General features: G+C 64.0%; 55 protein-coding genes (1 of these 55 running past the window's edge). 40 read left to right on the top strand and 15 right to left on the bottom strand.

What is annotated here, in order from left to right:
- The 5 genes from HOY34_RS09495 to HOY34_RS09475 form a co-directional block, all read right to left on the bottom strand.
- Positions 1–484: the 5' portion of an ABC transporter permease gene (locus tag HOY34_RS09495; RefSeq protein WP_172362142.1), read on the bottom strand. 242 nt of this gene lie to the left of the window's left edge; 484 of the gene's 726 nt are visible here — the first part of the coding sequence; the start codon lies at positions 482–484; its stop codon lies off the left edge, out of view.
- Positions 485–507: 23 nt separating this feature from the next.
- Positions 508–1,284: a transporter substrate-binding domain-containing protein gene (locus tag HOY34_RS09490; RefSeq protein ID WP_436645196.1), complete on the bottom strand. Its 777-nt coding sequence runs from the start codon at positions 1,282–1,284 to the stop codon at positions 508–510.
- A 25-nt stretch (positions 1,285–1,309) separates the two neighbouring features.
- Positions 1,310–2,098 (bottom strand): ABC transporter ATP-binding protein, encoded by a 789-nt coding sequence (locus tag HOY34_RS09485; protein ID WP_172362139.1) that lies wholly within the window; start codon positions 2,096–2,098, stop codon positions 1,310–1,312.
- Between the two features lie 238 nt (positions 2,099–2,336).
- Positions 2,337–2,534, bottom strand: a complete 198-nt coding sequence (locus HOY34_RS09480; RefSeq protein ID WP_172362137.1) for a 4-oxalocrotonate tautomerase — start codon at positions 2,532–2,534, stop codon at positions 2,337–2,339.
- A gap of 200 nt (positions 2,535–2,734) precedes the next feature.
- The gene (locus HOY34_RS09475; RefSeq protein ID WP_172362135.1) at positions 2,735–3,070 is read right to left on the bottom strand and encodes a TIGR02300 family protein; all 336 of its coding nucleotides are present in this window, start codon (positions 3,068–3,070) and stop codon (positions 2,735–2,737) included.
- Between the two features lie 217 nt (positions 3,071–3,287).
- On the opposite strand from HOY34_RS09475, the gene HOY34_RS09470 reads away from it, so the two are divergent.
- The gene (locus tag HOY34_RS09470; RefSeq protein WP_172362133.1) at positions 3,288–3,980 is read left to right on the top strand and encodes a M48 family metallopeptidase; all 693 of its coding nucleotides are present in this window, start codon (positions 3,288–3,290) and stop codon (positions 3,978–3,980) included.
- A gap of 33 nt (positions 3,981–4,013) precedes the next feature.
- A complete protein-coding gene (locus tag HOY34_RS09465; RefSeq protein WP_172362436.1) occupies positions 4,014–4,670 on the top strand; it encodes a GntR family transcriptional regulator in 657 nt (218 codons plus the stop codon).
- Positions 4,671–4,797: 127 nt separating this feature from the next.
- On the opposite strand, the gene HOY34_RS09460 is transcribed toward HOY34_RS09465, so the two are convergent.
- Entirely contained in the window at positions 4,798–6,516 is a 1,719-nt protein-coding gene (locus tag HOY34_RS09460) for an acyl-CoA dehydrogenase family protein (RefSeq protein ID WP_172362132.1), read from the bottom strand.
- A 236-nt stretch (positions 6,517–6,752) separates the two neighbouring features.
- On the opposite strand from HOY34_RS09460, the gene HOY34_RS09455 reads away from it, so the two are divergent.
- The 7 genes from HOY34_RS09455 to HOY34_RS09425 all read left to right on the top strand — a co-directional run bounded on the left by HOY34_RS09455 (position 6,753) and on the right by HOY34_RS09425 (position 13,526).
- On the top strand, positions 6,753–7,721 hold the full coding sequence (locus HOY34_RS09455; protein ID WP_172362129.1) for an L-threonylcarbamoyladenylate synthase: 969 nt from the start codon (positions 6,753–6,755) through the stop codon (positions 7,719–7,721).
- 121 nt (positions 7,722–7,842) lie between these two features.
- The gene (locus HOY34_RS09450) at positions 7,843–9,612 is read left to right on the top strand and encodes a DNA polymerase III subunit gamma/tau (protein WP_172362127.1); all 1,770 of its coding nucleotides are present in this window, start codon (positions 7,843–7,845) and stop codon (positions 9,610–9,612) included.
- A 91-nt stretch (positions 9,613–9,703) separates the two neighbouring features.
- Positions 9,704–10,057: a YbaB/EbfC family nucleoid-associated protein gene (locus HOY34_RS09445; RefSeq protein ID WP_172362126.1), complete on the top strand. Its 354-nt coding sequence runs from the start codon at positions 9,704–9,706 to the stop codon at positions 10,055–10,057.
- A gap of 25 nt (positions 10,058–10,082) precedes the next feature.
- A complete protein-coding gene (recR, locus tag HOY34_RS09440; RefSeq protein ID WP_436645195.1) occupies positions 10,083–10,679 on the top strand; it encodes a recombination mediator RecR in 597 nt (198 codons plus the stop codon).
- Between the two features lie 245 nt (positions 10,680–10,924).
- Positions 10,925–11,863, top strand: coding sequence for an acetyl-CoA carboxylase, carboxyltransferase subunit beta (gene accD / locus HOY34_RS09435; protein WP_172362122.1), 939 nt, complete (start codon positions 10,925–10,927; stop codon positions 11,861–11,863).
- Positions 11,864–11,881: 18 nt separating this feature from the next.
- Entirely contained in the window at positions 11,882–12,187 is a 306-nt protein-coding gene (locus HOY34_RS09430; protein ID WP_172362121.1) for a monooxygenase, read from the top strand.
- A gap of 1 nt (position 12,188) precedes the next feature.
- Positions 12,189–13,526, top strand: coding sequence for a bifunctional folylpolyglutamate synthase/dihydrofolate synthase (locus tag HOY34_RS09425; protein WP_253944352.1), 1,338 nt, complete (start codon positions 12,189–12,191; stop codon positions 13,524–13,526).
- Positions 13,527–13,715: 189 nt separating this feature from the next.
- Here the strand turns inward: HOY34_RS09425 and HOY34_RS09420 are convergent, their stop codons facing one another.
- On the bottom strand, positions 13,716–14,342 hold the full coding sequence (locus tag HOY34_RS09420; protein WP_172362119.1) for a TetR/AcrR family transcriptional regulator: 627 nt from the start codon (positions 14,340–14,342) through the stop codon (positions 13,716–13,718).
- A gap of 274 nt (positions 14,343–14,616) precedes the next feature.
- Here HOY34_RS09420 and mbfA point away from each other — a divergent pair, with 274 nt between their 5' ends.
- From mbfA to HOY34_RS09395, 5 genes are all read left to right on the top strand, one after another.
- Positions 14,617–15,594 carry an iron exporter MbfA gene (gene mbfA, locus HOY34_RS09415; RefSeq protein ID WP_172362118.1) on the top strand — a complete coding sequence of 326 codons (978 nt, stop codon included), beginning with the start codon at positions 14,617–14,619 and terminating at the stop codon, positions 15,592–15,594.
- 285 nt (positions 15,595–15,879) lie between these two features.
- Positions 15,880–16,710 carry an S-formylglutathione hydrolase gene (gene fghA, locus HOY34_RS09410; protein WP_172362116.1) on the top strand — a complete coding sequence of 277 codons (831 nt, stop codon included), beginning with the start codon at positions 15,880–15,882 and terminating at the stop codon, positions 16,708–16,710.
- Positions 16,711–16,833: 123 nt separating this feature from the next.
- Positions 16,834–17,316: a YaiI/YqxD family protein gene (locus HOY34_RS09405; RefSeq protein WP_172362432.1), complete on the top strand. Its 483-nt coding sequence runs from the start codon at positions 16,834–16,836 to the stop codon at positions 17,314–17,316.
- Positions 17,317–17,405: 89 nt separating this feature from the next.
- Positions 17,406–18,320: a DMT family transporter gene (locus HOY34_RS09400; RefSeq protein ID WP_253944350.1), complete on the top strand. Its 915-nt coding sequence runs from the start codon at positions 17,406–17,408 to the stop codon at positions 18,318–18,320.
- On the top strand, positions 18,317–18,940 hold the full coding sequence (locus HOY34_RS09395) for an HAD-IA family hydrolase (RefSeq protein WP_172362114.1): 624 nt from the start codon (positions 18,317–18,319) through the stop codon (positions 18,938–18,940). The genes HOY34_RS09400 and HOY34_RS09395 overlap by 4 nt, the downstream gene beginning before the upstream one ends.
- 108 nt (positions 18,941–19,048) lie before the next feature.
- On the opposite strand, the gene HOY34_RS09390 is transcribed toward HOY34_RS09395, so the two are convergent.
- The gene (locus HOY34_RS09390) at positions 19,049–19,492 is read right to left on the bottom strand and encodes an NUDIX hydrolase (RefSeq protein ID WP_172362113.1); all 444 of its coding nucleotides are present in this window, start codon (positions 19,490–19,492) and stop codon (positions 19,049–19,051) included.
- Between the two features lie 196 nt (positions 19,493–19,688).
- Between HOY34_RS09390 and hslO the strand changes: the two genes are divergently transcribed.
- The 7 genes from hslO (at position 19,689) to HOY34_RS09355 (ending at position 28,263) form a co-directional block, all read left to right on the top strand.
- Positions 19,689–20,711, top strand: coding sequence for an Hsp33 family molecular chaperone HslO (hslO, locus tag HOY34_RS09385; protein WP_172362111.1), 1,023 nt, complete (start codon positions 19,689–19,691; stop codon positions 20,709–20,711).
- Positions 20,701–21,408 (top strand): CoA pyrophosphatase, encoded by a 708-nt coding sequence (locus HOY34_RS09380; protein WP_172362110.1) that lies wholly within the window; start codon positions 20,701–20,703, stop codon positions 21,406–21,408. The genes hslO and HOY34_RS09380 overlap by 11 nt, the downstream gene beginning before the upstream one ends.
- On the top strand, positions 21,405–22,592 hold the full coding sequence (locus HOY34_RS09375) for a CCA tRNA nucleotidyltransferase (protein ID WP_172362109.1): 1,188 nt from the start codon (positions 21,405–21,407) through the stop codon (positions 22,590–22,592). The genes HOY34_RS09380 and HOY34_RS09375 overlap by 4 nt, the downstream gene beginning before the upstream one ends.
- 118 nt (positions 22,593–22,710) lie before the next feature.
- On the top strand, positions 22,711–24,579 hold the full coding sequence (locus HOY34_RS09370; protein ID WP_172362107.1) for an ABC transporter ATP-binding protein: 1,869 nt from the start codon (positions 22,711–22,713) through the stop codon (positions 24,577–24,579).
- Positions 24,576–26,438 (top strand): ABC transporter ATP-binding protein, encoded by a 1,863-nt coding sequence (locus HOY34_RS09365; protein WP_172362105.1) that lies wholly within the window; start codon positions 24,576–24,578, stop codon positions 26,436–26,438. The genes HOY34_RS09370 and HOY34_RS09365 overlap by 4 nt, the downstream gene beginning before the upstream one ends.
- Complete coding sequence (locus HOY34_RS09360; RefSeq protein ID WP_216654699.1) at positions 26,431–27,672, top strand: class I SAM-dependent RNA methyltransferase; 1,242 nt, start codon at positions 26,431–26,433, stop codon at positions 27,670–27,672. Before HOY34_RS09365 ends, HOY34_RS09360 begins: the two co-directional genes overlap by 8 nt.
- A gap of 90 nt (positions 27,673–27,762) precedes the next feature.
- Complete coding sequence (locus HOY34_RS09355; protein ID WP_172362104.1) at positions 27,763–28,263, top strand: L,D-transpeptidase family protein; 501 nt, start codon at positions 27,763–27,765, stop codon at positions 28,261–28,263.
- A gap of 196 nt (positions 28,264–28,459) precedes the next feature.
- Here HOY34_RS09355 and dalA read toward each other — a convergent pair whose 3' ends face one another.
- Positions 28,460–28,978 (bottom strand): divisome-associated lipoprotein DalA, encoded by a 519-nt coding sequence (dalA, locus tag HOY34_RS09350; RefSeq protein WP_172362103.1) that lies wholly within the window; start codon positions 28,976–28,978, stop codon positions 28,460–28,462.
- A gap of 373 nt (positions 28,979–29,351) precedes the next feature.
- On the opposite strand from dalA, the gene HOY34_RS09345 reads away from it, so the two are divergent.
- Together HOY34_RS09345 and HOY34_RS09340 are read left to right on the top strand one after the other, a co-directional pair.
- Positions 29,352–29,957 carry a L,D-transpeptidase gene (locus HOY34_RS09345; RefSeq protein ID WP_172362101.1) on the top strand — a complete coding sequence of 202 codons (606 nt, stop codon included), beginning with the start codon at positions 29,352–29,354 and terminating at the stop codon, positions 29,955–29,957.
- 145 nt (positions 29,958–30,102) lie between these two features.
- Entirely contained in the window at positions 30,103–30,279 is a 177-nt protein-coding gene (locus tag HOY34_RS09340; protein ID WP_172362100.1) for a hypothetical protein, read from the top strand.
- Positions 30,280–30,439: 160 nt separating this feature from the next.
- Here the strand turns inward: HOY34_RS09340 and hemH are convergent, their stop codons facing one another.
- Both hemH and HOY34_RS09330 read right to left on the bottom strand, forming a co-directional pair.
- A complete protein-coding gene (hemH, locus tag HOY34_RS09335) occupies positions 30,440–31,495 on the bottom strand; it encodes a ferrochelatase (protein ID WP_172362098.1) in 1,056 nt (351 codons plus the stop codon).
- Positions 31,496–31,606: 111 nt separating this feature from the next.
- Entirely contained in the window at positions 31,607–32,428 is an 822-nt protein-coding gene (locus tag HOY34_RS09330) for a methyltransferase domain-containing protein (RefSeq protein WP_172362097.1), read from the bottom strand.
- Between the two features lie 117 nt (positions 32,429–32,545).
- Between HOY34_RS09330 and HOY34_RS09325 the strand changes: the two genes are divergently transcribed.
- Genes HOY34_RS09325 through HOY34_RS09310 form a run of 4 tightly spaced genes read left to right on the top strand, consistent with a single transcriptional unit; the run spans position 32,546 to position 34,967 of the window.
- Complete coding sequence (locus HOY34_RS09325) at positions 32,546–33,283, top strand: double zinc ribbon domain-containing protein (protein WP_216654709.1); 738 nt, start codon at positions 32,546–32,548, stop codon at positions 33,281–33,283.
- A 36-nt stretch (positions 33,284–33,319) separates the two neighbouring features.
- The gene (gene grxC, locus HOY34_RS09320) at positions 33,320–33,577 is read left to right on the top strand and encodes a glutaredoxin 3 (protein WP_172362095.1); all 258 of its coding nucleotides are present in this window, start codon (positions 33,320–33,322) and stop codon (positions 33,575–33,577) included.
- 41 nt (positions 33,578–33,618) lie between these two features.
- Positions 33,619–34,488, top strand: a complete 870-nt coding sequence (locus tag HOY34_RS09315) for a carbon-nitrogen hydrolase family protein (protein ID WP_172362426.1) — start codon at positions 33,619–33,621, stop codon at positions 34,486–34,488.
- Complete coding sequence (locus HOY34_RS09310; RefSeq protein ID WP_172362093.1) at positions 34,485–34,967, top strand: MarR family winged helix-turn-helix transcriptional regulator; 483 nt, start codon at positions 34,485–34,487, stop codon at positions 34,965–34,967. Before HOY34_RS09315 ends, HOY34_RS09310 begins: the two co-directional genes overlap by 4 nt.
- 119 nt (positions 34,968–35,086) lie before the next feature.
- Here HOY34_RS09310 and HOY34_RS09305 read toward each other — a convergent pair whose 3' ends face one another.
- On the bottom strand, positions 35,087–36,214 hold the full coding sequence (locus HOY34_RS09305; RefSeq protein WP_172362092.1) for a polysaccharide biosynthesis/export family protein: 1,128 nt from the start codon (positions 36,212–36,214) through the stop codon (positions 35,087–35,089).
- Between the two features lie 165 nt (positions 36,215–36,379).
- On the opposite strand from HOY34_RS09305, the gene HOY34_RS09300 reads away from it, so the two are divergent.
- The 5 genes from HOY34_RS09300 to HOY34_RS09280 all read left to right on the top strand — a co-directional run bounded on the left by HOY34_RS09300 (position 36,380) and on the right by HOY34_RS09280 (position 42,927).
- Positions 36,380–37,366: an NAD-dependent epimerase/dehydratase family protein gene (locus tag HOY34_RS09300; RefSeq protein ID WP_172362091.1), complete on the top strand. Its 987-nt coding sequence runs from the start codon at positions 36,380–36,382 to the stop codon at positions 37,364–37,366.
- A 7-nt stretch (positions 37,367–37,373) separates the two neighbouring features.
- On the top strand, positions 37,374–37,985 hold the full coding sequence (locus tag HOY34_RS09295; RefSeq protein WP_172362089.1) for a sugar transferase: 612 nt from the start codon (positions 37,374–37,376) through the stop codon (positions 37,983–37,985).
- A gap of 103 nt (positions 37,986–38,088) precedes the next feature.
- A complete protein-coding gene (locus HOY34_RS09290; RefSeq protein ID WP_253944349.1) occupies positions 38,089–40,026 on the top strand; it encodes a polysaccharide biosynthesis protein in 1,938 nt (645 codons plus the stop codon).
- Positions 40,027–40,162: 136 nt separating this feature from the next.
- Entirely contained in the window at positions 40,163–42,322 is a 2,160-nt protein-coding gene (locus HOY34_RS09285; protein ID WP_253944347.1) for a YjbH domain-containing protein, read from the top strand.
- Positions 42,313–42,927: a YjbF family lipoprotein gene (locus HOY34_RS09280; protein ID WP_172362088.1), complete on the top strand. Its 615-nt coding sequence runs from the start codon at positions 42,313–42,315 to the stop codon at positions 42,925–42,927. The genes HOY34_RS09285 and HOY34_RS09280 overlap by 10 nt, the downstream gene beginning before the upstream one ends.
- 11 nt (positions 42,928–42,938) lie before the next feature.
- Here HOY34_RS09280 and HOY34_RS09275 read toward each other — a convergent pair whose 3' ends face one another.
- A complete protein-coding gene (locus tag HOY34_RS09275; RefSeq protein WP_172362086.1) occupies positions 42,939–43,205 on the bottom strand; it encodes a hypothetical protein in 267 nt (88 codons plus the stop codon).
- 42 nt (positions 43,206–43,247) lie between these two features.
- On the opposite strand from HOY34_RS09275, the gene HOY34_RS09270 reads away from it, so the two are divergent.
- Positions 43,248–43,445 carry a hypothetical protein gene (locus tag HOY34_RS09270; protein WP_172362084.1) on the top strand — a complete coding sequence of 66 codons (198 nt, stop codon included), beginning with the start codon at positions 43,248–43,250 and terminating at the stop codon, positions 43,443–43,445.
- A 272-nt stretch (positions 43,446–43,717) separates the two neighbouring features.
- On the opposite strand, the gene HOY34_RS09265 is transcribed toward HOY34_RS09270, so the two are convergent.
- A complete protein-coding gene (locus tag HOY34_RS09265; RefSeq protein ID WP_172362082.1) occupies positions 43,718–47,257 on the bottom strand; it encodes a translocation/assembly module TamB domain-containing protein in 3,540 nt (1,179 codons plus the stop codon).
- A complete protein-coding gene (locus tag HOY34_RS09260; RefSeq protein WP_253944345.1) occupies positions 47,257–49,077 on the bottom strand; it encodes an autotransporter assembly complex protein TamA in 1,821 nt (606 codons plus the stop codon). Before HOY34_RS09260 ends, HOY34_RS09265 begins: the two co-directional genes overlap by 1 nt.
- Positions 49,078–49,404: 327 nt before the next feature.
- Here HOY34_RS09260 and rimP point away from each other — a divergent pair, with 327 nt between their 5' ends.
- From rimP to HOY34_RS09225, 7 genes are all read left to right on the top strand, one after another.
- Positions 49,405–50,019, top strand: a complete 615-nt coding sequence (gene rimP / locus HOY34_RS09255) for a ribosome maturation factor RimP (protein WP_172362080.1) — start codon at positions 49,405–49,407, stop codon at positions 50,017–50,019.
- 45 nt (positions 50,020–50,064) lie between these two features.
- The gene (nusA, locus tag HOY34_RS09250; RefSeq protein WP_172362078.1) at positions 50,065–51,687 is read left to right on the top strand and encodes a transcription termination factor NusA; all 1,623 of its coding nucleotides are present in this window, start codon (positions 50,065–50,067) and stop codon (positions 51,685–51,687) included.
- A gap of 24 nt (positions 51,688–51,711) precedes the next feature.
- A complete protein-coding gene (locus HOY34_RS09245; protein ID WP_172362076.1) occupies positions 51,712–52,359 on the top strand; it encodes an RNA-binding protein in 648 nt (215 codons plus the stop codon).
- A gap of 5 nt (positions 52,360–52,364) precedes the next feature.
- Complete coding sequence (gene infB / locus HOY34_RS09240; protein ID WP_172362074.1) at positions 52,365–54,962, top strand: translation initiation factor IF-2; 2,598 nt, start codon at positions 52,365–52,367, stop codon at positions 54,960–54,962.
- Between the two features lie 198 nt (positions 54,963–55,160).
- On the top strand, positions 55,161–55,373 hold the full coding sequence (locus HOY34_RS09235; RefSeq protein WP_172362073.1) for a hypothetical protein: 213 nt from the start codon (positions 55,161–55,163) through the stop codon (positions 55,371–55,373).
- A gap of 78 nt (positions 55,374–55,451) precedes the next feature.
- Positions 55,452–56,495 carry a magnesium transporter CorA family protein gene (locus HOY34_RS09230; RefSeq protein ID WP_172362071.1) on the top strand — a complete coding sequence of 348 codons (1,044 nt, stop codon included), beginning with the start codon at positions 55,452–55,454 and terminating at the stop codon, positions 56,493–56,495.
- A 116-nt stretch (positions 56,496–56,611) separates the two neighbouring features.
- A partial coding sequence (locus HOY34_RS09225) for a formate--tetrahydrofolate ligase (RefSeq protein ID WP_172359617.1) occupies positions 56,612–56,738 on the top strand: 127 nt, incomplete at its 3' end.

The following is a 56,738-nucleotide window of genomic DNA, read 5'->3' as shown; positions in this document are numbered from 1 at the left end:
GAATCGCCAGCCCCAACATGGTCGGAATGGTGATGCGCCGCGCGATTTTGGCGGCAGGCATGCCCATGGCCTTTGCGGCCTCGATCTGGCCCGGCGGCACCGCCTGGATGGCGCCGCGCAGAATCTCGGTCGCATAGGCGCCCTGGACCACGCCCAGAACCAGGATCCCCGCGACCACGCCCGAGATCTGCATCCGCCCGTAATCCAGCGCCAGCAGCACCTGGTTCAACAGATCCGTCAGCCCGAAATACAGCAGCAGGATCAGCACCAGCTCGGGCAGCGCCCGCACCAGCGTGGTGTAAACCGCCAGGCAATCGCGCAGCACCGGCCCGCCATAGATCTTGCCATAGGCCCCGGCCAGCCCGATCAAAAGCCCAAGCACAAAGGCCCCGACCGCGATCTGCAATGAGGCCCAAAGCCCCACCAGCAGCGTGCCCCCCCAACCGGGGGGGCTGAGGGCCAGAAGGCCCAGAGTGCTCTCCATCAGAGGCGGTCTCCGTTCAGGCCTTATTCACCATAGATCGACGAGGCGAAGTATTTCGCGGTGATCGCGTCATAGGTGCCATCGGCGCGAATGGCCTCGATGCCCGTGTTGAAGGCCTCTTTCAGTTTGTCGTCGCCCTTGCGCAGACCGACGCCCACGCCCAGGCCAAGCACCGCCGGGTCATTCGCAACCGCACCCATGCTGGCACAGCAGGCCTGCCCCTCGGCCGAGGCAAGGAAGGCATCCAGCGCCGTGCTGTCGGCCTGGATCGCATCAATCCGGCCTGCGACCAGGTCCTGGTTGGCCTCATCCTGGGTCTGATAGGCCTTCACCTCGGCAACCGTGCTGCCGAAATGTTTTTCAACATAGGCCTGATGGATGGTCGAAACCTGAACGCCCAGGATCTTGCCGCTCAGCCCTTCGGCATCGGGGGTGATGCCCGCATCTTTCGCCGCCACGATCACCGAGGGGGTGTTGTAATATTTGTTCGAGAAATCAATGACTTTCTGGCGCTCTTCATTGATCGACATCGAGTTCATGATCGCGTCGATCTGGCCTGCGGTCAAAGCCGGGATCAGCCCGTCCCAGGCGATGGGCGTGATCACACACTCCAGCTCTGATGCCTTGCAGACCGCCTCCATGATCTCGATCTCCCAGCCAGTCCAATTGCCCGAGGCATCGACACTGGCAAAGGGCGGATAGGGTTCGGGCGCCATGCCGACTCGAACGGTTTCGGCCTGCGCCATGCCCGTCAGCCCCAGTGCCAGCGCGGCGGCGATTGCGATTTTCTTCATGGTTATCTCCCTGTTTTGTCGAACGGTCTTCTTATGAGACCGATTTGAGAAACTGTTGCAGCCGGGCCGATTGCGGGGCGCCGAACAGCTGGTCCGGTGGCCCCTCTTCTTCGATCAACCCGTTGTAAAGATAGACGATATGGTCAGAGACCTCGCGGGCGAACTTCATCTCATGGGTCACCAGCAACATGGTGCGCCCCTCATCCGCCAGACTGCGGATCACCGCCAGAACCTCGCCGACCAGCTCCGGGTCCAGCGCCGAGGTCGGCTCGTCAAACAGCATCGCGCGCGGCTCCATACACAGGGCCCGCGCGATTGCGGCCCGCTGTTGCTGGCCGCCGGAAAGAAAGGCCGGATAGGCGTCTTCTTTGGTCTTCAGTCCGACCCGGTCCAGCAGTTTTCGCGCCATAGCCACGGCCTCATCACGCGGTTTTCCCAGCACCTGAACCGGAACCTCGATCAGGTTCTCCAGCACCGTTTTATGGGTCCAGAGGTTGAATTGCTGAAAAACCATGCCGAGGCTCTGGCGGATCCGCTCAATCTGGCGGCGATCCGCGGGGGTGCCGTCCGGGCGGCACCGCACCTCTTCGCCGCCGATCAGGATGCGGCCGGAACTGGGCGTCTCAAGGAAGTTCACACAGCGCAGCAGGGTCGATTTGCCAGAGCCAGAGCCGCCGATCAGCGTGACCACATCCCCCTCGCGGGCAGAGATCGAGACACCTTTAAGCACTTCATGCTGGCCAAAACTTTTATGCAGGTTCTGAACGCAGATCGCCTCGGGGCGGGCCTCATTGCGGACTGCCTGGCTGGCGGTGGACATCTGTTCCTGGACCCCTCGCATTGCTTTGCCGTCATCGCAGCCGACCTGCATCGGGGCCTGTCAGGACTGCGAGGCCCATTGAGACGGCGATCACCGCAGCCGTCAAGCACGGCGATCACTTTATGCGCCATTGCCCGGATTTTGTGCACAGGCGCTGCCTGTTCCTTTGGCACCTGTCCGGGGAAGATATGCGCCAGCCGTTGCGGCAGGGGATCAGGATCAGGCCTCCGGCTTGGGGTCAGGCCTCCGGCTTGGGGTCAGAGCCAAGCCGCCCCCCAAAGGCCCAGTTCTCTTTGGCGACATCAGTAAAGACGATCTGGATCGCATCGGGATTGCCGCCGCAGGTCTCAACAAAGGCGCGGGTCAGGGCGCGGGCGCATTCACGCTTTTGCTCGACAGTGCGACCTTCGAACATTTCGACACGGATCATAGGCATTTTCAGGCTCCGAAATTACACTTCTGCAACATTCGCCTGTTTTTGCGGGGATGCAAACCCTGGCCGCCCCAGGGGGGACGAAAACCCCAGACCCACCACAGACGGCAGATCGCCAGACCCCAGCGCGAAACGAAAAAGGCCCGCCATTGCGGCGGGCCAATATCGGTTTCAGACAGTCTCAGCTCTCAGACAGTCAGGCTTCAGCCTTCCTCGTCATTGCCGGCAACATCTGCCAGCTCGTCGAGCGAGACATTGTCATCTGCATCATCTTCCAGCAGATCATCATCGATATCATCGTCGCCGCCTTCTGCCGTTTCCAGCAGATCATCTTCGGCTTCGAGATCATCAACCAGAACCTCATCGTCCTTCTCGGGCGTGGTGCGCGAGATGACGGCGGCTGCCAGCTTGCGGCGGGCCGATTCAATATCCACAACCTCGCCGGTATAGGGGCTGACCACCGGGGTGCGGTTCAGATCGTAGAACCGTTTTCCGGTTGTCGGGCACAGGCGCTTGGTGCCCCAGTCTTCCTTGGCCATGGGTTGTCCCTTCACTTTCGCTCTGATGACGGGCTAATACGAACGTCGCCCCTTGCCATAGGCCGGGGCGGCTGTCAAAGCCTTTTCACAAGGCCGTCAAATGCGCTTTCTGTGACGCGGAATCAAGGCCTGTGGCAGCATTTATACGCTATCACCCGGGCGGCCATCCGGTTGCCCCCTTTAAACGCCCGATCACGACACCAGTCAGGACCCCGCAATGCCCGTGCTGCCCGGACCGCCTCCGGTAGAGATCCAGATGCGAAGATCCGCCCGCGCAAAGCGGTTTTCCCTGCGGGTTTCGCGGCTTGACGGCAAGGTGACCCTGACTTTGCCCCCCCGCGCCAAAGAGCGTGACGCGATGGTTTTTCTGTCGGATCAGGAGGGCTGGCTCAGGAATGTGCTGGCCTCGATGCCCCAGGCAAAGCGTCATGAAGTGACCCATGACACAGAGATCCCGGTGCTGGGCCAGATGCTGCGAATCACCCCCTCCGAGGGGCGCAGCATCCGCGTCGAGGGCGATCAGCTGCTGGTGCCCGGCCATCCCGATCAGGCGGGTGCAAAGATTGCCGCCTGGCTGAAGGCGCTGGCCCGTGACCGGCTGGCGGCCTCGTCCAGCCATTATGCAGACCTGGTCGGGCGCAGCTATTCCAGGCTTGTGCTGCGCGATACGCGCTCGCGTTGGGGATCGTGCAGCCATGATGGCACGCTGATGTATTCCTGGCGGCTGGCAATGGCGCCGCGCCCGGTGCTGGATTATGTGGCCGCCCATGAGGTGGCGCATCTGGTCGAGATGAACCATTCCGCCGATTTCTGGGCGGTGGTAACCCGCATCCGCCCCGGCTGGAAGACCGAGCGTGACTGGCTGAAAAACCAGGGCCAAAGCCTGCACCGCTATGCTTTCACCCGTTGACCGCCGCTCAATCGCAGTGTTCCGATGCCCCCTATGATCATTCCCGCCGGGCCGCGCCCGCCAGACCCCAATGCCGCCGCGCATGAGCGCCTTTACCGCATCCTGCGCCAGCAGGTGATGCATGGAGAGCTGGCGCCGGGCCAGTCTCTTACCCTGCGCGGGCTGGCGAAGGATTTCGGTGTCTCGATGACCCCCGCACGCGAGGCGCTGCGCCGTCTGGTGGCCGAGGGGGCGCTGACGCTGTCTTCATCCGGGCGGGTCTCGACGCCCGAGCTGACGCCCGAACGCATCGAGGAACTGGCTGCGATCCGCGCCATGCTGGAGCCGGAACTGGCCGCCCGCGCCCTGCCCCGCGCCCATTTCGCGCTGATCGAGCGGCTGGCGGCGATCAATGCCGCCAATGCCGAGGCCGTCAGCCGTCAGGATGCGGTGGCCTATGTGCGCACCAATCTGGAATTTCACCGCACGCTTTATCTGCGCGCCCAGGCCCCCGCGATGCTGGCAATGTGTGAAACCGTCTGGCTGCAGCTGGGGCCAACGATGCGGGCCCTCTATGCCCGACTGCGCAGGCGTGAGGCCCCGCCCTATCACCGCATGATCCTTTCCGCGCTGAAGGCAGGTGATGAGCCAGGCCTGCGCCTTGCGGTCAGGACCGATGTGACCCAGGGGCTGCGCCACCTGGCGGGCTGAGGCGGTTTTCGATCCGGAAAAACGACGACGCCCCCGATGTCGCCCGCGACGCCTTTCCGCGACGCCTCCTCGTGACGCCTCCCCGCGACACCTCTCCGGGGGGGGGCGCCCCGCCCGGGCCTGCGGGTCAGCCCAGCATATCGGCGGAAACCTCGTATAGCCCTTCCGCCCCCGCCAGCGCCGCCGCAAGCAGGCCCTGATGCGCGGACAAAAGCCGGTTGATCATCACCCGCGCCAGCGGCAGCCGCGCCGGGTCGGCCTGCCCGGCCCGCAGATGCGCGTCGCCCCCCAACACCAGCGCAAAGGCCCGCAGATAGGACACCGCGCCTGCAAAACGCGCGTTCAGCGGCATAAGAAGCAGCCGCTTTGTCGCATCCTCCAGCGCCAGCGCCGCCCCGGTCAGTGCCGCTGCCAGCTCTGGCTGATCGGCCATCGCAACTGCGGCCCGGTGGCCGATTTCCGTGATCAGCGCCAGCGCCGCCTCGCCGTTATCGGCGAGTTTGCGGCCAACCAGATCCATGGCCTGGATGCCATTGGTGCCCTCATAGATCGCGGTGATCCTGGCATCGCGCAGATATTGGGCCGCCCCGGTTTCCTCGATATAGCCCATGCCGCCATGCACCTGCAGGCAGATATCGGCAACGCTGATCCCGGTATCGGTGCCAAAGGCCTTGGCGATCGGCGTCAGCAGGGCCGCACGGGCAGCCCAGGCCGGATCTTTCGTCGCGGCCGCCATATCAATCGCCGCCGCACATCTAAGCCCAATTGCCCTTGCCGCGAATAACCCGGCCCGCGCCTCGGCCAGCATCCGCCTCACATCGGCATGGCCGATGATCCCCGCGCTGCCATCGGGCGTGCGGCCCTGGACGCGGTCTTGCGCGAAGCGGGTGGCCTTTTGCAAAGCCGCCTCGCCCAGGCCGACGCCCTGCATCCCGATGCCAAGGCGGGCGTTGTTCATCATGGTAAACATCGCCGCCATCCCCTGGCCAGCCGCGCCGACCAGCCAGCCCTTTGCGGCGTCAAACTGCATCACGCAGGTGGGGCTTCCATGCAGGCCCAGCTTATGTTCCAGACTGACCACATGCAGGCTGTTGGCCGCGCCGGGATTTCCCGCCGCATCGGGCAGGAATTTCGGCACAAGGAAAAGCGAGATCCCCTTCACCCCCGGCACGGCATCGGGCAGCCGCGCCAGCACCAGGTGGCAGACGTTGCTGACCAGATCCGAATCGCCCCAGGTGATGAAGATCTTCTGCCCGGAAACCAACCAGCCCCCCTGCCCGTCCTGTTCACCCTTGCCGTCGGGCACCGCCCGGCACTGCAGCGCCCCCACATCCGAGCCCGCCTGCGGCTCTGTCAGGTTCATCGTCCCCGACCACTCGCCCGAGATCAGCTTTGGCAGATAAAGCGTCTTCAGCGCGTCAGAGGCGTGGTGGTCCAGCGCCTCGATCTGGCCCTGGCTGAGCAAGGGCTTCAGCTGCAAAGAGACACAGGCCCCCGCCAGCATCTCATTGACGCAGGTGGCCAGCGTGAAAGGCAGCCCCATGCCACCATAGGCCTGCGGTGCCGCAAGCCCAACCCAGCCGCCCGCGGCAATCTCCCGATAGGCGGCCGCATAGCCGGGTGAGGCGCGAACCCTGCCGCCCTCCAGCCGGGCCGGGGTCAGATCACCGGCGCGATTGACCGGGGCCACCACCTCATCACAAAGCCGGGCCGCCCCCTCAAGGATGGCATCAACCAACGCAGCATCCGCCCCCGCAAAGCGCCCGGAATGGGTCACCGCGTCGAAATCAACCAGGTGATCCAGAATAAAACGCTGATCTTTGGCAAGGGTGCGGGCATGTGACATCGGTGAAACCTCGGGCCAGGCCCCCGGCAGTGGCCGCGCGGGCCACGACTGCGGGTTGGGACGGGGGGGACAACGGGATGCAGTATCAGACTTGTCTGATCGTTCGGGGTCCAATATGCGCGGATAGTAGCAGGCTGCGGCTTTGTCGCAAGCTGAAGGCCGCGCCAGGACAGGCCCGGCGCAAACAGAACTCGCACCGGAGCGACCGAATGCCGGGATCCATGATGCACAGACCCATGGCCGAAACGGAACTCTTGCCCGCAAGCCAGGCTGGCATCAGTCGGGCGGCAGCCCTGTTGCAAGATGGAGCCCTGGTCGCCTTCCCCAGTGAGACGGTCTATGGGCTTGGCGGGGATGCGCGGCGCGACGACAGTGTTGCGCGGATCTTTGCGGCCAAGGGAAGGCCGGTTTTCAACCCGCTGATCGCGCATCTGCCTGACGTTGATTCGGTCATGCGCTATGTCGGGATGCCGCCCGCAGCACAGATGCTGGCCGAACGCTTCTGGCCAGGCCCGCTGACCCTGGTGCTGCCTTTGCGTGAGGGGGCCGGGATATCGTCGCTGGCAACCGCAGGGCTGAACACCCTTGCGGTGAGGGTGCCCGCACATCCGGTGGCACGCGCCTTGCTGGCCGAATTTGGCGGACCGCTGGCGGGGCCCTCGGCCAACCCTTCGGGGCGGATCTCTCCGACCACGGCAGAGCATGTCATGGCAGGCCTTACAGGGCGGATCGAGGCTGTTCTGGACGGCGGCCCATGCCAGGTTGGGGTGGAATCGACCATACTCGGCTTTGCGGCGGATGGCGGAAACCGCCCCGAATTGTTGCGCGCTGGCGGGCTACCCCTGGAGGTGCTTGAGGCCGCAATCGGGGCTGAAATCGCAGGTCCGGGCAATGCAGACCCGCAGCGCCCCAATGCACCGGGGCAGCTTGGGTCGCATTACGCCCCCGATGCGCTGGTCCGCCTCGATGCTTTATCCGCAACGGCAGGCGAGGTGCTGGTCGGCTTCGGCCCGCTCAGGGGTGATCTGAGCCTGTCCCCCACCGGCGACCTGACTGAGGCCGCGGCAAGACTGTTTCACATTATGCGCGAGGCCGATGCATTGGCCGGACCGGGTGGACGCATCGCCTTTGCCCCCATCCCGGAACATGGGCTGGGCCGCGCGATCAATGATCGCCTGCGCCGGGCCGCCGCGCCGCGTGTGTAACCGGGCGCCGGTTTCTTGCAAGAAACCGGATCGGAATTCGTATCGAATTCCGACGCCAACCGCACCCGGTTGCCGAAGCCGGACCGGCCCCTTAGATTACAGCTGACCCGCAGGAGGCCAGATGACCGAAAGCACACCGCAGGCCTATAAGGTTCTCGCCCGCAAGTACCGCCCCGAAACCTTTGCCGATCTCGTCGGCCAGGAGGCGATGGTCCGCACCCTGAAAAACGCCTTCGCCGCCGGGCGCATCGCCCAGGCCTTTGTGATGACGGGGATCCGGGGCACCGGAAAAACCACCACCGCCCGCATCATCGCCAAAGGACTGAACTGCATTGGCCTTGACGGAAAGGGCGGCCCGACGACCGAGCCCTGCGGCAAATGCGAGCATTGCGTCGCCATCTCAGAGGGCCGCCATGTCGATGTGATGGAAATGGACGCCGCCTCTAATACCGGCGTCGGCGATATCCGCGAGATCATCGACTCGGTTCATTACCGGGCGGCCTCGGCACGCTATAAGATCTATATCATCGACGAAGTGCATATGCTGTCGGTGAACGCCTTCAACGCGCTGTTGAAGACGCTGGAAGAGCCGCCTGCCCATGTGAAGTTCATCTTCGCCACCACAGAGATCCGCAAGGTTCCCGTCACCGTTCTGTCGCGTTGCCAGCGGTTTGACCTGCGCCGGATCGAGCCTGAGGTGATGATGGCACTGTTGCGCCGGATCGCCTCGGCCGAGGGCGCAGAGATCTCGGATGATGCGCTGGCGCTGATCACCCGCGCCGCAGAGGGCTCGGCCCGCGATGCGACCTCGATCCTCGATCAGGCGATCAGCCATGGTCAGGGCGAGACCACCGCGCCGGCCGTGCGCACCATGCTGGGCCTGGCCGACCGGGGCCGCACGCTGGATCTTTTCAATATGGTGATGAAGGGCCAGGCGGCTGAAGCTCTCTCGGAACTGGCCGGACAATATGCCGAAGGGGCCGATCCCATGGCGGTCCTGCGCGATTTGGCCGAGATCACCCATTGGATCTCTGTGATCAAGGTCACGCCTGAGACCGCCGAAGACCCGACCGTCTCCCCGGATGAGCGGGTGCGCGGGCTGGAAATGGCGACAGAGCTGCCGATGCGGGCGCTGACCCGCATGTGGCAGATGCTGTTGAAAGCGCTTGAAGAGGTCGGACAGGCCCCGAATGCGATGATGGCGGCTGAGATGGCGATCATCCGTCTGACCCATGTCGCCGAACTGCCCGATCCCGCGACGCTGATGCGCCGCCTGAATGACGGGCCGCGCCCGCCCTCGGGTGGTGGTGGTGGCGGCGTTGCAGGTGGTGCCCCTGCTGGCGGCGGCGCGATGCATGGCGCGATCCGCATGGCCCCGATGACCCGTGGCCCGGCCCATGGGGCGGTGATGTCGGCGGCGGCCCCGGCGCTGCATGGCGCACCTGAGATTGTTTACACCTCGTTTGAGCAGATCGTCGCGCTGATCCGCGAAAAGCGTGATATGCAGCTTTTGGTCGAGGTCGAGAACTACCTGCGCCTTGTGCATTACGCCCCTGGTCGGATTGAATTTGAGCCAGCGCCCGGCGCCTCTAAGGATCTGGCAGCGCGGCTGTCACAGCGCCTGCAGGGCTGGACGCGCAGCCGCTGGGGGGTTTCGGTTGTCAGCACGGGTGGTGCGCCCACCCTGGCCGAGATCCGTGATGCGGAACGGCGCGAAAATGAGGCGGGCGCAATGCAAAGCCCGCTGGTCAAAGCGGTGCTTGCCGCCTTCCCAAAGGCCGAGATCAAAGACATCCGCAACCCCGCTGACGCGTTGGCCGAGGCCGCACTTGAGGCACTTCCAGAGGCCGATATTGGCTCGGATGAGGATTGGGATCCCTTTGAGGAATAACATCCCTGCTGCAGCTATGGCAGCAGGCACCCAGGATTAAGGACAGGCCCGGGCCATGACCCCAGGGGCAAAATGCAAAGGGAACAATCGGATGTTCAAAGGACTTGGTGGTCTGGGCGGGCTCGGCGATATGGCCAAAATGATGAAAGCCGCCCAGGATATGCAGACGAAAATGGCCGAGCTGCAGGAGGGCCTCGCCAATTCGGTGGTGATCGGCGAAAGCGGTGCGGGGCTGGTCAAGGCCCGGGCCACCTGCAAGGGTGATGTGACGGGGCTGGACATTGACCCCTCGATCCTGGTTCCCTCTGAGAAAGAGGTGATCGAGGATCTGATCCTTGCCGCAATCCGCGACGCCCAGTCGAAGGCTGCAGCGAAATCCGCAGATGAGATGCGCCGCCTGACCGAATCGCTGGGCCTGCCCGCCGATATGAAACTGCCCTTCTGATCCAGGACCGACCGTGGCCGCGCATATTCCTGACGATACCGGGATCGAGACGCTGATCCGGCTGATGTCGCGGCTGCCGGGCCTCGGCCCGCGTTCGGCCCGGCGTGCGGTGCTGGCGATGCTGAAGCGCCGCGCCCAGGTGATGGCCCCCCTGGCACAGTCGCTGGCAGAGGTGGCGCTGAACGCGCGGGATTGCCAGATCTGCGGCAATATCTCGACTGCCGACACATGCCCGATCTGCCAGGATCCGGGGCGAGCGAACGGCGAGCTATGCGTGGTCGAGGATGTCGCCGATCTATGGGCACTGGAGCGCGCGCAAATTTTTCGCGGCCGTTATCATGTGCTGGGCGGCACTCTTTCGGCACTGGACGGGCTGGGACCGGATGAGCTGGGCATCCCGCGGCTGGTCGCGCGGGTTGAGGCTGAGGGCATCCGTGAAGTCATCATGGCGCTGAGCGCCACGGTCGATGCGCAGACGACCGCGCATTATATTGCCGATGCGCTGGTGACGAGCGAGGCACAAATCAGCACCCTTGCACAGGGGGTGCCGATTGGCGGCGAGCTGGACCATCTCGACGATGGCACACTGGGGGCCGCTTTGCGGGCAAGGCGAAGATTGTAAGCGCTGCCGCGCCTTGCCGGTTTTGGAAGCCTCCGGCGGGGATATTTAGAGACAGATGAAAAGCGATCGCAGGCAGATTTCATCTGTCCCTAAATATCCCGGGGGTGAGCGGCGCAGCCGCGAGGGGGCTGGCCCCCTCTTTCGAAGATCACCAACAGGCCTTTGCATTGCAATTTGTCCCCGCTAGCCTTATCTCGGGGGCCAACTCTCAGATCCCCGAAGCTCTCCGGTGGAAAGGCCTGCATATGAACTGGATCACCAATTACGTCCGCCCGAAGATCAACTCGCTCTTCTCGCGGCGCGAGGTGCCCGAAAATCTGTGGACCAAATGCCCGGAATGCGGAACGATGCTGTTCCACCGCGAGCTTGAGGCCAATCTCAACGTCTGCTCGAACTGCGATCACCATATGGCGATCAGCCCGCGTGATCGCTTTGGCGCGCTGTTTGACGGCGGCATCTTCACCGAGGTGAAAGTACCCGAGCCGATCGCCGATCCGCTGCACTTCCGTGATCAGAAGAAATACCCCGACCGCCTGAAAGCCGCGCAGAAGGCCACCGGCGAGAAAGAGGCGATGCTGGTCGCCGAAGGCGAGATCGGGCGCACGCCCATCGTTGCCGCCGCCCAGGACTTTGCCTTTATCGGCGGCTCGCTTTCGATGTATGTCGGCAATGCCTTCATCGCCGGCGCCGAGCGGGCGGTTGCGATGAAAAAGCCCTTCGTGGTCTTTTCGGCAGCAGGTGGCGCACGGATGCAGGAGGGGATCCTTGCCCTGATGCAGATGCCGCGCACCACGGTGGCCATCCAGATGCTGAAAGAAGCGGGCCTGCCCTATATCGTCGTGCTGACCCATCCGACCACCGGCGGCGTGACGGCCTCTTATGCGATGCTGGGCGATGTGCAGATTGCGGAACCCAATGCGCTGATCTGTTTCGCGGGCCCCCGCGTGATCGAGCAAACCATCCGCGAAAAGCTGCCCGAGGGCTTCCAGCGCGCCGAATATCTGCTGGACCACGGCATGCTGGACCGTGTGACCCATCGCAAGGCGATGCGCGAAGAGCTGATCACCATCCTGCGCATGCTGACCCTGCAGCCCCCGGCGATTCGCGCAGATCTGGCGGCCCCCGAAGCCAGCACCCAGCCCGAGCCTGCGGCTGAGGCGGCACCTGCGACCCCGAAACCCTGACCCTACAGAGGCCCGGCGATGTCAAAGACGCTTTTGCAGTTTGATTTCCCTTTCCAGGGCCCCTGGGGCGCGGAAATGCCCGCCGCAATGGAGGGGCTGGCCGCAGATATTGCCAGCGAGCCGGGCTTTTTGTGGAAAATCTGGACCGAGAATGCAGAAACCGGGCGTGCGGGCGGGATTTACCTCTTCGCCTCGCCCGAAGAGGCTGAGGCCTATCGCGTCAAACATGCGGCACGGCTGGAAGGCTTTGGAATCACAGGCATCACCGCCCATGCTTTTGCGGTGAATGATGCGCTTTCCGCGATCACCAAAGCGCCGCTCTGACATGACGGGCCAGAGCACAGAACAGCGGCCGGATGCCGGATCCGACGCGATCCTTGCGCGGATGATGAGCTTTCATCCCAAGATCATCGACCTGACGCTGGACCGCGTGCATCGCCTGCTGGCCGCGCTTGGCCATCCTGAACGGCGCCTGCCCCCGGTGATCCACCTGGCGGGCACCAATGGCAAAGGCTCGACCCAGGCGATGATTCGCGCCGGGCTTGAGGCCCCTTACGGTCAGGCTGCGGGCGCATCTGCGGGCGCAACCGGGGGCGCGAAGGTTCACGCCTATACCTCGCCGCATCTGGCCCGCTTTCATGAGCGGATCCGCCTGGCGGGTGAATTGATTTCCGAGCCCGCACTGATGGCCCTGCTGGATGAATGCGTGGCGGCCAATGGCGGGGAAGAGATCACCTTCTTTGAGATCACCACCGTGGCCGCGATGCTGGCTTTTTCGCGCGTTCCCGCGGATTTCACCTTGCTTGAGGTGGGCCTTGGCGGGCGGCTGGATGCGACCAATGTCGTGGATCAGCCCCGCCTGACCATCATCACCCCGGTTTCCATCGACCATCAGCAATATCTGGGCGAGACCCTGCCCGAGATCGCCGGCGAAAAGGCCGGGATCATCAAGCGTGGCGTTCCGGTGGTGGTCGGCCCGCAAAGCGATGAGGGGCTGCGGGTGATCGAGGATCGCGCCGCCCGGCTGGGGGCCCCGGTCTTTGCCTGTGGCCAGCACTGGCAGATCAGCGAAGAGCGTGGCCGCATGGTCTATCAGGATGAAAACGGCCTGCTGGATCTGCCCTTGCCCAATCTGCCGGGGCCGCATCAGATCCAGAATGCCGGGGCTGCGATTGCCGCCCTGCGCATCCTAGGCCGGGATGAGGCGGCCTGTGAGGCTGCCGTCACCCGCGCCACCTGGCCTGCGCGGATGCAAAAACTGGTCACCGGCCCGCTGGTGCAGCAGGCCCCGGGCATTGAGCTGTGGCTGGATGGCGGCCATAACCCAGCCGGTGGCGAGGCGATTGCCGCGACGCTTTCGCGGATGCCTGCACGTGAGACATTCGCAATTTGCGGCATGCTGAATACCAAGGATGTGACGGGCTATATGCGCCCCCTCGCCCCGCATCTGAAAGCGCTGATCGCGGTTGAAATCCCAGGCGAGCCGAACACGCTGCCTGCCACCGCCACCCGCGATGCGGCCCGGCAGGCCGGGATCGCGGCTGAGACGGCGGCCTCGGTTTCGGCGGCCCTGGCACAGATCACGGCACAAAACCCTGCGGCGCGGGTGTTGATCTGCGGCTCACTTTACCTCGCGGGGCAGATCCTGCGCGAAAACGGCTGAGACCGGGCGCAAGCCCCGCCCCGGTCAGGCGCCAGTTTCGGCCCCGGTCAGGCACCAGTCGACCCGATGCCAGCCCCGGTGTGCCAGTTCCAGTGCAGCAGTTCCAGTATGCCAGTTCCGGTGGTCATCCAGTGCGTCAGCCCATGTCGCCCCGACAGCCGCGGCGCAGGCCCTTTGGCTGCGCCCCCGTCAGCGGCCCGTGCCGTAACGGGCGAGGAAGGTTTCAACCGCGCCGGTGATGGCGTCCTCGATCTCTTCGCTGCGGATATCCTCGACCAGGCCCAGCAAGACCCGATCCTGGATCAGCGCTTTGCTGAGCTGCACGAACTGATCGGTCGCAAGCTCGAAATCTTCGATCTGCAATTCACCACGCTCGCACAGCGCGGTAAGACGCGCGATCAGCCTCTGACGCAGCTTGCCCGGGCCATTGATGTAAAAAAGCCGCGCCAGCTCGGGGAAGCGGGCGACCTCGGCCACCATCAGCCGGAACAGGCGGCGCCCGAAATCCGACAGGGTGAAATCAATGATCTTGCGGGCCGTAAGGGTAAGGACGGCAGGCGCATCCAGATCCGGCCCCAGCTCGGCCTCGGCCTCATTGGCATGGCGATGACATTCGGCGCTGAACACCTCGGCGAACATCATCCGCTTGTCCGGGAAATAAGAGTAAAGCGTCGCCTTAGAGACGCCGGCAACCCGGGCAATCTCGTCAACCGAGGCCCCTTCAAAGCCATCGCGCAGGAAGACGCTGAGCGCACCCTCCTGAACCTGCTCATATTTGCGGCCCTTGCGGGCCTCTGTCGAAACAATCGGATTCATGATGGCCTATCATGGCGTCAGCCCACGCCATTGGCAACCGCAGCGCCCCAGGCTTTGACCGCGGCATCGGGTTTTCCCTCTGGCGCAGCGGCAGCGGTGCTGGCAAACTCTGGCATGCCACATCAGGCACGCCACAAGAGATTGCGCAACAGCGCCGGCTTTTGCAGCCCCAGTATTTGCCCCCCCAGTACAGGCCCCCAACAGGCCCCCGTATCGGGGGCCGCCTGCCCCCACTTCGCCTCTTTCTCTGCCACGCCCCTATCCCGAGCCTGCCATGCTGACATCTGCCCTTTCCCGCCGGCGTATGCGCGATTTGTCCGAGCGCGAAATCCTTGCGCTGGCGATCTCTTCGGAAGAGGATGACGCCCGCATCTACCGCCATTACGCCGAGCGGCTGCGCGCCGATTACCCTGCCTCTGCGGCCCTTTTTGACGGTATGGCCGAGGAAGAGGACGGCCATCGTCGCCAGCTGCTGGATCTTTATGAGACGCGGTTTGGCCGGGTGGTTCCGCTGATCCGGCGTGAGCATGTGGCGGGCTTTCATGCACGTCGCCCGGTCTGGCTGAACAGCCAGCTTTCGCTGGAGACGATCCGCGCCCAGGCCGCGCAAATGGAGCGCGACGCAGGCGCCTTTTACGCCCGCGCCGCCGCACAAAGCAGCGATGCGCCCACCCGCCGCCTGCTGGGCGATCTGGCCCAGGCCGAAAGCGCGCATGAGCGCGAGGCCGATCGCCTGGCCGAAACCCATCTGAGCGATGACGCCAAAGCCGCCGAGGCGCAGTCGGAAAAGCGTCAGTTCATCCTGACCTGGGTGCAGCCGGGGCTGGCGGGGCTGATGGATGGCTCTGTCTCGACGCTGGCGCCGATTTTTGCCACCGCTTTTGCGACGCAAAACACCCATACGACCTTTCTGGTGGGGCTGGCGGCCTCGGTGGGCGCGGGGATTTCGATGGGGTTCACCGAGGCAGCCGCCGATGATGGCCGGATCTCGGGGCGCGGCAGCCCGCTGAAGCGTGGGATTGCGACCGGGGTGATGACGGCTGCGGGCGGGCTGGGGCATGCGCTGCCCTATCTGATCCCCGATTTTCACATCGCCACCACGATTGCGATGATCGTGGTGTTTTTTGAGCTATGGGCAATCGCCTGGATCCAGAACCGCTATATGGAGACGCCCTTCTGGCGGGCGGCCTTTCAGGTGGTGCTGGGAGGGGCGCTGGTCTTCGCCGCGGGCGTGCTGATCGGCGGCGGCTAGGCTTTCAAAGCCCGCGCCGGCCCCGACCACCTGTGCCCCGATCCGCGTGATGCGCCCTGGCGCGGCGCGGCGGGCAACCGGCACCCGCGCCCTCGGGGCCCTGGGCCAGGCGGCACCCCGATCACCCGCCCCTCTTGCACCCCCGTCTTGCCTCCCGTCTTGCCCCGCCCCTCTTGCTCCCTGGCTGCATTCTCTTCATTGTGGCCAGGATATTTCCGCCCCCCTGCCGCGCCCCGTTTCCCCGGGCCTCCCGGGTGGCCGGACCCCGAACAGCCTGGAGTTAGCATGAAAACGATCTCGGAAAACCGTTGCTTTGGTGGCGTGCAGGGCGTCTATACCCATGCCTCGCAGGCCACGGGAACCGATATGACCTTTGGTCTTTTCCTGCCCGAAGGGGCAGAGGACGGGCCGGTGCCGCTTTTGTGGTATCTGTCGGGGCTGACCTGCACCCATGAGAATGCGATGGTAAAGGCGGGCGCGCAACGCTGGGCCGCCGAGGCCGGTATCGCATTGATTTTCCCCGATACCTCGCCGCGCGGTGAGGGTGTGGCCAATGACGAGGCCTATGATCTGGGCCAGGGCGCAGGCTTCTATGTGAACGCGACCGAAAATCCCTGGGCGCCGCATTTTCGCATGTGGGACTATGTGACCGAAGAGCTGCCAGAGCTGGTCTTCAAGGCCTTCCCGCTGGAAGAGGGTCTGCAGGCGATCACCGGGCATTCGATGGGCGGCCATGGTGCGCTGACCATCGCCATGAGCCTGCCGGGCCGTTTCTCGTCTGTCTCGGCATTCGCGCCGATCTGCAATCCGACCGGGTCGGACTGGGGCCGCAAACAGTTCACCGCCTATCTGGGCGCGGATGAAGGCACCTGGGCCGCGCATGACGCCTCGCTTCTGATGCGCAAGCGTGGCTTTGACGGCCCAGTGCTGATCGACCAGGGCACCTCGGACCAGTTTATCGACCTGCTGAAGCCCGAGGCCCTGGCCGCAGCCATGACCGAGCGCCGCCAGGGCGGGACCATCCGCATGCAAAAGGGCTATGACCACAGCTATTTCTTTGTGTCATCCTTCATCGAGGATCACATCGCCTTCCACGTCGACGCCCTGAGAGGCTGATCTGCGAAGGGGGGCCCCGCGCCCCCTTTGTGCCCAGGCTTTGCCCCCGCCCGCTTTGCCCCTTTCCTTTGTTCCTGCGACCACATGCCTTTGCCGGTCGGAGCAAGCCAGTCAGGACTGTGCATCATGACGCTTTACATTGACGCCGATGCCTGCCCGGTAAAACCCGAGGCCGAGCGGGTTGCAACGCGGCTGGGCATTGCGATGGTGCTGGTCTCGAACGGCGGCATCAGGCCCTCGGCCAATCCGCTGGTCTCCTCGGTCTATGTGGGCCAGGGCCTGGATGAGGCCGACCGCTGGATCGCGGATCACGCGCATGAGGGCGATCTGGTCGTGACCTCTGACATCCCGCTGGCGGCCCGGGTGATTGAAAACGGGGCGCTGGTGCTGAAGCCCGACGGCCAGGAGCTGAACAGCCGCAACATAGGCCAGGTGCTGGCCACCCGCGATCTGATGGCCGATCTTCGGGCGGCTGATCCGTTTCGCCAGGGCGGCGGGCGGGCGTTTTCGAATGCGGACCGCTCTCGCTTTCTCGATATGCTCGACCGCCTTTTGCGCCGTGTGACTGTCGCGGGCAGGACAGAAACCGGCAGCAAGCCGGGCTAAAGCTGCGAGCTGTCATGTCTGATCCGCAGCCCAATCCCCCCGTATATAGCCATCGACCGGCTGCGCCCGTCCCGGGCCATGCCCCGGTATTGACGGGTATCCTGCTGGCCGCCGGGGGCACCGCGCTTTATTCAGTTAATGACATGGCGATCAAGCATCTGTCGGGCGGCTATGCGCTGCATCAGATCATCCTGTTCCGCGCCATGGTGGGGATGGCGATCCTTCTGGTGCTGATTGCCTGTTCAGGCGCGGGCTTTGCACAGCTGCGCACCCGCAGGCCGCTGGCGCATCTGATCCGGGTGGTGACCATCCTGACCTCAAACTCGGCCTTTTACACCGGGCTTGCCGCGATGGAGATGGCCGATGCCGCCGCCGTCTCTTACACCAGCCCGCTGATGGTGACCGCGCTTTCCGTGCTGGCCCTTGGCGAGAAAGTCGGGCCAAGGCGCTGGTTCGCGGTCTTTCTGGGGCTGATCGGCACCGTCATCATCCTGCGCCCGGGCGCGGGCGTCATTCAGGGCGCCGCGCTCTTGGTGCTGCTGTCCTCGCTACTTTATGCCTCATCGAACCTGATGACCCGCTCGATGCGCGAGACTGAGACCGCCTTCACCTTCTCATTCTACGTGCTGTCGGGCTTCATCCTTTTGTCATTGACGATGGGGGCGATCTTCGGCGATGGCAGCCATGACAGCGGCGATGCGCTTTGGGGCTTTCTGTTTCGCGCCTGGATCTGGCCGCCGCTGGCTGACATCCCCTGGCTTTTGCTGACCGGCAGCAGCGTGGTGATCGGCGGGCTGATGGTCGCCCAGGCCTATCGCACCACCGAGGCCGCAGTGGTCGCGCCCTTTGACTATACCGGCATGCCGATGGCGATTTTCTGGGGCGTTGTCATATTCGGGACATGGCCAGACCTTACATCCTGGGCGGGGATCGCGCTGATCTGCGGCTCTGGGATTTATGTGGTCTGGCGCGAGGCCGCGCTGGCAAAAAGGGTGCGGAAATGAAACCTGAGGCGGTGATTTTTGACATCGGGCGGGTGCTGATCGGCTGGGATCCGATCGGCTTTTACGACCGTGAAATCGGCGAGGATCGCCGTCACGCTCTGTTTGACGCCGTTGATCTGCTGGGGATGAATGAGGGCGTCGATGCGGGTGATCCGTTTCGGGACAGCGTGTTCGCCCTGGCCGACCGCCACCCGGAATGGGCGCCCGAGATCCGCCTCTGGTATGAGCGCTGGCATGATATGGCCTCGCCCAGGATCGAGGGCTCGATCCGGCTGCGTGATGCGCTGCGGGCCAAAGGCATCCCGGTTTTCGCGCTGACAAATTTCGGCGATCAGACCTGGGATCACGCCCTGCCCCGGCTGGGATTTCTGGCCGATTTCGACCGCCTTTACATCTCGGGGCGGCTGCGGATGATCAAACCCGACCCCGCGATCTATGCCCATGTCGAGGCCGATTGCGGCATCGCGCCGGAACGCCTGCTGTTCACCGATGACCGCGCCGACAATATCACCGCCGCCGCCAGGCGCGGCTGGCGCACCCATCAGTTCGAAAGCTGGCAGGGCTGGGCCGAGCGGCTGGTCGCCGAAGAGCTTTTGACCCGCGCAGAGGCCGGGATTTAAGCGGCGGGACTTTAAGCGGCCGCGATTCAAGCAATCGGTTTTCAGCCGTCAGGCCCTGCCATATCAGACCCGACCGCATCAGGCCCCGCCATATCAGACCCGGTGGCGTCAGGCCTGCGCAAGCGCCCGAAGCAGCATCTCGCGGTCGCCCTCATTGCCCAAAAGCGCCAGCGCCTCGCTGATGCCCAGCCAGACCGCGCTATGACCCGGCTCTGAGGGCGGGCCGTGGCGCAGCACCGGGCGGGCGAGGTAGATCGTGCAGACCTTCTCGGCCCAGAAATCGTAATCGGGCATAAAGGTGAACCGCCGATAGGCCCCGATCCGGCGCGGGCGGTCGATCTTCCAGCCGGTCTCTTCAAAGACCTCGCGGTGCAGCGCGGCCAGCGGATGCTCGCCTTTGTCGATGCCGCCGCCGGGCAGCTGGAACTCGGGCACCGGGCTTTGCTGGAAGGTGGTCAGGATCTGCTCGCCGCGCAAAAGCACCGCATAGACCCCCGGCCTGCGCCGCCAGGAGATCCCGGGCTTTACCGCCTCGCCATATCGCCGGATCATCGCCCGTGCCTCCTTTGCTGTTGCCCCCTTGGTCAGCCGGGGCATCGCCCCTATATAAGCCGCCGAACAGAGCCGTATTCCCAACAGACACTTGCCAGAGCCCCCGCATCAGGACAAGGCTTTGCCTGGCAGGCACCGTCAGGATCAGGGCTTTATCCACCCATTCAGTGCGCAGATCGCGCCCAAGGACAATATCATGGCAACCGAGACCCGGATCGGCTCCAAAATCGCATGGGACGACACCGTCCTGCCCTTCCAGCTTGACCGTTCCGGCATTCGTGGCCGGGTGGCGCGGCTGGACGGGCTGCTGGATCAGGTGCTGGCACAGCACAAATACCCGCCCGCCATCGAGGCGCTGGTGGCGGAATGTGCGCTGCTGACCGCGCTGATCGGCCAGTCGATCAAACTGCGCTGGAAGCTGTCGCTGCAGATCCGTGGCAATGGCCCGGCCCGGCTGATCGCCACCGATTACTATGGCCCGGAAAAAGAGGGCGAGCCCGCCCGCATCCGCGCCTATGCCAGCTTTGATGCCGACAGGATCACCGAAACCACCGATCCCTTCTCGCTGATCGGCGAGGGTTTCTTTGCCGTCATGCTTGACCAGGGCGAGGGGATGCTGCCTTACCAGGGCTTTACCCCCATCGCGGGCGGCAGCCTTTCGGCCTGCGCCGAGGCCTATTTCGCCCAGTCTGAGCAGATCCCGACCCGCTTCGCCCTGACATTCGGCAAAAGCCAGGAGCCAGGCCAGAGCGGCGGGCTGCACGACAGCGGCTGGCGCGCAGGCGGCATCATGTTGCAGCATATGCCGCAAACGGGTGGCATCGCGGCCAGTGAAGGCTCTGGCGAGGGTGGGCTTTTGACCCATGCCGATATCCTTTCGGGTGCGCCTGCCGAGGATTGGAACCGTGCCAATCACCTGCTGTCGACCGTCGAAGAGCTGGAGCTGATCGGCCCCTCGGTGACGCCGACCGACCTGCTGGTGCGCCTCTTCCACGAAGAAGAGCCGCGGGTGTTTGATGCGCAGCCGGTGCGTTTTGGCTGCTCCTGCTCTGAGGATAAGGTGCGCAACACGCTGTCGATCTATAGCCAGAAAGACCTCGCGCATATGACGACGCCCGAGGGGATCGTGACTGCAGACTGCCAGTTCTGCGGCGCGCATTACCAGCTGGACCCGGCCACGCTGGGCTTTGAGGGGGCCGCTGCAGGCGATGCGGGCTGAGCCCGCCTCTCTTGCCCTGCCCCTGAACGGGGGCGAAAACGGGGATCTGGTCACAGATCTGCGGCAGCTGCTGTCCTCACCGACCGCCGCTGCCGCCTCGTCTGACTACGATCTGAACCCCGGCATCCGCCTGCCCGAGGGGCGCATTCTGCGCCCTGCCGCCGTGCTGATCCCGGTGCTTGCAGATCCGCGCGGGGCGCGGGTGATGCTGACCAAGCGCTCGTCGCAGCTGAAGCACCATCCCGGCCAGATCGCCTTTCCGGGCGGCAAGACCGATGCGGCTGACACCAGCCCCGAGGCCACCGCCCTGCGCGAGGCATGGGAGGAAACGGGCCTGCCGCCGGGCTCGGTCTCGCTGATCGGTCGCCTGCCCCAGCATGAGACGGTGACCGGCTTTCAGATCACCCCGGTTCTGGGGCTGATCGACGGCCCCTTCACGCCGCGCCCCGAGGCGGGCGAGGTCGATGAGATCTTCACCGTGCCGCTGGCGCATCTGCTGTCGATCCCGCGCTACGCGATCGAGCGGCGGATGTGGCGCGGCGACTGGCGGCGCTATTACACCGTGCCCTGGGGGCCCTGGTATATCTGGGGCGCGACGGCCAGGATCCTGCGCGGCCTGGCGGGGCGGTATGCTGAACACCAGCAGACACAAAGCCAGCAACTGCAAAATCGGCCAGCCGAAAGCGGCACCCCATGACCGGGCCCGAACGCATAAGTGGCGACTGGCTGACCGGCCCGGAAATCACCCAGGTCTTTGCCCTGCTGCAGGCGGGCGGCCATCAGGTCTATGCGGTCGGCGGCTGCGTGCGCGACGCGCTTTTGGGCGCCAGGGTCAATGACATCGACCTTTCGACCAATGCCCTGCCCACCCGCGTCACCGAACTGGCCCGCGCCGCCGGGCTGACCACCATCCCCACCGGGATCGATCATGGCACCGTCACCGTGCTGGCAGGCGGCATCCCCTTTGAGATCACCACCTGGCGGCGCGATGTGGAAACCGATGGCCGCCGCGCCGTGGTGGCCTTTGCCGAGCGGATCGAAGATGACGCGATGCGGCGCGATTTCACCATGAACGCGCTTTATGCCGCCCCCGATGGCAGGCTGCTGGACCCGCTGGGCGGCGGCATCACAGATGCCCACGCCCGCCATATCCGTTTTATCGGCACGCCAGAGGCGCGGATCCGCGAAGATTACCTGCGCATCCTGCGGTTTTTCCGCTTTTACGCCTGGTTTGGCGATGCCGCCGAAGGCCCAGACCCCGAGGGCCTTGCCGCCTGCGCCGCCCTGGCCGAGGGGCTGGACACCATCTCGCGTGAGCGGGTGGGTGCCGAGCTGAAAAAGCTGCTGTCAGCCCCCGACCCCGCGCCCTCGCTGGCAGCGATGCAGGCCAGCGGCGTGCTGACCCGCGTGCTGCCCGGTGCCGACGCCCGCGCCATGGCGCTGCTGGTGCATCTGGAAGAGGGGCTTAGCCCCGCCCCCACCCCCGCCTGGCCGCGCAGGCTGGCGCTGCTGAGCGCCGCGATGGAGGGTGTGAACCTTACCCGCAGCCTGCGCCTTTCGCGCGAGGAAGGTACGGGCCTCGCACAGCGGTGCAAGGCAGTGCAGGACGGCGGCGCCACCGCAAGGCTGGGCCAGGAGCTTGGGGCCGGGGCCGCACAGGATGCGATCCTCGCCCGTGCAGCACTTTTGGAAACCCCGCCCCCCCAGGGCTTTCAGGCAGAAATCGCCCGTGGTGCGGCCGCCGTTTTCCCGGTCACCGCCGCCGATCTGATGCCGGAATTTTCTGGCCCGGCCCTTGGCGAAAGGATGCGGGTCTTGCGAGAGGCCTGGCTTGCCGCTGACCTGAGACCCGGCAAAGAGGCTTTGCTGGCCCTGCCATGACCGCGCCATGACTGCCCCGTCCTGCGCCGCAGTTTCCTTTTTCGGGGAATACGTATAGAGACGCGAAGCCAGTCCGGCGGCTATCCGGGGGGCAAACGGGGGCCAAACGGGGGCATAAATGTTTCGCTTTTTCGAAAATCTTGTCGACCCATATGCCGCCTATAAAGAGACGGATACGCCGCCGACCCGGCTCTGGCCCTGGCTGCGCGATTATATCCGCCCCTTCCGCAGGGTCTTTGCGATCACCGGGGCGCTGTCGGTCGGCTCGGCCTTTATCGAGGTGGCGCTGATCTGGTATCTGGGGCGGCTGATCGACCTGATGGTCAGCGCCGGGCCTGCGGCCTTCTTTGCCGCGCATGGGGTCGAGGTGGCGCTGGTCGCACTGGCAGTTCTGGTGTTGCGCCCGATGATCCAGGTCGGCAGCGTGGCGCTGTTGCACAATACGATCCTGCCCAATTTCGGCACCATGATCCGCTGGCGGGCGCACCGCCATGTGATCCGCCAGCCCGTCGGCTGGTTTGAAAGCGATTTCGCGGGCCGCATCGCCAATCGCATCATGCAAACGCCGCCCGCTGCAGGCGACGCGGTGTTCCAGACCTTTGACGCGGTGGCCTTTGCCGCCGTGACTGTGGTTGGTGCAGGGCTGATGCTGGCCGAGGCCGACCCGCGCCTTCTGTTGCCGCTGGTCGCCTGGTTCGCGCTTTATATGGCGCTGGTGCGCTGGACGATCCGCCGCGCTGGCCCTGCCGCCATGGCCAGCTCTGACGCGCGCTCGGCCGTCACGGCGCGGGTGGTCGACGCCTATTCCAATATCCATTCGGTCAAGCTTTTCGCCCATCACGACCGCGAAATCGAATATGCCAAAGAGGCGATCGAGACCGCCCGCAGCACCTTCCAGCAGGAAATGCGGATCATCACGAAGATGGATCTGGCGCTGACGCTGCTGAACGGGTTCCTGATCGTTGCAATCATCGGCTGGGCAGTGGTGCTTTGGGTGCAGGGCCAGGCCTCGACCGGCACTGTGGCTGCCGCCTCGGCGCTGGTTTTGCGGCTGAACAATATGACCTTCTGGATCATGTGGGCGTTTTCGGGTCTGGTTCAGGCCCTGGGCGTCGTGCAGGAGGGCATGCAGACCATCACCCAGCCCATCCAGCTGACCGATGCTTCAGGCGCGAAGCCGCTGGAATACCGCGAGGGCCTGATCGAGATGAAAGGCCTGCGCCACCATTACGGGCGTGAGGCAGGTGGCATCCAGGGCATCGACCTGGTGATCCATCCGGGCGAGAAAATCGGCGTCGTCGGGCGCTCTGGCGCGGGGAAATCCTCGCTGGTCAAGCTGATCCTGCGCTTTTACGACCCCGAGGGCGGCCAGATCCTGATCGACGGCCAGGATGTAACGAAAGTCACCCAGGACAGCCTGCGCCGCCTGATCGGCATGGTGCAGCAAGACAGCAGCCTGATGCACCGCTCGGTGCGCGACAATATCCTTTACGGCCGCCCCGATGCCAGCGACGCAGAGATGATCGCCGCCGCCAAACGCGCCGATGCGCATGACTTCATCCTGACGCTTGAGGATCAGGCCGGCCGCAAAGGCTATGACGCCCATGTCGGCGAGCGTGGCGTGAAGCTTTCGGGCGGGCAGCGGCAGCGGGTGGCGCTGGCGCGGGTGATCCTGAAAGACGCGCCGATCCTGATCCTGGATGAGGCGACATCGGCACTGGATTCCGAGGCCGAGGCCGCCATTCAGACCGCGCTTTACGGGGTGATGCAGGGCAAGACGGTGATCGCCATCGCGCACCGCCTGTCAACCATTGCCGAGATGGACCGCATCGTCGTCATGGATGACGGCCGCATCGCCGAGGCGGGCAGCCATGCCGATCTGCTGACCAAAGGCGGCCTTTACGCCCGGTTCTGGGCGCGGCAATCGGGCGGCTTTATCGGGCTGGACGATGCCACAGAGGCCGAAAACCAGGAGAACCGGACATGAGCATTTTCGCCTGGCTCGGGGGCCGGATCGACGCCTTTCGCCCCGCCTGGGGGCCGCCGCCGCAACAGCTGGGCGCTTTCATGCGCTGGTGCCTGCGCGGGGCCTGGCCCTGGCTGATCGTCGCCGGCGTGATCTCTTCGCTGGCGGGCGCGACCGAGGTGGTCAGCGCGGTCATCCTGGGCTGGGTGGTCGATGCGGCGGTCAATGCCGGGCCAGAGGCGTTTTTCCAGGCGCATATGGGCCTTTTGCTGGTCTTTCTGGTCTTTTACCTGGTGTTGCGGCCAATGGCCTTTGGCCTTTCTGCGGCCTCGAACTCGGTGGTGATCGGGCCGAATGTGATGCCTCTGGTGCTGTCGCGGCTGCATCGCTGGACGCTGGGCCAGCCGGTCACCTTCTTTGACAATGATTTCGCGGGCCGCATCGCCACCAAGCAGATGCAGGCCGCCCGCGCCGTCACCGATACCGCAACCGAGATCATCAATACCGTCTGTTTCGCGCTGGCCTCGGTGATCGGCTCGGCGGTGTTTTTGCTGGCGATTGACCCGATGGTGGCTTTCGCGCTGCTGGGCTGGCTGGTGCTTTATGTGCTGATGATCCGCTTTTTCATGCCGCGGGTGCGCAAAAACTCGGCGGCGCGGGCGGCGACGCGGGCCATAGTCTCAGGCCAGGTGGTCGATACCATCACCAATATCAAGACGGTGAAGCTTTTCGCGCATCACCGTTTTGAGGATGAGGTGGCGCTGAAAGCGATGGAAAGCTTCCGCGAGGCCTCGCTGGAGTTCGGCCAGATCTCGACCTGGTTTCGCTTTTCGCTGATGGCGCTGTCGGGGCTTTTGCCGGTGATGCTGATCGGCGGCACGCTGCTGCAATGGCAGGCGGGGGCGGCCTCGGCGGGCGATATCGCGGCGGCGGGCGCGGTGGCGATCCGCATCGCGCAGATGTCGGGCTGGGTCTCTTTCACGCTGATGGGGATCTATACTTCGGTCGGCGAGATCGAGGACGGGATGAAAACGCTCTCCGTGCCCCATGTGCTGGCCGATGCCGAAAACGCGACCGAGCTGCCGCAGGTCAGGGGCGAGATCGGCTATAATGGCGTGACCTTCGCCTATGGGCGTAGCGCAGAGAAAGGGCGCGGCGGCGTGCATGACATCCGCCTGACCATCCTGGCGGGCGAGAAGATCGGCATTGTCGGGGCCTCAGGTGCCGGGAAATCGACGCTGGTTTCGCTGCTGCTCCGGCTTTACGACCCGGAAACCGGCTCTGTCACCATCGACGGCCATGATCTGCGCGGCGTCACGCAGGAGAGCCTGCGCCGCCAGATCGGCATGGTCACGCAGGAAACCGCGACCTTCAACCGCTCTGCCCGTGACAATATCGCCTATGGCAACCCCGAAGCCAGCCAGGCCGAGATCGAGGCCGCCGCCCGCGCCGCCGAAGCGCATGATTTCGTTACCGCCATGGTCGATCATCAGGGGCGGCGCGGCTATGACGCCTTCCTGGGCGAGCGGGGCGTGAAACTTTCGGGCGGGCAGCGGCAGCGGATTGCACTGGCGCGGGCTTTCCTGAAAAACGCCCCCATCCTGGTGCTGGATGAGGCAACCTCGGCGCTGGATTCCGAGGTCGAGGCCTCGATCCAGGCCGCATTGGAACGGGTGATGCAGGGCAAGACCGTCCTCGCCATCGCCCACAGACTTTCGACCATCGCGGCGATGGACCGCATCATCGTGATGGAAAAGGGCCAGATTGTTGAGACAGGCAGCCATGAGGCGCTGCTGGCGCAGGGCGGGCTTTATGCGCGCTACTGGAAACGCCAGTCGGGCGGCTTCATCGTCACCGAACAGGAAGAAGTGAATGACTGAGACGATACAGCTGGTGATCGACCGGCTGGGACATTTGGGCGATGCGATTGCCACCGGCCCGGAAGGCGCGGTTTTCGTGCCAGGAATGCTGCCGGGCGAAGTGGTCGAGGGCGTTTTATCGGGCGACCGGCTGACGGGGGCGCGGATCGTGACGCCCTCGGTCAATCGCGTCAAACCGCCCTGCCAGCACGCCAAAAGCTGCGGCGGCTGTCAGTTGCAACATGCCGCAGACGGGTTTGTCGCGGGCTGGAAGCATGAGGTCGTGGCCCAGGCGCTGCGCCTGCAAGGCCTGGAGGCCCCGCTGGCGGCAGAGGTCGAGACCTCTCCCATCGCGTCGCGCCGCCGGGCCACGCTGTCGGGGCGGCGCACCAAATCGGGCGTGCAGCTGGGCTTTCACGCCAAAGGGCAAGAGCTGATCATCGCGGTGCCGGGCTGCAAATTGCTGCATCCGGGCATCATCGAGACCTTCCCCGCGCTTGAGGCGCTGGTGCAGTTCGGCGGCTCGCGCACGGCTGAGATGCAGCTGCAGGTCACGCTGAGTGCGGGCGGCCCGGATGTGGTGGTGACAGGGGGAAAGCCCCTCGACGCCCCCGCCCAGATGGAGCTGGCCCGGCTGGCCGAGCGCTTTGCGATCTCGCGGCTGACCTGGGACAAAGAGACCATCTCGCAGCGCGAGGCCCCCGTTTTGCGGCTGGGCCCGGCGCGGGTCGAATTTCCGCCGGGCGCCTTCCTCCAGGCCACATTTGAGGGCGAAGAGGCGCTGGTCAGGGCGGTGAAAGCCTCGGTCACGGGCGCGAAGCGGCTGGCGGATCTCTTCTGCGGGCTGGGCACTTTTGCGCTGCCGCTGGCCAGTGACGCAAGCGTCCACGCGGTTGAGGGGCACCCTGCCCTGACCGCCGCGCTGGAAAAGGCTGCCCGCAATGCCCATGGCCTGAAGCAGATCACCACCGAGACCCGCGATCTGTTCCGCCGCCCGCTTGAGGTAGACGAGCTGGCAAAGTTCGACGCCGTGGTGATCGACCCGCCCCGCGCCGGGGCCGAGGCGCAATGCCAGCGGCTGGCGCAGTCAAAGGTGCCGGTGATCGCCATGGTTTCCTGCAACCCTGTAACCTTTGCGCGTGACTCGAAAACGCTGATCCAGGGCGGCTATCAGCTGGAGACGGTCCAGGTCGTCGATCAGTTCCGCTGGTCGGTGCATATCGAGCTGGCCGCCCGCTTCACCCGCCAGAAATAACGCATCCGTGAGAGGCCGGCATTGCACGAATGCTGGCCTCAGCGGGGCGGTTCCGCTATCGGAAGAAAAAACAGGCGGGCGGATCACTTCATGCGGGCATTCAGATTTCTTCTTATCCTTGTTCTGGCGCTTGGCCTTGCGGCCTGCGGCAAGAAGGACACCAAATTCCGGACCTATAAAGGCCCCGAGGTGACCTCGGTCCAGATCCAGAAGGGCGCCCGCAAAATGTATCTGCTGCACAATGAGCGGGTGCTGAAAAGCTATGACATCGGTTTGGGCTTTACGCCCGAGGGTCACAAGCAGTTCGAGGGCGACGGCAAGACCCCCGAGGGCACCTATTACATGACCTATAAGAACCCGAAATCAAGCTATCACCTGTCGCTTTACATCAACTACCCGAATGTGGTGGACCGCGAATATGCCAGCTCGCAAAACCGCAAACCCGGCGGCGAGATCTTTATCCATGGCGGGCCGAAAAGACCCGTGCAGGTGCGCGACTGGACCGAGGGCTGCATCGCGGTGACCGACAGGGAAATCGAAGAGGTCTATTCGATGGTCAATCTGGGCACGCCGGTGCATATCCTGCCCTGATGCCTGCCAGGGCTGACTGACAGAAAACGGGCGGCCCTGACATCCAGGACCGCCCGTTTTCTTTTGTAACTGTCAGAGCGGAACGGCCCGAACGCAACAGCCCGGCGTTGGATCCCTGCGGACGCGGCGCCCGCTCAGCACGCCATAGCCCCGGCCCCCATAGCCCCGGCCGCCGGTGTCTCAGCCGTCGGTGACCTCAGCCACCGGTGACCATCGTCCACCAGATCTTGCCGCCCTCTTCCTGATACCAGGCAAAGCCCAGCTCGCGTGCGGCGGGATCCATGATAACGCTGCGCTGGTCGGCGGATGCCATCCAGACCGACAGCGTCTCCAGCTCGGTCTGATAGGTTTCCGAGATATTTTCGCCCAAAAGCCGGCCGTTATAGCCCGCCCGCTGCACCCGTGTCAGCGGCGATGACCCGTCCGAGCCGAAATGCCAGGGACGGTTTTGCACCGACATATCGCGCGAATGGGTTTCAGCCGCAGCATTCAGCGCGGCGTTGAAGGCCAGCGGCTGGGCCCCTTTGGCCCGGCGCACCGTATTGACCGAATCAAGGAAACGGAACGGGACCTGCGCGGCAATCGCCGGGGTGATCCGATAAATGCGCGGCAGCGGCTTGCCATCAGGGCCCAGCTGCACTGCCTCAGTTCCGCCGCCAACGCAGCCTGCCAGCACGATTGCCGGAATCAGCGCGACGAATGCACGTCTGTTCATGTTCTCACCAACTACTGCCCGTTTCGGTGTTTTTCCGTCTTTTACCGAAGCCAGAGCAAACAGGCAAACGCTACGCGCAGCCCGGCTGTATCCGCAGAGGTGAAACCGGGCCACAACAGCGTGATCGCCTGTGTTTTGCACGTGATTTCCACATCACACAGTGGGATCACGCAGCGAGATCACCTATCGGGCGGGATGACTGCTGACCCGCCGCCCCCCCCCCTGCCCCGGGGCACCCGCAGAAGGCAGCAATTCCCTGCGCCAGAGAATCAGCTTGTGACAACCGTTTGATTTGCCCTTTTCGCCGGAAAACACTAAGTTTCGGCTAAAAAGCAGAAATGCCCCAATAACAATATCTCCGAGGAGAATCGAGATGACCGCTGACACCCCGAGCCGCCGCAGGGTGCTGGGCAATGCAGCCGCCGCATTTGGCGCGACATTTGGTGCTGCCACCCTGGGGGCCGGGCTTTTGCCGGCGCTGGCCCAGGATGCGCCCGCACCCGATGCGCCTGCCCGCAACAATGCCTCAAGTTTCCGCATGCTGGACTGGCGCGGCTATTTTGAGAACACCCGCAAGGGCGCGATTCTGGTCGATATCACCTCGCGGGCGCTGCATTACTGGTCAGAGGATCAGTCGACCTACCGTCTTTACCCGACATCAGTGCCGCTTTCGGGTGATCTGACCCGTCTGGGCCGCACCGAGGTCGTGCAAAAGGTGGTTAATCCGTCCTGGCGGCCGACCCCCTCGATGAAAGAGCGTAATCCCGAATGGCCGGATGTGGTTCAGGGCGGCGCACCGGACAATCCGCTGGGAACCCGCGCATTGTATCTCAGCTGGACCTATTACCGGATCCACGGCACCCATGACACCCGCAAGATCGGGCGCAAATCGTCGAACGGCTGCATCGGCATGTACAATGAGCATGTCGAGGAACTTTACGAGATGGCGCAAATCGGAACTCAGGTGTTGCTAATTTGACGAAGAGTTAACGGCCCGTTTGCGGCAGCTTCGTGGCGAATTGCTTTTTCCCAGGCCTGCTGGTTAACCAGTGCTTACGAGGACACTTGGGTGCGTGTCGTGACCTCTGCGAATTATGCGGCACGCTGTAACTGGAGATACTGGAATGAAAAAAATCGCGCTTGCTGCTGCACTTTCGGTTGCTGCTTCGTCGGCTTTTGCTGGCGGCGTTGTTGAGCCCCGCATGGATCCGGAAGTTGTGAAAGCTTCGACCTCGTCCTCGGGCGGCGTCCTGGTTCCGCTGCTGCTTCTGGTCGTTGTTGCAGCTGCTGTCGCAAGCTGATTGCAGATTTCTGCTGCCAGAAATTCAGGAGGACGGCAGATCATCTGCCGTCCTCTTTTCGTTTCAGCCCGGTGATGTAAGCGGGTTATCTGAGCCAGTTGATCTGGGACGATTGATCGAGGCTGCCTCATGTCTGGACCGCCTCAGATCTGGCCCCTTTTCAGATCCAGCCAGCCAGATTCGCCGCGATCACCTCGGTCAGCGCGTGGATATGCGCGGCATCGTCATTGAGGCAGGGAATATAGGTAAAGCGCTCGCCCCCGGCATGGGTGAAAGCCTCCTGGATCTCGCCCTGAATCTCTTCCAGCGTCTCGATACAATCGGCGGAAAAGGCGGGCGCGATCACCGCGATACGTTTCTTGCCTGCCTTTGCCAGCTCGGCCACATATTCGACCGTATAGGGACGCAGCCATTCCTCGGTGCCGAAAACAGACTGGAAGCTGGTATGCAGATCATCCTCGCCCCAGCCCAGCCGCTCACGCAGCAGGCGTGAGGTTTTGCGGCACTGGCAATAATAGGGGTCGCCCTCCTGGACATAGCGTTTGGGCATGCCGTGATAGCTGGCCACCAGCAGATCAGGGCGATGATCCAGCGCCGCGTAAGCCCGGGTCACCGATCCGGCCAGCGCCTCGATGTAAAGCGGATTGTCGAAATATTCCGGCACGATGCGCACTGCGGGCTGGCGCTTTTCCTGCATCAGCGCGCGGAAGAACTGGTCATTTGCAGTGGCCGAGGTCGCGCCCGCATATTGCGGATAAAGCGGCATGAATACGATTTTCGTGCAGCCCTGGGCGATCAGCGCCTTTACCTTTTCTTCGGTCGAGGGATTGCCATAGCGCATGCAGAAATCGACCACGACGCGATCACCATACCGCTCTGTCAGCGCGGCCGACAGCGCCGCCGTCTGTGCTTTGGTGATCGTCATCAGGGGCGATTCATTGCGCTCTTCATCCCAGATCAGCTTGTAATTCGCGCCCGAGGTGAAGGGGCGCTTGGTCAGGATCACCGTCTGCAGCAGGGGCTGCCATTTCCAGGCCGGATAGTCGATCACCCGCTTGTCCGAGAGGAACTCATTCAGATAGCGGCGCATCGACCAGTAATCATAGCCGTCAGGCGTGCCGAGATTGGCAATCAGCACGCCGATTTTCCGCGCCCCCGTCTGCGGGTGGTTCGGAGGAAGCCCGTTTCCGGTGCCGGTTCCTGCTGCATCGCTCATAAATCCGCTCCCCTGTGTGGTGGCGTGACCGGGATACAGGCTGGAACGCGGGGGTCAAGTTCCCGCGTTGTCGCAAGCGCCCCGGCGGAACTGCGTAAATCTGCGCCGAACTCAGGGCAGGCGCTGTTCGGTCGCGTTCAGCGCATCGGCAAGGCGGGCGCTGGCAGAGCCGGGGCGCAGCGGCTTTTGCTGGCTTTCATGCGGGGTCCAGCCGGTCAGGCAGATCACCTCGAATGTCGCCTCGATCCGGCCGCCCTCAGCTGGGAAATTCTGCCGGTAGATCTGGCCGGCCCGCAAAAACAGCGCCCGCGAGGTCGGGCGGCGCAGCCGGGCCGCCAGGGCGTTGGTCTCGCCCATGGCCCTGAGATCGGCCATCAGGTGGAAAATATCGCGGTAGGCCACCTTGCGGGTGAAACTGTCGGCCACCGGCAGCGCAAAGCCCGCCCGTTGCAACAGCGCCCCCAGATCGCGGATCTCGGCCATCGGCAGGATGCGCGGGGAAAGACCGCCGCTGACCTCTGCCTCGGCCTCGGCCAGACAGGCCCGCAGCTCATGCAGGGTCTGGCCGCCAAACATCAGCGCCAGAAACAGCCCGTCGGGGCGCAGCGCCCGGAAGGCCTGCACCATCTGCCCGACCGGATCATCGGCCCAATGCAGCGTCATCGCATGGATCACCGCATCATGGGCGCCCGGGCGCAGCGCAAGCAGCGGGCGATCGGGGCTATGGGCGATGCCAGGCAGGGCATCGGCCCAGAAATCGGGAAATCCGCTCAGGAGAACCGGGTCCGTAAACCTTCTGTTAACCGAATCCAGTCTTTCCTTGATCTCATCGGCGGCCTCTTCGAGCAGGAAGAAGGCAGGCTGCGCCGTCCTGGCCGCGCGGGCGCGATGCAGGTCCAGGGCGGTGCGGTCGGTCAGAATGGGTGCGGACATGATGGTCGGAAAATAGGAGGCGGATGGAAAGATGCAAGCGCTGAAACGGCAGTGCTGACCGGGCGGTCTGACCGCAAGGCTTTTGGTGGCAGCCTTGCGCGGGCCCGCGGCTGGAGGCTGGCACAGGCGGTGGCGCTTGGGGCGATCCGGGCGGTCTATCCGCCGCAATGCATCAGTTGCGGGGCGCTGGTCTCGTCTGATTTCGGGCTTTGCGGCAGCTGCTGGCGGGATACGCCCTTTATCACCGGGCCCTGTTGTCATCTTTGCGGCACCCCGGTTGCCGATGACAGCGCCAGCCAGGCCGCCGATCTGCGCTGCGAAGACTGCCACGCCACAGACCGCAACTGGCAGGCGGGGCGTGCGGTGATGCTTTACCGCGACAAGGGGCGCAGCCTGGTGCTGGCGCTGAAACGTGGTGACCGGCTGGATCTGGCGCAGCCGATGGCGGGCTGGCTGGCGCGGGCGGCGGGCCCGCTGCTGACGGGCGGGATGCTGATCGCGCCGATGCCGCTGCATCGCTGGCGGCTTTTCCGGCGTCAGTTCAACCAGGCGGCGCTGTTGTCTGCGGGGCTGGCGCAGCGCGTTGGCCTGGACCATTGCCCCGATCTTTTGATCCGCGCCCGGGCCACGGGCAGCCAGGAGGGCCGCACGCGTGAGGCGCGTTTCGCCGCGCTGGAGGGCGCGATCACCATCGCCCCCCGCCAGGCGACACGGATACAGGGGCGGGCGGTGCTTTTGGTTGATGATGTGATGACCTCGGGCGCCAGTTTTACTGCCGCCGCCGCCGCCTGCCATGCAGCCGGTGCAGCCCGGGTTTCTGTCCTTGCTCTCGCACGCGTTGCGAAAGATGCCTAAATCCCTATAGTTCCACCCGCGAACAAGGGATCAGCCATGCGCAACGTCGAGATCTATACCACCCCCACCTGCCCCTATTGCCTGGCCGCCAAACGGCTTTTGACCAAAAAGGGCGTGAATTTCACCGAGATCGATGTCAGCCGTGACCCCGATCTGCGGCTGGCGATGACCAATCGCGCCGCCGGACGGCGCAGCGTGCCGCAGATTTTCATCGGCGAGACCCATGTCGGCGGCTCGGATGATCTGCATGCGCTGGAACATGAGGGCAGGCTTGATGCCCTGCTGGCCGACTGATGGCCGACAGCTTCCCCCCCGCACAAACGCCTGAGCAGCCGCTGCGGGCGGCGCTTATCCAGCTGAATGTCTCGGATGATCCGGATGAAAATCTGCGCCAGGTGCTGGGGATGTTTCGCACCGCCGTCGCCTCGGGGGCCAATTTCATTCTGACACCCGAGATGACGAATTGCCTGTCCTCGTCCCGCACGCATCAGGGCAGCGTCTATCGCCATGAGGCCGATGACCTGACGCTGCAGGCGCTGCGCCAGGCCGCGAAAGAGGCCGGGAAGCATCTGCTGATCGGCTCATTGGGGCTGTTGACCGGGGATGCGGATGGGCGTTTCGCCAATCGCTCGTTCCTGATCGGGCCCGATGGGGAAATCCTTGCGCGTTATGACAAAATTCACATGTTTGATGTGAATGTCTCAGAGACAGAGGTCTATCGCGAAAGCGCCGCTTACCGCCCGGGCGAGGCGGCCGTCGTCGCCGATACCAGCTTTGGCCGGGTCGGCATGGCGGTCTGCTATGATCTGCGCTTCCCGCATCTCTTCCGCAGCCTGGCCCAGGGCGGCGCGCAGATCCTGACGGTGCCTGCCGCCTTCAACGACACCACAGGCCGCGCCCATTGGGAGGTGCTTTTGCGCGCCCGCGCGATTGAGAATGGCTGCTTCGTGCTGGCCCCGGCGCAGACCGGCTTCCACCGTGAGGCCCATGGCCGCGGTCGTCGCACCTGGGGCCACTCGCTGGCGATTGCGCCCTGGGGCGAGGTGCTGGCCGATGGCGGCACAGAGCCTGGGGTGACGCTGGTCGATCTGGATCTGGCCCAGGTCGGGCGGGCGCGTGGCCGGGTGCCTGCGATCACCCATGATCGCGCCTTCACAGCCCCAGACGGCTGCTCTGACGGCCGCCCTGACGGCGACACTGCATGAGCCAGGAACGTCCCGACAGCGCCACGGCGGGAAATTCGGCCGGCAGTTCCGTCGATATCGCGGTCGCGCTGTTTGGCGAGTTGTTCATGACCGATCAGCTGGCCCGCAACCGCATCTCAAAGGCGCTGCCCAAGGGGATGGAGCTGTCGCAGTTCTCGGTGCTGAACCATCTGGCCCGCATCCAGGATGAGCGCACCCCCGCCCAGCTGGCGCGGGCCTTTCACGTCACGCGCGGCGCGATGACCAATACGCTGGCGCGGCTGGAATGGGCCGGGCATATCCATATCCGCCCCGACTGGGATGATGCGCGGCGCAAATTCGTGGCGATCAGCCCGGCGGGCCGGGCGGCGCGGGATGCCGCAGTTCAGGCGGTCACACCGATGATCGCTGAGGTGGTCGAGGCGCTTGGCCATGACCGGGTCCGCGCTGTGCTGCCGGTGCTGCGCGAGATGCGGGCGCGGCTGGAACAGGACGGCTGAGAGCAAAAGCCTCAGTCGCCCATCTTCAAAATTTTTAATAAATTCAGCATGTTGCAGCCGGGAGAATCAATTACCGGGGCGCCCGCAATAAGCGCCCCGGATCCGGGCAGAGAGAGGCCTCAGTCGGTCATGGCCTGGGCTGCGCGACCGATCCCCATCAGGCCAGCCGTCAGACTGATGATCGAGGTCGCGGTGCCGATCGGGCTTTCTGCAACCACAACCACATCCTTGTTCTGGATGTAGAATTGCCCCGCCGAGAACAACCCATCCGCCGAGGTCAGATCAATGGCAAAGACCACCCGCTGCTTTTCCGGCCCCGTCCCGTCAGCGCGCAGCGCATTGCCCGGATAGTTGCGCAGAATCAGCACGCCTTTGGCGTCGGCGCGGGCATCATTCAGGCCGCCGGTCAGCGACAGGGCCTCAAGCGCCGAGATCCGGTCCTGGTTGAACGCCACCTGTGATTCGCGCCCCGAGGCCCCAAGCGCGATGAAATAGCGCTCATCCGATTCGACATAGACCTTGTCGCCGCCGCGCAAAGTGGTGTCCTGCGACGGATCCTTCATCAGCCGGTCGGCCGAGATGCCGTAAAGCTTGCCGTCGCGCATCAGCCGCACATTGGGGTTTTCCAGCCCGGCCGGAATACCGCCGCCAAGCGCGATCAGCCCCAGCACGGTGAAATCGCGGCTGGGCATCGGATAGCTGCCGGGCGCATTGACGCCGCTGACCAGATCGACGGTCTGACGATGGCCGGGCTGATGCGCGATCAGCACCTGGGCCGAGGGCATCACCTCATCCAGCCGCTTTTGCACCGCCGCCCGGGCCTCATCGGGGGTCATATTGCCGATATAGACCTTCTCGACGAAGGGCAGGAACACCGCGCCATCGGGCGAAACGGTCAGCCCCGGCAAAGCCACGACCTTTTGCCCGGGCTGCGAAAGCAGGGTGACATCACCCGTCTCCCAGATGGTCAGATCGATCTTGTCGCCCGCCTGGATCGTCGCCCCGGCGGGGCCGCGCTTGCGGGCGATCCAGCCATTGGTGGCCGCGCCCCCGCCCAGACCGGGCCAGGCCGAAACCTGCGCGACAGAGCTGCGCGAGACGCTGACAACCTGGAAATCTGCATCCTCTGCATCGGCCCCTTTGAGGATCTCACTGGCCTTTCCGGCCCCACGGGGGCTGTTGCAGGCAGCAAGCGACACAGAAACAGCTGCTGCAACAAGCAGCCGCAAGAAGGCAGAGGAACGCATAAATATCTCCGGCGGCAGCCTGAAAACCCGGTCTCGCGCCTGTCCGGATATCCCCATATACAGACAGCGCGTTTCGCAGAAACATAGACTGCGGGCGGCTGCGGTCAATCACCTGCATCGGCACCGCGCCGAAATCGGCACAAAAAAACAAAGGGGGGCGTGACATTGGCTGCACCACATAAGCTGCTTTCATCGCACCTGCCTTTGCCGCCGGGTCCTGCGCCGCTGCCTCCCGTGGTGGTTCCCGTGGTGGTGACCGGGGCCTCGGGTCGGGTGGCCAACGTGTTGCGCCGGGCCCTTGGCCTGGCAGGATTGGGCGAGGACGAAACAGGCCTGAGCTTTCTTTGGTCGTCACGTGGCGGGGCGCTGCCCGACATCGCGGGCAAGACCACAGGCGGCGCAGCAAGGCATATCCGCTGGGATATCGGTGCAGAGCCCGCGCCCGAATGGCCCCGCGGTGCCATTTTGCTGCATCTGGCCGGCACGACCGGGGCAAAAGAGCCAGGGCGCAACCCGGCGCTGATCGCCGCTGTGATTGCAGCCTGCGCCCAGAATGCGGTGCGCCATGTGGTGCATATCTCAACGGCCGCCATCTATGCGCCTGGCCCAGGGGCTGCGCGGGAAACCGACGCCCCCTGCCCCGCAAACCCTTATGGTGCGGCGAAATATCAGACTGAAGGCCTGCTGCGCGACGGTGATCGCGGAATCGCGCAAGGGCTGACGATCTTGCGGCTTGGCAATCTGATCGGCGCGGATGCGCTGCTGGGCAAGGGTGTCGTCGCGCCCATACGCCTGGACCCGGTGCCAGGTGAAACAGGCGAGGACGGGCCCGCCCCCCTGGCCCGTGGCCCCCTACGCTCGTGGATCGGGCCGATCACCTTTGCGCAAAGCCTGGTCGCATTGTTGCAGCGCATAGCCGCAGGGCAGAACCTGCCCGATGTGATCAATTTCGCACAATCCCCGCCCCTTGGCATGGCCGAACTGCTGCGGCTTTCAGGCATTGCCTGGGAATGGGCGCCGCCAAATCCCGCCGTCACCGCATCAGCGGTGCTGGACACGACCCGGTTGCAAGGGTTACTTCAAATGCCGGCGGCGAATGCAAAACAGCTGATCGCCGAGCGCAATGCATTGTTTCAGACTGGCGGGACCTGATCTACGGATGTGTTTTAGCAAACGGCTCTTTGACGTTATCCTGGCGCTGTTTGCGGGAATACTGTTGCTGATCCCCAGCCTGCTGATTGCGGCCTGGATCCTGATCCGTTCCGGCAGACCGATTTTCTACGTGGCCGAGCGGATGAAAACCCCTGATCAGCCCTTCATGCTTTGGAAATTCCGCACCATGACGGTTTCTGATGCTGACAGCGGCGTCTCGGGCGGCGACAAAACCTCGCGCATCACCCCCGAGGGGCGGATTTTGCGCCGCTATCGCCTGGATGAGATCCCGCAGATCTGGAACATCCTGAAAGGGGATATGAGCATCGTCGGCCCCCGCCCGCCGCTGCGCCAGTATACCGACAGCTTTCCCGAGCTTTACGCCGAGGTGCTGCAATGCCGCCCCGGTCTGACAGGTCTGGCGACGCTGCATTTCCATCATCATGAAGCATGGCTGCTGACACGCTGCAAAAGCCGGGCAGAGACAAATCACGTTTACGCCACGCGCTGCGTGCCCAGAAAGGCACGCCTTGATCTGATTTACCGTGACAAGCGCAGTCTTTGCTACGATATTGCAATTCTTTCAGAGACGATCCGCCAGGTTTTATGGCGAAAATAAGCTTGATTCCGCCTGTCCGTATTTTCCGTATTCAGTAATTCTTGCCTGTTCTGGCGTATAGGACCATTCATTACACAATTAAGCGCAGGCACCCTCAATACATATGAATTCCGCACGCAAGACGCTGTTCAGGATCTCGCAATCTCTGACCCGACGGCACAAGCAGCTGGCCATCTGGATCCTCGACGTCATCCTGGCGCCGCTGAGCTTTCTTCTGGCCTGTATGTTCACCTATGGCTCGCCCTGGCCCGGCGCCGAGATTTCGCGTCTTGGCCCGGTATTCGCGCTGGCGGCGCTGTTTGGCGGCTTTGCCTCGGTCGCCTTCGGGCTGATGCGGATCAAACTGAAAAGCTATCAAACCTTTGGCACGACAGGTATATTCCCCTATGCCGCGCTGGTTGCGGCCGGGGTGTTCTTTGTCACCACGCTGCCGGGGCTGCATTTTCCGGTGGTCGGCACGCTGGCCTTTACGCTGATCCTGTTTCTGGCGGCGATCGGGGCGCGGATGCTGCTGCTGCAGCTTTATCTTGCGGCCCTGCGCTACAATCTGGCACCCGTCCGGGTGCTGATCTATGGCGCGGGCACCACCGGGCTGCGGCTGGCCTCAGCACTGAAGGCGCATGAGACGATCCGCGTCGTCGCCTTCCTGGATGACGACCCCAACCTTCACCGGCAGCGCGTCGCCGGGCTGCGGATCTTCGCGCCCGAGCGTATCCGCGACATCGTGCGCAACCATGAAATAACGCGGGTGATTCTGGCCATCCCCTCCAGCTCGGCGCCGCGCCAGATGCGGCTGTCGCGCAAGCTGCAGGCGCTTGGGCTGGAGGTGCAGTCGCTGCCCTCGTTCGAGCAGCTGGTCGGCACCGAAATCCTGATCGACAAGCTGCAATCGGCCCCTGCCGGGCAGTTTCTGAACCGCGACCGGCTGGATATCAGCCTGCCTGACGGCTCGCAGACCTATGCGGGCAGGTCGGTGCTGGTCAGCGGCGCGGGGGGCTCTATCGGCTCGGAACTGTGCCGCCAGTTGCTGGCCTGCGGCCCCACCCGCCTTGTGCTGCTGGAGATGTCAGAGCCCGCGCTTTACGCAATCGAACGCGAGCTGCTGGCGATCCCGGCGGGGCGAAATGTCACGATTGTTCCGGTGCTTGGCTCTGTCACCGATGCGCGGGCGGTGCGGCTGGCCGTGCAGGATCATGCGGTCGAGGTGGTCGTTCATGCCGCCGCCTACAAGCATGTGCCGCTGGTCGAGGCGAACCCGATTGCGGGTCTTGTGAACAATGTTCTGGGCACCCGGACCCTGGCAGATGTCTGCGTCGCGGCGGGGGTGAAACGCTTCCTGCTGGTCTCGACCGACAAGGCGGTGCGCCCGACCAATGTGATGGGCGCCTCTAAGCGGCTGGCAGAGCTGGTGATCCAGGATATGGCGCATCGTCATCCCGGTGTGCAGTTTTCCATCGTACGCTTTGGCAATGTGCTGGGCTCGTCCGGCTCGGTCATACCGCTTTTCAAAGAGCAGATCGCCCGCGGCGGCCCGGTGACGCTGACCCATGAACAGGTCACGCGCTATTTCATGACCATCTCAGAGGCGACGCGGCTGGTGCTGATGGCGGGCTCGTTCCAGGATGATTCCAGCCTGGCAAAGGCCAATGTCTTTGTGCTGGATATGGGCAAGCCGGTGCGCATCCGCGATCTGGCCGAGCAGCTGATCGAGGCGGCAGGCTATACGCTGCGCGATGAGAACAACCCGGCGGGCGATATCGAAATCAAAGTGATCGGCCTGCGCCCGGGCGAAAAGCTGCATGAAGAGCTGCTGATCGGCGACGGGCTGTTGCGCACCCCGCATCCGCGCATCCTGCGGGCCAGCGAAGAAGATGCCCAAAGCCAGGAAATCCCGCAGCTTTTGCAAAAACTGGGCCAGATCGCGGCAACGGGCGATGCGGCAGCGGCGCGTGATCTGGCAATCCGCACCGCCTGCGGGAATGGCAGCCCCCCCGATTGCGCCCCCCGGCCCGAGCCCAGAATTACCCTGGCGTCGCAATAGCCCCGCCCCCTCTGCTGCCGCAGTTACGACTGCGCAACAGCGCGAACGAATCCCGCCAGGATATCGCTCTTGCGCAAAGCGGGACTTGCTGTTCCGGCCGCGCTTGCCCATAGATGAGGGGAACGGAGGGTCGGATTTGGCGAGTAAGACACGTAGCCCCTTGCAGGGCATGTTGCTGGCAACCGTCTGCGCATCGGTGATGTCCATTCCGCTGGCGCAGCAGTCGAAGGCCGAGATGAACACGACGCTGAGTTTCAGCGGCGTTCCTGGTCTTATTGACATGCCCTCGGGCGAGATGATGCCGGATGGCACCTTCAACTTTTCCGGCTCGCGCTTTGGGCCGATCTCGCGTGCGACGATGACGTTCCAGATCACCCCCTGGATGGCGGGCAGTTTCCGCATCCAGAACACGGCTGACTGGAATCAGATTCCCGGCCTGCCCGGCTATCAGTATGATTCCTACAATGACCGCAGCTTCGATCTGCGTTTCCGCCTGGCGGAAGAGGGCACCTGGATGCCCGCCATCGCGCTTGGCCTGCAGGACTTCCTGGGAACCGGCTATAATTCCGCCGAATACCTGGTGGCGACCAAGAATTTCAACGACCGTATCAAGGTTACCGCCGGTATCGGCTGGGGCCGCTATGGCAGCTACAGCTCTTTCGGTTCCCCCTTTGGCGGCGAGCGTGAGGCCTGGGATGTCAACGGCCTCGGCAGTGAGCTGAACGCGAAGAACTGGTTCCGTGGCTCGGCTGCGGCCTTCGGTGGTATCGAATACAAGCTGAATGACAACTGGACGCTGAAGGCCGAATATTCCTCTGACGCCTATCTGGAAGAGGCCGACAAGCGCCAGACGTTTGAGCGCAAAAGCCCGGTCAACTTCGGCGTCGAATATGCCTGGGGCGAGAATGTGCGTCTGGGCGCCTATTCGCTTTATGGCTCAGAGGTCGGCATTTCCTTCCATCTGATCATGGACCCGAAAAACCGCCCCGGCACCATCGGCGTGCTGGGCTCTGGCCCGGTTCCGGTGATCACCCGCCCCTCGCGCGCGTCGAACCCCGATGCCTGGGATCAGGGCTGGGTCGCCCAGGCCGATGCCAATGCGCTGCTTCGCAAGAACCTGACGCGCTATCTGGAAAAAGACGGCATCCAGATCGAGGATTTCGCCTATACCGCCGATCGCGTGCAGATCCGCATCCGCAATTCGAAAATCGACGCCCCCGCCCAGGCCATCGGCCGCACCGCGCGGGCGCTGTCGATTGTGATGCCGGCCTCGGTCGAAACGTTTGAGATCGTGCCGGTGGTGCGCGGTGTCGGGGCGTCTAAGGTCACCATCCGCCGCTCGGATCTGGAGCGGCTTGAGCATACGCCGAACAATGCCGCCACCCTGCGCGAGCGGGTGACCATCTCTGATGCGGGCGCGATGATCCCGGGCGGCCATGGCGCCGATGAGGGGCTTTATCCGAAGTTCACCTGGAGCGTGCTGCCGGGCTTCCGCGTCACCTCTCCGGCGCGGGGCGATATCGGGATCCGCGCCAAGGCCAGCTATGATGTGGCCCCTGGCTGGCTGGTTTCGGGCACGGTCTATCAGAAGCTGGCCGGAAACTCGGAAGATGCGACGCTGATCGACAAGGGCGGCACGCTGGCCCATGTCCGTTCAGACACGCGCAAATACAATGAAGATTCCAGCTTCGCGGTCGAGCGGGCAACGCTGGCCTGGTACAACCACCCGGCCGCGAACGTCTATACCCGCGTCACCGCAGGCTATCTTGAGCGCATGCATGCAGGCGTCTCGGGCGAGGTGCTGTGGAAGCCTGCCGACAGTGCGCTGGCGATCGGGGCAGAGCTGAACTACACCAAGCAGCGTGACACCGATGGCATGTTCGGCTTTGACCAATATGACTATTCGATCACCACGGGCTATCTTTCGGCCTATTACGATTTCGGCAATGGCTATCTGGGCCAGGTCGATGTCGGGCGCTATCTGGCGGGCGATGTCGGCGCAACGCTGACGCTGGACCGCGAGTTTGCCAATGGCTGGAAAGTGGGTGCCTTTGCGACGCTGACGGATGCCAGCTCGGAAGAGGTTGGCGAGGGGCGCTTTGACAAGGGCCTGCGCATCACCGTGCCGATGAACTGGATGCTCGGCAACCCGACCCGCCAGGAAATCAACCAGACCATCCGCCCGCTGCAACGCGATGGCGGGGCCCGCGTTGACGTCGAGGGCCGTCTCTATGACACGATCCGCGACTATCACAGTGACCGGATCGACGACCAATGGAGCCGCGTATGGCGCTGAAAACTGCAACCGTCGCGCTGACGGCGATGACCCTCGTCGCAGGCTGTTCAAAGCTTGAGGCCTATTTCCCCAAAGCAGGCGGCGAACTGGCCCCGATTGGCACGGTCAGCCGCGCCGATATCGCCAAATCCGGCCAGCCGGTGATGAAGCTGCGGGTGCCCTCACGCGGGATCGAGACCTTCCTGACCATCCGCGACACCCGTGGTGACGTGGTGAACTGGTTCTCGGCGGATGGGATGCTGTTTTCCTTCCGCAATGGCGTTCTGATCGAGACGCGGGGCCTTGGCGCCGATCTGATGTCCTCGGCGGCACCGGGTGCGGGGCAGATCGCCTCGGGCGGCAGCTATCAGCGGTCTTACTTCTTCATGGATGCCGATGATCAGACCGGACGGCGCGACTACCGCTGCTCGGTCTCGGTCGATGGCGATGAGGTCGTGACCATCTACAGCCACGCCCATAGCACCCGCAAAGTCAGTGAAAACTGCCAGCGCGACCAGGGGCGCATCACCAATCATTACTGGCTGGAAGGCGGCAAGATTCGCAAATCACGCGAATGGGTCAGCCCCGGCATCGGTCAGATCGAATTTGAACGGGTAATCGACTGATCCCAGGCGGATCAGCGCCGATCTTTTCCAACTGGCAGCGAGGCATTCTTAGAATTTCGCTGCCAGTACCGCAGATGTTGCCCGCCCGACACAGGTGAAACACCCTGGCCCAGCAGGCCGCAGCATGGATTTTTCCTTATTATTTTCAAAACAATAGCCCATGCCAGGCCCTGTCCGGCAATGCTGATGCCGCATTTTTCTGCACCTGCAAAGGCAAAATAGTGCGCAAGAGCCACAGTTTCCGCCAGGAGCGCGAGTTTTGCTTTTGTCTGCCGCACAAAGATGCTATCCAGAGGTCGGAGTCGTTCTGGAGGTTTCCTATGAAAAAAGTTATGTCTGCTGCAGTTGCTCTGTCCCTCGTGGGCTCGGCTGCTTTCGCTGGTGGCCCGGTTGTCGTCGTTGACGAAGTCGAGCCGGTTGTTGTCACCGAGCGTACCTCGAGCACCGGTGGTGTTCTGGTTCCGGTTCTGATCGGCGCTGCAGTTCTCTGCGCCGTTGCTTGCGGCAGCGACAGCTGATCCAGGCTACGCATTACGCGTAAAGACCAAAAAGAGGTCAGCCCTGTGGCTGGCCTCTTTCTTATTTCGGCCCGCCGCTTTTTCATCGCTACGGGCCCCAACCATTCCCCCTGCCAGCATTCCCCCTGCCAGCCACAGCTGCCCCGCGCATATCCCCCTGCAGCGGCCCCGTCAGGCCCCCGCAGCCACATGCCTGCCCCCCTCGCACCGCAACAAAAAGCGGGCGCCGAGACGCCCGCTTTGCAGCCCTGTCGATGATGCCAGAGAGCGTCTTAGTAATCGCGCTCCAGGAACAGGCCGATCCCGCTGCTGCCATCGCTGTCAACGCGGCCTTTGACCGTGACACCGGGGCGCAGGTTCAGGTTCAGGTTGACCCGTGTATTCCCTGACTGATCGACGCCCACCTCTGTATAGACTTTCTCAGAGATATATTTGCCCGCGCTGACCGAGGTATTGCCATCCGGCGAGGTCGAGACATCGAGATCGTCAAAGCCAAAGCCACGCCGCAGCTTGCTGACGATTCCCTCGCCGCCGCGTCCGGCCAGCGTCGCCACCGCATTGGCCAGCTGCGCCGCCTGGAACGCCGAGATCGTATCCAGCCCGCGCCCGAACAACAGCCAGGCCAAGACCTCTTCCTGCGGCTTCTCGGGGTCAGAGGAGAAGGTCACCTCAGGGTCATTTGCGGGGCCAGAGACGGTCACCGTGCTGGTCACCTCATCCGAGACATTGCTGGCCGAGAAATTCACATTCGGGATCATGCTGCCTTCCATGGTCAGCGAGGCCTGATCCAGCACGAGGCGCTTGCCCAGAATATCGATCCGCCCGCGCACCAGGTCGAACCCGCCCGAGGGCACGATATTGTTCAGCGTGCCGCCGACGCGCAGCTCGCCGCCCAGCTCGGCATCAAGGCCGCGACCACGCACGAAGATCCGGTTCGGGGCCTGGATCAGCAGATCCAGCGCCCAGGGTGGCAGGCTGCTTTGGGCCGCAGGGTCGCGCCCTCCGGGTGGCACCGCACCAATCCCCGCCCTGGCCCGCGTTGCCCGCACCGCGGCATCGTCACCGACGTGGCGGATCAGCTCGAGATCGGCCGAAGAGGCAAAGCCCGTCGCCGGAACCCGCAGCTCGGTCTCGCCGATCTGGATGCGCCCGGCCAGACGCGCGGCCCCCAGCAGCGGGCCGCTCAGCCCCAGATCGGCACTGAGGGTGGTGTCATAAAGCTCGGCGTCGCGCAGCCGCACCCCATCGACCCGGATCGTCAGATCCGAAGCGAAGGGCGAGACCAGCCCCAGCGGCCCATCGACCCGGATCCGCCCGCCGCGCGAGGCATCCGCCGTCACCGCCAGCTGCGCCCGCCCTGCCGCCAGATCGGCCGTCGCCGCGATCCGGTCAAGCGAGATGCCCCGCGCCGGAACCGCCAGCTCTCCGCCCGAAAGCGTTACCCGGCCCGCCGCATTTTGCGGTGTCCAGCCGCCAGAGAGGCGGATGTCATAGCCCAGCCGCCCGCCCACGGTGATCGGGTCGGTGAAAGGATTGGCGACCGCCGCCTCGCCGCTGCCCTGGATCTGCAGATCCGGCACCACGCCCATGCGGCCACTGACCCGCGCATCAATTCCCGCCGGGCCGCGCACCTGCAAATCGGTGTCGAAATCGGCGCCGCCGACCGGGGTAAACCGCCCTGACAGCGTGACAGGCCCCGGGAATTCCGAGACCAGCAGGCCAAGATCGCTGAGCCGGCCAGAGACCCGCATCGCGCCATTGTCGCCCTCGCCCGCCACCTCAGCGGTGACATGGGGCGAGGTCAGGTTCAGCGCCCGCAGAACCGGGGTGCCGCCAACCAGCGCCACCGTCGCCGCCAGATCCGAACGCCCCGAGATCAGGCGATCCGCCTCGGCCTGGCCCACGCGCAGCCCCTGGCTTTGGCCCGAAACCTGCGCAACCCCGGTCGAGGCATCGCCTTTGAAGGTGCCATTGAGGTTCAGCGAGCCGCCGTAATTCGCACCGATATCGGCCAGGTTTTTCCAGACGATATTGGCTGCAATATCAGCGCCCTGGCTGGTCAGCTTGCCCGATCCGGTAACATTGAGCGAGGCCGCCCGCGCCGAGAAACTGCGCAGGGTGGTGCCGCTGGTGTCGCGCAGCGCCGAGGCCTCAATCACCGAGCGCCCCGCCAGCAGGCGATCCGCCTCGGCGATCCCCGATTTCAGCCCCTCGCCCACCACATTCAGCGCCAGATCAAAGGCCCCGGTCAGCGGCGTCACCGTGCCCTGCAGCGTGACCTCGGCCACCCCGGCCAGCGGCCGCCCGGCAAGACCAGAGAACCGCCCCAGATCCTGGGCGCTGAGTTTCACATCCAGCCCGGTCGAAAGCGCATCGCCAAGGCCATTGATCGTGGCCGCGCCGCTAAGCCCGTAATCGGGGCCTTTCAGGGTGATTTGGGGCAGGCTGAAGCCATTGTCGCCCTGCCGCCAGTGAAATTTCGTGGTTCCCGCCAGCTTTGGCCCGATGGCCGCCAACAGACCCGGATCCAGGCGGTCGAACCCCTCGGCGTCAAAGATCAGCGAGCCATCAAGGCCAGGCTTTCCGCCCTGATTGTCCAGCGTGCCGCCGCCGACCATCCCGGCCCGCGCCAGCGCCAGATCCGGCCGATCCAGCCCCGTCATGCTAAGCTGCGTCGTCCAGGCCGAGCCCTGTGCCGCATCGAATTGCAGCCCGAAAGCCGCGTTCTGGATGCGGGTGTCAACGGGGCCGGAAATCGGCAAAAGCACCGCGCTGCCATCGGGGCTTTGCAGGGTTCCGGTGACATTGATCAGCTCTGGCATGCCGCCAGCCGCCAGCCGCAGCTTGCCATCAAGGTTCAGCGAACGCGCTTTCAGCGACAGCTCATCCAGCGCAAGGCCACCGCTGCTATAGCTGGTGCCCGCCACATCCAGCGACAGCGCATCGCCCAGGAAATCGGCATATTCGGGCAGGAACAAGGGCGCCGGATTGCCGCTCAGCCGCGCCTCAAAGCTGCGGCCATCTTCAACCGTCTTAACGGTGATTGGCCCGGCAAGCCTTTGATCCCCATCACTTTCCAGGCTGAAATCAGCGGCGAAATCATCAAATGTGCCGCTGCCTTTCAGCGTCAGCGCCGCAGCGGGCTTGCCCGGCAGATCAAGGGCCGAGGCCACCAGCCCGCCCGCCCCCTCTTGCGCCTGCAGATCAAGCTGCAGCTGCTTTGTCTCATTCGAATAGCTGCCATCAAGCGCCAGCTTTGCCTCAGGCCCGTCATCCGTGCGCTCGATGCTGACCTGGGCCGTGCCCGCGCCACCCGCCAGATGCAGCTCTGCCGAAAGGGTTCCGGTCAGCGCCTGGCCCAGCACGCTTTCGCCAAGGGTGATCTGATCGGCCTGCACCTTGCCGATATCAATCGAGACCGGCAGCTCTGGCAGGGCAAATTCAAACGTGCCCGCCTCGGGCGTGGTCGGCGCGGGTTCCCCGGCCGGGACACGCTCCAGCACGATAGAGGTGGCGGTCAGTTCATTGACGATCACCTGGCCGGACAAAAGCGCGGTCCTGCTCCAGTCCAGGGCCGCGTTGTCGATGGTCAGCCAGACGCCCTCATCATCAGCGATGGTCAGCTTCTGGATCGTGGCCCGCGACGACAGCGCCCCGGCAAAGCCGGTGATGGTGACTTTGCGGCCCGCGCCCGAAAGATTGTCCTCAAGCATGGCGGTCAGCCAGCTGCGGTCATCTTCCTGCGCGTGAACAGGATCGGCCAGCACCACGGAAATGGCTGCGACCGGAAGGATCAGAGGGATATAGCGCATCAGAATGCCTGCCCGAGACCGATGTAAATCTGAACGCCGTCGCCGGTCTTGCCACTGACCGGCGCGGCCACATCAAAGCGGATCGGGCCGAAGCCCGTTTCATAGCGGACGCCGACACCCGCCCCCGCATGCGATTCGTTGTCGCCATCCGCGCCGACATAGCCGGCATCGACAAAGGCCACGCCGCCCCAGCTTTCGCCAAAGCGGGCCCGCAGTTCCATCGAGGCGGCCACAAACTCGGTGCCGCCGATCAGATAGGTGCCGCCAGAGCCATCGGGGATATTCACCCCAAGCGAGCGATAGGGCTGGCCGCGCACCGTGCCGCCACCGCCCGAGAAGAACAGATCGTCACGCGGCGTTTCCAACAGGTCGCTGCCCAAAATCGCGCCGCCCTGCACCCGCGCGGCCACCGTAAAGCGGTTGTCGGAAAAGCTGCGATAGCCCCGCATATCAGCCGTCAGCCGCATGCCGGACCCGGTGGTGCCAAGGCCGTAGAACGGCTTGGCTGTGGCATCGATGTAAAAGCCCTTCTTCGCATCGGTCGCCTTGTCGCGGCGATCCCAGGTGACCCCCAGCGGCAGCGACAGGTTGCGATAGCGGAATTTCCCGGTCGGATCCTGACCCTGCACATATTCAAACGACAGCCCGCCCCGGAAGGTGACCTGCTCTGAATAATATTGGGTAAACGTCAGACCGAATTCCGCATAATCGGCGTCATAATCGACCTCATCAAGGTGCCCGACCTTTGCGATCAGCCCGGCGGTCGTATCAGGGGTCAGCGTCGCGGGGCGCTCGATCGAGACGCCCAGCTCATAATCGACCCCGCTGTCGCCCGAACCGATATTGCTGACCGCGCCGTCAATTCTCAGCCGCTCGGCGCCGCCCATCAGGTTGCGATGGATCCAGCTGCCCGTCAGCGCGACCCCGTCAACCGAGGACAGCTCTGCCCCCACCGAATAGCGGCGGGTCTTTTGCTCGGTGATCGAGATTTCTATCGGCAAAAGGCCGCCATTTTGCAGCTTTTCGCCCTCGGTCAGGGTGACCGAGGAAAAGACCCCGGTGCGGCGCAGGCGATTCGTGGCGCGGTCCAGCTCTGTCTGGCTGAATTTCTCGCCCTCAACGAGGCCCGCGATTTTCAGCACCCTGGCCACCCGCATCCGCTCGGCCCCTTTGACGGTTACCGTGCCAAAGCGCAGCGCGGGCCCCGGGTCGATGCCGATCACCGCCGAAAGGGTGTTGTTGCGGTGGTCAGCGACGATGTCCTCACGGGCGACGCGGGCCTTCGCGTGGCTGCTTTCGCGCCATTGCAGGATCGAGGCCGCGACCGCCGCCTCAACCTCGCCGGCGCGGGCCACCTCGCCGGTGGCAAAGCCGCTGGGCAAAACGGTGCGCGGCGCCAGCGGCGTGATGGCGGTCTGAGCAAAATCGAAACGTGGTCCCGGGTCGATCCAGACCTTGACCTGCCGCACCGAGGAAGGCGCATCCAGCGGCGGGATATTCGCCGCCTCGCGCCCATCGATTGTGATGCGGATCACCGCCGAATAATAACCCTCGGCGTATAAGGCCGCGAGAATACGGCCATAATCGGCACGCGCCGCGGTGAACATATCATCGGCTTCGGTCTGATCCTCGGCCCGCTGCGCCGCCAGCAAAGAGGCCTGGCGCAACAGTTTCGTCAGATCCTTGTCGCCGCCGACGACATCAAAGGCCAGATCGTCCAGCGCCCGCCCCGGCTGCGGCACGGCAAGAATTGCCGCCCCCACCAGCAGCGACACCTGCGCCATACGACGCCCGAAACCAGTCTGAATAAAACGTCGCAAATCATCACCTCTGGCAAGCATCGCAACTATGGCAAATTTCGGTGTAAGAGCAACCGGATTACCACATATATAGCAGCTTTCGGCGGGCAGACCCCTGGCTGTTCGTGGCACACCCCCTATTTGCGGGTCGCGCAGGTCCCGGCCACCACCGCGCCCGCCCCCCTCAGAACCCTTGCAACTGAGATCATCTGCCTGTATATGATGTTGCAACAGCTGTGCCGGGGTCCACACCCGGCGCTACCGAGAGTATGAGCGGGCCGCTGAGCCCGCTTTTTTGTTTTACCGCCCCCTCAAAGGCCTCGCGTCTTTGCAATCGCACTGGATACCATGTCTGACCTGATCGCCAAAACCGCCATTGACCGCCGCCTCGCCGAAATCGCCGCCCCGGTGATCGAGGGGCTGGGCTATGAGCTGGTGCGCATCCGCCTGATGGGCGGCATGGGCAAGGTCGAGCGCACGCTGCAGATCATGGCCGACCGCCCCGAGGGCGGGATCGGGGTTGAGGATTGCTCGAAAATCTCGACCGCGCTTTCGGCGGTTCTGGATGTCGAGGATCCGATTGAAGAGAATTACACGCTGGAGGTCTCATCCCCCGGCATCGACCGTCCGCTGACCCGGCTGAAGGATTTTGACGCCTGGGCCGGATGGGAAGCGCGGATCGAGACGACCGAGCTGATCGAAGGCCAGCGCCGCTTTAAGGGCGAGCTGAAAGGCGTCGAGGATGGCGAGATCCTGATTGAGATCGAGCAGCATGGAAAGCCGGTGATCATCGGGCTGCAGTTCGACTGGCTCTCGGATGCGAAGCTGATCCTGACCGATGAGCTGATCGCCGAAATGCTGCGCCAGCGCAAAGTTGCGCTGCCCGAAGACGGCGGCTTTGACGAAATCGAAGAAACCGACGGCGATGAGGATGAATCCGACACGCCGCCGACCCAACACTGAACCCATTACCAGTTAATGACCTGACACAGAGCGGGAGAGACCCCAATGGCGATTACCTCGGCCAACCAGCTGGAGCTTTTGCAGACCGCAGAGGCCGTTGCGCGTGAGAAGATGATCGACCCGGATCTGGTGATCCAGGCGATGGAAGACAGCCTCGCACGGGCCGCCAAGTCGCGCTATGGCGCCGATATGGACATCCGCGTCTCGATCGACCGCAAGACGGGCCGCGCCGCATTCACCCGCGTGCGCACCGTGGTCGAGGATGATGCCGTCGAGAATTACCACGCCCAGCTGACCGTGAAGCAGGCGAAAGACTACCTGAAAGATCCGCAAATCGGCGATGAGATCGTCGATGATGTGCCGCCGGTCGATCTGGGCCGAATCGCTGCGCAATCGGCGAAACAGGTGATCCTGCAAAAGGTCCGTGAGGCCGAGCGCGACCGTCAGTATGACGAGTTCAAGGATCGCAAGGGCACCATCATCAACGGCGCCGTCAAGCGCGAGGAATATGGCAACGTCATCGTCGATATCGGCCGTGGCGAAGGCATCCTGCGTCGCAACGAAAAGATCGGCCGCGAAGCCTACCGCATCGGCGACCGCATCCGCTGCTATATCAAAGACGTGCGCCGCGAAGTCCGTGGCCCGCAGGTCTTCCTGTCCCGGACCGACCCGCAGTTCATGGCGGAACTGTTCAAGATGGAAGTGCCGGAAATCTATGACGGCATCATCGAGATCAAGGCCGTGGCCCGTGACCCGGGCTCGCGCGCCAAGATCGCTGTCATTTCCTATGACAACTCGATCGACCCGGTCGGCGCCTGCGTCGGTATGCGCGGCAGCCGCGTCCAGGCCGTCGTGAACGAGCTGCAGGGCGAGAAGATCGACATCATTCCGTGGAACCAGGACCAGGCGACCTTCCTCGTGAACGCGCTGCAACCGGCGCAGGTGTCCAAGGTCGTCTTTGATGACGAAGGCGGCAAGATCGAGGTCGTTGTCCCGGATGAGCAGCTGTCGCTGGCCATCGGCCGCCGCGGTCAGAACGTCCGTCTGGCAAGCCAGCTGACGGCTCTGGACATCGACATCCTGACCGAGGCCGAAGAATCGACCCGCCGTCAGGCCGAATTCGCCGCCCGCACCGCCCTCTTCATGGAGACGCTGGACGTCGACGAGATGATGGCGCAGCTCCTGGTCGCAGAGGGCTTCACCAATCTCGAAGAGGTGGCCTACGTCGATCAGGACGAACTGCTCTCCATCGACGGTTTCGATGAAGGCACCGCCGACGAGCTGCAGGCCCGCGCCCGCGACTATCTGGAAGAGCAGGCCAAAAAGGCGCTGGAATCGGCCCGCGCCCTGGGTGTCGAGGACAGCCTGGTTGAATTTGAGGGCCTTACCCCCCAAATGCTGGAAGTGCTGGCGAAAGACGGCATCAAAACCCTTGAGGATTTCGCAACCTGCGCCGATTGGGAACTGGCTGGCGGCTGGACCACGGAAAATGGCCAGCGCAAGAAAGACGAAGGCCTGCTGGAGAAATTCGACCTCTCGCTGGATGATGCGCAAAACATGATCATGACCGCGCGCGTCCTGCTGGGCTGGGTTGACCCGACCGAAATGATGCCTGCCGAAGAGGAAGGCAGCGAAGAACCCGCCGATGAAGAGGAGGCCGGGGCCTGATCTCAGGCCTCGGGGATTTCCGCGATGACGCGCGGCGGCCGGGATAAATCAGAGGACGAGTCAGAGCGCAAATGCATTGCCTCTGGCGAGACGGGGCCGAAAACCGGCCTCGTCCGTTTCGTCGTCGGGCCAGAGGGGCAGATCGTGCCGGATATTCTGGAACGGCTGCCGGGTCGGGGGATATGGGTCTCTGCGGACCGGGAACGGCTGGCTCTGGCGGTGAAAAAGGGACTTTTTGCCCGCGCCGCCCGAACCCAGGTCAGGGCTGGCGCAGAGCTGCCCGATACCGTCGAGGCGCTTTTGGCCCGGCGGGTGATCGAATTGCTGTCGCTGGCACGCAAATCCGGCGATGCGGTGACGGGTTACGAGAAGGTTAAGGAATGGCTGGTGAAGGGCACGGCACGTGTTCTGATCCAGGCGGAAGACGGTTCGGAACGCGGCAAAAGCAAGCTGCGCCCCCCGGACGGCAAAAACACCCTGATTTCCTGGCTGACCGCAGGGGAATTGGGTTTGGCATTCGGTCGTGAACGTGCAATACACGCGGCGCTTGCCGCTGGTGGACTCGGTCCACGCATAGTAGAAGAAGCGGCAAGGCTTTCCGGTTTCAGGGCGCAAATGGGCGAACCGAACGGTGAGCAGGTCGGCGGGGCACCCGCCGGGAAGGATATGTAAGACGTATGAGCGATACTGACGGCAAGAAACCCCTCGGGCTTGGTGGCGCCCCCCGTTCCGGTTCGGTGAAGCAAAGCTTCTCGCACGGGCGGACCCATGCGGTGGTCGTAGAGACCAAGCGCAAGCGCGTTGTGGTGCCTGCTCAGGCAAAGCCAGGTGCTGCGGGCGCAAGCTCGGGCGCCTCTCATCTTGGTGACCCCTCAAAGCGGCCCGCAGGCATCACCGATGCCGAGATGCAGCGCCGCCTCGATGCGCTGCGGCTGGCGAAGGCCCGCGAGCAGGACGAGGCCGCAAAGCGCGCCGCCGAGGAAAAAGAACGCGAAGAAGAGCGTCAGCGCCGCCGCGAGGAAATCGAGGCGAAAGAGCGCGAGGATCGTCAGCGCGAGGCCGCACTTCGGGCGAAAGCCGAAGAAGAAGAGCGCCTGAAACGCGAAGCCGAGGAAGAGGCGAAAGCCCGCGCGGCGCAGCGTAAGGCCGATGTGCTGGGCACCCAGCGTCGTCAGCCCGCCGCGCCCGAGGCCCCGGCCAAAGCGGCCGAAGCCGCGCCTGCGGTGCCGGGTGATCGTGGTGCAGGGCAAAGCCGCCCGCGCCCCGGTGCCTCTGACGCCACCGGCCCGCGCCCGGCCACCACCCCGCGCAAGACCGAGCGCGAGCGTGAGAATCGTGACACCGATCGCGGCGCTGCGCGTCGTGGCGAAGGTGACCGCCGCTCGGGCAAGCTGACGCTTTCTGCCGCCACCAATGAAGAGGGCGGACGCCAGCGCAGCCTTGCTGCGATGAAGCGTAAGCAGGAAAAGGCCCGCCAGAAGGCGATGGGCTTTGGCCAGAAAGCCGAAAAGCAGGTGCGCGATGTGCAGCTGCCGGAAACCATTGTCGTCTCTGAACTGGCGAACCGGATGGCCGAACGTGCCGCCGATGTCGTCAAGTCGCTGATGAAAATGGGCATGATGGTCACCATGAACCAGGTGATCGACGCCGATACCGCTGAACTGGTGATCGAGGAATTCGGCCACCGCGCGGTTCGTGTGTCGGATGCTGACGTTGAACAGTCGATCGACACCGTCGAGGACAAGGCCGAAGATCTGATCACCCGCCCGCCGGTTGTGACGATCATGGGCCACGTCGACCACGGCAAGACCTCGCTGCTGGACCGGATCCGCAAGGCCACCGTGGCCACGGGCGAGGCCGGCGGCATCACCCAGCATATCGGTGCCTATCAGGTGAAAGCCCCCAACGGCCAGCTGATCACCTTCCTCGACACCCCCGGCCACGCGGCGTTTACGTCGATGCGGGCCCGTGGTGCCCAGGTGACGGATATCGTGGTGCTGGTGGTTGCAGCCGATGATGCGGTCATGCCGCAAACGGTTGAGGCGATTTCCCACGCGAAAGCGGCGGGCGTCCCGATCATCGTGGCGATCAACAAGATCGACAAACCTTCGGCCAATCCGACCAAGGTGCGCACCGATCTTCTGCAGCACGAAATCGTCGTCGAGGCGATGTCGGGCGATGTGCAGGATGTCGAGGTCTCGGCCCATACCGGCCAGGGCATCGACGATCTGCTTGAGGCGATCTCGATCCAGGCCGAAGTGCTTGACCTGAAAGCCAACCCGAATCGCGCCGCCCGTGCGGCTGTGGTCGAGGCCAAGCTGGATGTGGGCCGTGGCCCGGTTGCGACCGTGCTCGTGCAGAACGGCACGCTGAAGAAGGGCGATATCTTCGTCGTCGGCGAGAAGTGGGGCAAGGTTCGCGCACTGGTCAATGACAAGGGCGAGACTGTGACCGAGGCCGGTCCTTCGGTTCCGGTTGAGGTGCTTGGCCTTGATGGCACGCCTTCGGCAGGTGACGTTCTTGACGTGGTCAGCTCTGAGGCCCAGGCCCGCGAGATCGCTGACTACCGCGAGAAGGCCACCAAGGACAAACGCGCTGCCGCAGGTGCTGCGACCACGCTGGAACAGCTGATGGCCAAGGCCAAGGCCGATAAGTCGGTCTCGGAACTGCCGGTCATCGTCAAGGCTGACGTCCAGGGCTCGGCAGAGGCAATCGTCCAGGCGCTGGAAAAGATTGGCAACGAAGAGGTCCGCGTGCGGATCCTGCATTACGGCGTCGGTGCGATCACCGATTCGGATGTGGGTCTGGCCGATGCCTCGGGCGCGCCGATCCTGGCGTTCAACGTGCGTCCCAATGCGATGGCGCGGGCTTCGGCCCAGCAAAAAGGCGTCGAGATCCGGTATTACTCGATCATCTACGACCTGCTTGACGACATCAAGAAAGCCGCCTCCGGCCTGCTTAAAGCCGAGATCCGCGAGCATTTCATCGGCTATGCGAAGATCCTCGAGGTCTTCCGCATCACGGGCGTCGGCAATGTCGCAGGCTGTCTGGTTACCGAGGGCGTCGCACGCCGCTCGGCCGGGGTTCGCCTGTTGCGCGACGATGTGGTGATCCACGAGGGCACGCTGAAAACGCTGAAGCGCCACAAGGACGAGGTCAAAGAAGTCCAGTCTGGCACCGAATGCGGCATGGCCTTCGAGCGCTACGAAGACATTCGCCAGGGCGATGTCATCGAGATCTTCGAGCGTGAAGAGGTTCAGCGCAGCCTGGCCTGAGCCGGATCTGACAGCAATACTTCTGAAAAGGCCGGGGTTTTCCCCGGCCTTTTTGCTGTGCCGGGCCTCGCTTCTGTTCCCGCGGCCCGCGCGCCGACCCGGCCATCGTCGCCATCGTCGCCATCGTCCTGGCCATGGCCTTGCCGCCTGCCCTGCATTAGACTGACGCAAAGATTCCGCATTCCGCCAGAGACCCCGATGCCCAGACGTTTTCGCCTGACCCGCCGCTTCCCCGTTGCCATGACCGAGGACGGCTATCGCCGCCTGCGCCGCTTTGCCTTTGACGCCGGGCTGGATGAGGGCGAGGCGCTTTCTTTCCTCTTCGAGAATTTTGAAAGCGTCACCGATGCGGACAACCTGACCCACCGCCTGCGCCTGTTCAATTCAGAGCTTGAGGCCCGCAAGAAATAACCCCCGGCGTGGCCGGGCTTTTCTCTGCAGGTGCAAAGCGTTAGAACCGCCCCGGGCGCAGATCACAGGAAGACCAGGATGATCAGAGGATTCCGCGTTGAGGGTATGCGGCTGGCGTCAGTCCCGCCTGCGCAGTTCATTCCTGAAACCTCAGGCAGGCTCAGCCCGGAAACGCCCAGCCTGGACACCGATTACAGCGCCGCCGTTGCCGCCCTGCGCCAGATGACCTGGATCGACATCGAGGCGCCCACCCATGCCGAGGAAAGTCTTGTCGAGGCAGCCCTGGGGTTTGGCATCCCCACCCGCGAAGATATGCAGGAGATCGAGCCCTCTTCGCGCATCTACTTCGAGGATGGCGTGCTCTATCTGACCGCGCAGATCCTGGCCTCGCCCGATATGAAGGCGCTTGGCATCGGCCCGGTCACCTTCATGATCCAGCCAGAACGTCTGGTCACCGTGCATTACCATCGCCCCGGCTCTTTCGCGTTTTTTGCCGATTGGGCGGCGCGCCATGACACGCCCTGCGAAACCGGGATCGCCACCTTCCTCGGCCTGATGGAGGCCGTGGTCGACCGCCTGGCCGATATTCTGGAAAATGAATCGCGACGGTTGGATGATCTGTCAAAGACCATCTTTGACAGCCGCAAAGCTGCCAGCGACGCGCTGCAGGGCATGGTCAGCCGAATCGGCGAATCTGAGGATCGCAACGGCAAGATCAGCGAAAGCCTTGCGACGCTACAACGGCTGCTGGGCTTTTTGTCGGTCGGCGGCATGCCGGGCGCGAAAAGCATCCTGAAAGGCCTGAACCGTGACCAGCTGAAAAGCCTGACCCATGACGTGCGCTCGCTGCGCGAAGTGGCGCAGGTGCAGTCAGAAAAGGTGCGTTTTCAACTGGATGCGACCCTGGGCGTGATCAATATCCGCCAGTCCGACATCATCAAGGTCTTCTCGGTGGTGGCCTTTGTGTTCCTGCCGCCCACCCTGATCGCCAGCATTTACGGGATGAACTTCGAATATATGCCCGAGCTTGCGATCCGCTGGGGCTATCCGGTGGCGCTGGTGATGATGGTGGTCTCGGCGGTAGTGCCCTGGCTGATCTTTCGCTGGAAAAAATGGCTGTAAGCCGCACCCGGCGCTGATCCTGTCCTGACGCCTTCGGATGCCGCCATGTCGCAATCCGTCACAGACGGTGGCATAGGCTCCCCTAAGGTCCAGTGAAATGCTCAGAGGAGGCTAGCATGGGTTTCAAATCAGACATTGAGATAGCGCGAGAGGCGCGGAAGCGTCCGATCCAGGAGATCGGCTCGAAGCTGGGGATCCCGTCCGAGCATTTGCTGCCCTATGGGCATGACAAGGCCAAGGTTG

The organism is Pseudogemmobacter hezensis, assembly GCF_013155295.1.
In the GTDB taxonomy this organism is placed as follows: Bacteria; Pseudomonadota; Alphaproteobacteria; order Rhodobacterales; family Rhodobacteraceae; genus Pseudogemmobacter; species Pseudogemmobacter hezensis.
Note: the sequence above shows the minus strand (reverse complement) of the source record. Positions and strands in the feature narration are given on the sequence as shown.

Coding starts and splice junctions, on each gene's coding strand:
- HOY34_RS09485 (WP_172362139.1), bottom strand. CDS start 2,098: ATGTCCACCGCCAGCCAGGCAGTCCGCAATGAGGCCCGCCCCGAGGCG.
- HOY34_RS09480 (WP_172362137.1), bottom strand. CDS start 2,534: ATGCCTATGATCCGTGTCGAAATGTTCGAAGGTCGCACTGTCGAGCAA.
- HOY34_RS09475 (WP_172362135.1), bottom strand. CDS start 3,070: ATGGCCAAGGAAGACTGGGGCACCAAGCGCCTGTGCCCGACAACCGGA.
- HOY34_RS09470 (WP_172362133.1), top strand. CDS start 3,288: ATGCCCGTGCTGCCCGGACCGCCTCCGGTAGAGATCCAGATGCGAAGA.
- HOY34_RS09465 (WP_172362436.1), top strand. CDS start 4,014: ATGATCATTCCCGCCGGGCCGCGCCCGCCAGACCCCAATGCCGCCGCG.
- HOY34_RS09460 (WP_172362132.1), bottom strand. CDS start 6,516: ATGTCACATGCCCGCACCCTTGCCAAAGATCAGCGTTTTATTCTGGAT.
- HOY34_RS09455 (WP_172362129.1), top strand. CDS start 6,753: ATGGCCGAAACGGAACTCTTGCCCGCAAGCCAGGCTGGCATCAGTCGG.
- HOY34_RS09450 (WP_172362127.1), top strand. CDS start 7,843: ATGACCGAAAGCACACCGCAGGCCTATAAGGTTCTCGCCCGCAAGTAC.
- HOY34_RS09445 (WP_172362126.1), top strand. CDS start 9,704: ATGTTCAAAGGACTTGGTGGTCTGGGCGGGCTCGGCGATATGGCCAAA.
- accD (WP_172362122.1), top strand. CDS start 10,925: ATGAACTGGATCACCAATTACGTCCGCCCGAAGATCAACTCGCTCTTC.
- HOY34_RS09430 (WP_172362121.1), top strand. CDS start 11,882: ATGTCAAAGACGCTTTTGCAGTTTGATTTCCCTTTCCAGGGCCCCTGG.
- HOY34_RS09425 (WP_253944352.1), top strand. CDS start 12,189: ATGACGGGCCAGAGCACAGAACAGCGGCCGGATGCCGGATCCGACGCG.
- HOY34_RS09420 (WP_172362119.1), bottom strand. CDS start 14,342: ATGAATCCGATTGTTTCGACAGAGGCCCGCAAGGGCCGCAAATATGAG.
- mbfA (WP_172362118.1), top strand. CDS start 14,617: ATGCTGACATCTGCCCTTTCCCGCCGGCGTATGCGCGATTTGTCCGAG.
- fghA (WP_172362116.1), top strand. CDS start 15,880: ATGAAAACGATCTCGGAAAACCGTTGCTTTGGTGGCGTGCAGGGCGTC.
- HOY34_RS09395 (WP_172362114.1), top strand. CDS start 18,317: ATGAAACCTGAGGCGGTGATTTTTGACATCGGGCGGGTGCTGATCGGC.
- HOY34_RS09390 (WP_172362113.1), bottom strand. CDS start 19,492: ATGATCCGGCGATATGGCGAGGCGGTAAAGCCCGGGATCTCCTGGCGG.
- hslO (WP_172362111.1), top strand. CDS start 19,689: ATGGCAACCGAGACCCGGATCGGCTCCAAAATCGCATGGGACGACACC.
- HOY34_RS09380 (WP_172362110.1), top strand. CDS start 20,701: ATGCGGGCTGAGCCCGCCTCTCTTGCCCTGCCCCTGAACGGGGGCGAA.
- HOY34_RS09375 (WP_172362109.1), top strand. CDS start 21,405: ATGACCGGGCCCGAACGCATAAGTGGCGACTGGCTGACCGGCCCGGAA.
- HOY34_RS09370 (WP_172362107.1), top strand. CDS start 22,711: ATGTTTCGCTTTTTCGAAAATCTTGTCGACCCATATGCCGCCTATAAA.
- HOY34_RS09365 (WP_172362105.1), top strand. CDS start 24,576: ATGAGCATTTTCGCCTGGCTCGGGGGCCGGATCGACGCCTTTCGCCCC.
- HOY34_RS09360 (WP_216654699.1), top strand. CDS start 26,431: ATGACTGAGACGATACAGCTGGTGATCGACCGGCTGGGACATTTGGGC.
- HOY34_RS09355 (WP_172362104.1), top strand. CDS start 27,763: ATGCGGGCATTCAGATTTCTTCTTATCCTTGTTCTGGCGCTTGGCCTT.
- dalA (WP_172362103.1), bottom strand. CDS start 28,978: ATGAACAGACGTGCATTCGTCGCGCTGATTCCGGCAATCGTGCTGGCA.
- HOY34_RS09345 (WP_172362101.1), top strand. CDS start 29,352: ATGACCGCTGACACCCCGAGCCGCCGCAGGGTGCTGGGCAATGCAGCC.
- HOY34_RS09340 (WP_172362100.1), top strand. CDS start 30,103: ATGAAAAAAATCGCGCTTGCTGCTGCACTTTCGGTTGCTGCTTCGTCG.
- hemH (WP_172362098.1), bottom strand. CDS start 31,495: ATGAGCGATGCAGCAGGAACCGGCACCGGAAACGGGCTTCCTCCGAAC.
- HOY34_RS09330 (WP_172362097.1), bottom strand. CDS start 32,428: ATGTCCGCACCCATTCTGACCGACCGCACCGCCCTGGACCTGCATCGC.
- grxC (WP_172362095.1), top strand. CDS start 33,320: ATGCGCAACGTCGAGATCTATACCACCCCCACCTGCCCCTATTGCCTG.
- HOY34_RS09310 (WP_172362093.1), top strand. CDS start 34,485: ATGAGCCAGGAACGTCCCGACAGCGCCACGGCGGGAAATTCGGCCGGC.
- HOY34_RS09305 (WP_172362092.1), bottom strand. CDS start 36,214: ATGCGTTCCTCTGCCTTCTTGCGGCTGCTTGTTGCAGCAGCTGTTTCT.
- HOY34_RS09295 (WP_172362089.1), top strand. CDS start 37,374: ATGTGTTTTAGCAAACGGCTCTTTGACGTTATCCTGGCGCTGTTTGCG.
- HOY34_RS09290 (WP_253944349.1), top strand. CDS start 38,089: ATGAATTCCGCACGCAAGACGCTGTTCAGGATCTCGCAATCTCTGACC.
- HOY34_RS09280 (WP_172362088.1), top strand. CDS start 42,313: ATGGCGCTGAAAACTGCAACCGTCGCGCTGACGGCGATGACCCTCGTC.
- HOY34_RS09270 (WP_172362084.1), top strand. CDS start 43,248: ATGAAAAAAGTTATGTCTGCTGCAGTTGCTCTGTCCCTCGTGGGCTCG.
- HOY34_RS09265 (WP_172362082.1), bottom strand. CDS start 47,257: ATGCGCTATATCCCTCTGATCCTTCCGGTCGCAGCCATTTCCGTGGTG.
- rimP (WP_172362080.1), top strand. CDS start 49,405: ATGTCTGACCTGATCGCCAAAACCGCCATTGACCGCCGCCTCGCCGAA.
- nusA (WP_172362078.1), top strand. CDS start 50,065: ATGGCGATTACCTCGGCCAACCAGCTGGAGCTTTTGCAGACCGCAGAG.
- HOY34_RS09245 (WP_172362076.1), top strand. CDS start 51,712: ATGACGCGCGGCGGCCGGGATAAATCAGAGGACGAGTCAGAGCGCAAA.
- infB (WP_172362074.1), top strand. CDS start 52,365: ATGAGCGATACTGACGGCAAGAAACCCCTCGGGCTTGGTGGCGCCCCC.
- HOY34_RS09235 (WP_172362073.1), top strand. CDS start 55,161: ATGCCCAGACGTTTTCGCCTGACCCGCCGCTTCCCCGTTGCCATGACC.
- HOY34_RS09230 (WP_172362071.1), top strand. CDS start 55,452: ATGATCAGAGGATTCCGCGTTGAGGGTATGCGGCTGGCGTCAGTCCCG.